Here is a 56951-nt window from a genome sequence, read left to right as displayed (position 1 = left end):
GATGCCGGCGACGGTGTCTCGGAAAGCGCCGAGAGCGGCACCGACACGGTGGAAAGCAGCATCAGCTACACGCTGGGGTCGGAGGTCGAGAACCTGGTGCTGACCGGCGTGGCGGCGCTCGACGCGACGGGCACCGGCGCGAACAACGTCCTGACCGGCAATGCTTCGGCCAACAGGATCTCCGGTCTGGCCGGCGACGACCAGCTGTTCGGGATGGACGGTGCCGACACGCTGAGTGGCGGCGCGGGGGCAGACCTGCTCGACGGCGGAACGGGCGCCGACACGATGGCCGGCGGACTGGGCGATGACATCTACGTCGTCGACACGGCCGGCGACGGGGTCGATGAAACGGGCGGCGATGGCATCGACAGCGTGCGCAGCAGCATCACCTACACGCTGGCGGCCGCGCTTGAAAACCTGTCCCTCATCGGTGGCGGTGCCATCAACGGCACCGGCAACGCGGGCGCGAACATCCTGACGGGCAATGACGCGGCGAACGTGCTGTCTGGTCTGGGGGGCAACGACACGCTGGTCGGCGGCGGAGGCAACGATACGCTCGACGGCGGGGCTGGAGCGGACGCCATGTCGGGCGGCCTCGGCAACGACAGCTATGTCGTCGACACTATCGGCGACGTCGTCGATGAAATCGGCGGCGACGGCATCGATATCGTCAGCAGCAGCGTGACCTTCACGCTGGCGGACGGCGTCGACAACCTCACGCTGACGGGCACGGCGGCGATCAACGGCACCGGCAATGCCGATCGCAACACGCTGACCGGCAATGTCGCCGCCAACATCCTCTCGGGGCTCGCCGGTGACGACACGCTGTCAGGGCTGGGCGGCAACGACCGGCTGGTCGGCGGCGACGGGGCGGACAGCCTCGACGGCGGTACGGGCGTCGATGTCATGCTCGGCGGTCTGGGCGATGATACGTACGCCGTCGACAACGCTGGCGACGTGGTCGACGAGACGGGCGGTGACGGCGTCGATCTCGTCAGGAGCAGCGTGACCTTCACGCTGGGCGCCAACGTCGAAAACCTGACGTTGCTCACCGGCGCGACCAGCGGCACCGGCAACGCCGCGGCCAATATCCTGACGGGCAATTCGAGCGCCAACACGCTGACCGGTCTGGCTGGAAACGACACGCTGATCGGCCTGGGCGGCAATGATCGCCTCGTCGGCGGAGAGGGGGCGGATCTGCTCGATGGCGGTACGGGCACCGACACCATGTTGGGTGGGCTGGGCGACGACACCTATGTCGTCGACAGCACCGCCGACGTGGTCGACGAAACCGGCGGCGATGGCGTCGATACGGTGAACAGCAGCGTCGCCCGCACGCTTGCGGCAGGCCTCGAGCGGCTCACGCTGACGGGTACGGCGGCGATCAACGGGCGGGGCAATGCGGCCGCCAACATCCTCACGGGCAATGCTGCCGCCAACAGCCTGTTCGGCATGGACGGCGACGATCAGCTCGTCGCTGGTGCGGGTGCCGACACGCTCGACGGCGGCACCGGTGCGGACGTGATGGCCGGCGGCCTTGGCAACGACACGTACCTCGTCGACAATGTCGGCGACGTGGTCGACGAGACCGGCGGCGATGGCGTCGATACCGTCAACAGCAGCGTGACCTTCACGCTGGGGGCGGGGGTCGAACGCCTGGCGCTGACCGGTGTGGCGGCGGTCGATGCCACGGGCAACGGCGACGCCAACATCCTGACCGGGAACGCCGCTGCAAACACGCTGTCGGGTCTCGACGGCTCCGACATATTGCGTGGCGCAGACGGTGCCGACCATCTGCTCGGTGGCGCTGGCGACGACACGCTCGATGGCGGAGCGGGCGTAGACGTGATGTCGGGCGGTCTGGGGAACGATCTCTATATCGTCAACACGGCGGCGGACGTTGTCGACGAGGCCGGCGGGGACGGGGTGGATAGCGTCAGCAGCAGCGTGACCTTCACGCTGGGGACGGATGTCGAGAACCTCACGCTGACGGGTACGGTCGCGATCAACGGATCGGGCAACGGCGCCAACAACAGCCTGTCCGGCAATTCGGCGATCAATATCCTGTCCGGCTTCGAGGGCGACGACTTGCTGCAGGGCTTTGGAGGCAATGACCAGCTGCTTGGCGGCGGCGGTAACGACCGGCTGATCGGCGGAACGGGGAATGACCGTCTCACGGGCGGCGCCGGCACCGATGCCTTCGTGTTCGGCACCGGGCAGGGCAACGATGTCGTGGTCGATTTCGACTTCGACGCGGCGGGTGGGCAGGATCTGCTCGATATCTCGGGGTTCGGGGTCAATGCCGGAAACTTCGGTGCGCAGGTGCTCGTCTCGCAGGTCGGCGCCAATACCGTCATCGCGATCGGCACGCAGACGATCACGCTCGCCGGGGTCAGCGCCGTGACGATCGACCACACCGACTTCGGTCTCTGAGCAGCGGTTGCGGGGGAGCGAAACGATGAGCAACTTCGGTGACAGGCTGCCGGCGGCGGCGCGCGAGGCCCTGGCGGGGTGTCGGGGACATTTCATCGCCGCGCTGCTGTTCAGCGCGCTGGTGAACATCCTGTACCTCGCCCCCACGCTGTACATGATGCAGGTATACGACCGCGTCGTCCCGACGGGCGGCGTGGTCACCCTGCTCGCGCTGACGCTGGTACTGGCGGCGGCGATCGCCACGATCGCGATGCTCGAGGCGGTGCGGTCGCGCCTCATGGTGAAGGCGTCGCTCCAGCTCGACGACCGTCTCGCGCGGACGATCCTGGCGCGGCTGATCGCGAAGGGGCAGGGCGGGCGTGGCGACCCGTCCTCCGCGCAGGCGATGCGGGAGTTCGATACGGTACGCCTCGTCATCACCGCGCCGACGCTCATCGGCCTGTTCGACGCACCCTGGACGCCGATCTACGTGATCGCGGCGGTTCTCATCCATCCGCTGCTCGGCCTCTTCGTCGTCTGTGCCGGTGCGATCCTCGTCCTGCTGACCGTGTTCTCCGACCGGGCGACGCGCCGGCTCACGCGAACGGCGCATCGTGCTGCGACGCGATCGGCGATCGTGCAGGAAGAGATCGCGCAGCATGCCGAGCTCATTCGCGCGCTCGGCATGGGGGCCGCGATGGTCGATCGCCAGATTAGCGAGCGCGCGCAGGGCCAGGCGGCAGGCGCCAGCGCGCAGATGGCCACGGTCCGCTTCGCCGCGATCGCCAAGTTCATGCGGTTGCTGCTGCAGTCGCTGGCGCTCGGCGTGGCGGCGATGCTCGCGATCGAGCGGCAGATCTCGGTCGGTGCGATCATCGCCGCGTCGGTGCTGTTGAGCCGCGCGCTCCAGCCGATCGAGATGCTGATCGGCGGCTGGGCCAACCTGCAGAACGCGAGCGAAGCCATCGCGTCGCTGAAGCGGCTGCTCGACGACACGAATGTCGCGTCGGTCGCGACCGCGCTGCCCGCGCCCGAGGGTCGCGTCTCGGCGCGGAAGATCGTGGTCCGCAGCCCCGATGGATCGAGCGTGCTCCTCAAAGGCATCAGCTTCGATGTCGAGCCCGGCCAGATGCTCGGGGTCGTCGGCGCGTCGGGTGCCGGGAAGAGCACGCTGATCCGCGTCCTGGCGGGGGGGATCACCCCCGAAACGGGCACGGTCATGATCGACGGGGCCGACACGGGCATGTGGGACCCCGAACGACTTGCGACGTACCGCGGCTATGTTCCGCAGGAACCGGCGTTCCTGTCGGGAACGATCGCGCAGAACATCGCACGCTTCGCGGCAGCCGATCCACAGGATGCCGAGGATCTCGATCACCGCGTGATCGCCGCGGCGCAGGTGGCGGGATGTCACGCGCTGATCCTGTCGCTGCCAGGCGGCTATGACTGCCCGATCGGCCGCGCCGGCGTCGCGCTCTCGGCCGGGCAGCGTCAGCGCCTCGCGCTCGCCCGCGCGCTGTTCGATGACCCCGCGATCCTGATCCTTGACGAACCCAATGCAGCACTCGACGCCGAGGGGGAGGCGGCGCTGATCCGCGCGCTCGACGCGACGCGACGGCGGGGCGCCACGGTCATCGTGGCGGCACATCGAACCGGGGTGCTGGCTGCCGCCGATCGCCTGCTGGTGCTCAGCAACGGGGCGGTCGACTGTCAGGGCCCGGCCGACGACGTGCTGGCGGTGCTGGCCAAACGCGCGGGCGAAACCTCCGGCAACGTCGTCGGATTGAAAGGAGCCACGGCATGACCGCTATCGACCACACGCCGCGGAGCGAGATCCGGCTCGGCCTGCGCGTCGCCGCCTTGTTCTTCATCGGGTTGCTAGGAGGCGCCGCCATGGTGCCGCTCGACTCGGGCGTCTATGCGCACGGCACGGTGATGGTTTCGGGCAAGCGGCAGGCGGTCCAGAACCGCGACGGCGGCGTGGTCACCGCCTTGCATGTTCGCGAGGGCGCCAGGGTCGTCCGCGGGCAGGTGCTGCTCGAGATATCGTCCGCCGACCTACACGCGCTCGAACGCGGGATGACCTCCGAATTGCTGATGCTCTACGCGCAGCGCGAGCGGCTGCATGCCGAGCGCGAGGCGCGCCGCGTCATCGTTGAACCGGTCGAGTTTCGCGATCTGCCCGCCGCCGACCGCATCCTCGCCGACGATGCGCTGCGCGGACAGCGGCTGCTCCTGACCGCGCGGCTGCGCACGGCGCAGACCGAGAAGGCGGTCTGGATGCAGCGCGCGCATGCCAATCAGGAACAGATTGGCGGGTTCACGCAGCAGATCGACTCGAACCGCCGGCAACATTCGCTGCTGACCGACGAGCTGGAGGGCATGCGGATCATCGCGCAAAAGGGCTATGCGTCCGTCAACCGGATCCGCGCGCTCGAACGCGATCAGGCGGCGCTCGATGGCGAACGCGGCGCGCTCGGCGCGCAGATCCTTCAGACCCGCGATTCGATCGGCGAAGCGCAATTGTCCGCGGCAGGGGTCGATCGCCGGCAGCGCGAGGAAGTCGAAGGCAGCCTTCGCGACCTGCTCGTACGGATGAACGAGCTCCGCCCGAAGCTGCTCGCCGCGCGTGAGCAGCTTGCGCGGTCGCTGGTCCGCGCACCGGTGACGGGTACGATCGTCGGCCTGTCGGTGTTCACCGTGGGCGGTGTCGTGTCGCCCGGGCAGATGCTGATGGAAATCGTCCCGCAGCAGCGCCAGCTTGTCGTCGAGGTGCAGGTATCCCCCGACGACGCCGACGATCTTCACGCGGGGCAGACGACGCAGGTCCGCTTTTCGGGCTTTCACGACCGCACGATGCCCGTCCTCGATGCGCGCATCGAGTCGGTGTCGGCGGACAGCTTCACCGAGGAACGCACCGGCAACCGCTATTACCGCGCCGAGGCGTCGCTGCTCGCGCACAGCGACCGGTTGCTGACGGTGCTCAAGGGTAAAGGCGCCCTGAAGCCGGGGATGCCCGCGGAGATCCTCATCCCGCTGAAAAGGCGATCGGCGCTCGATTACCTGCTGGGCCCGGTGATAGACGGGATCTGGACAGCGGGCAGGGAGGCCTGAGACTGGACGACGGCAGCCCGGTCGGGCGACACCGCGGGTCGCGATCCTCGTCGACGCCGGTTCGCTTTCACGAAAGGGGCAAGGGCATATCCATGATCCGATTTCCCTCGTCGGCGGGGATCGCCGTCTCAAGCCTGCTGCTCTCGACATCCGCGTTCGCGCAGCAGGCCGACATATCCAAAGCCAGGGTCGCGGCCGCGCCGCAGCCAGCCATACTCGAAACACCCGACATCATCGTCACCGCGCTCAAGCGTCCGCAGGCGCTTCAGGACGTGGCCGCCAGCGTTACCATCCTGTCTGCCGACCTGCTGCGCCGCCTCGATGCGCAGGATTTCTCGCGCGTCGCGGACTCGGTGCCGGGCGTGGCGTTCGCGACGACGGGTGTCGGCAATGCGCAATACATCATCCGCGGTGTCGGCGGGGTGGGCTTCGTCCAGTCGCCGACCACGGGGGTCTATCTCGACGAGACCCCGCTCCAGACGCGCGCGCTGCGCGGCTTTTCGCAACCCGACCCGCAGCTGTTCGACATCGCGCGCGTCGAGGTCCTGCGCGGGCCGCAGGGCGTGCTGTTCGGATCGTCGACGATGGGCGGCCTCGTCCGCATCGTCACGAACCCGCCTGACGCCACGGCCATCGCTGCGCAGGGACAGGCGGGCATCGCGACGGTCAAGGACGGCGGCACGAGCTGGGACGCCAGAGCGATGCTCAACCTGCCGATTGTCGCCGATGCGCTGGCGCTGCGCATCTCGGGCGGGTTCGTCCGGCAGGGGGGATGGATCGACGATCTGCGACCAACCACCGGCAACCTGACCGAAAACGCCGGAACGTCGGCGGTCCGCAAGGACGTCAACTGGACGCGGACGGCCACGGTTCGCGCTACGCTGCGGTGGGACGCGACGCCGAGCCTGACGATCACGCCATCGCTGATCTGGCAGGACGGCTACAGCAACGCGGATCGGCCGCACAGCGACGTGACCTTCGGCAAGCGGGCCCGGCTCAAGGCGCGGTACGCGGACACGTTCGCCAAGGACAGGTTCGCCATCGGCACGCTTCTGGTCGAGCGCCGGTTCGACGCGCTTGGCGGGTTCACGCTGTCGTCCAGTTCGTCCTGGCTCGACCGCCGCAACCGGCTCTCGTTCGACGTGACCGCGTTCGACTCGCCGATCGTAGAGGACATCGTCGGGGCGGGGCCCGGCGGCAAGCTGTACCCGACGCCGCTCGTGGATTTCGGTCGGACGAAACAGTTCACGCAGGAGGTGCGCGCGGTGTCCGACGGCGCCGGCCCGCTGCAATATGTCCTCGGCGGCTTCTACCGCGGGCTGCGCCAGGAGTCCGGGCGCACGATCACCGTCGCCGACCTGTTCGGCGTGCCCGCGCCGCTGCCGCTCGGCGCGAGCAGCCCGGCCGTCATCCAGGACGCCACGGTGCGCTTTCGTGAGCGAGAGATCGCGGCGTTCGGCGAGCTGACCTATGCGGTCGTGCCACGCGTCAAGGTCGCCGCGGGCGCGCGGGTCTTTGCCTATCGCCAGCGCGAGGCGAGCCGGCGGTACGGCATCGGTGGCGTCGCCGCGGGCGATCTCGCCTACGACTATGACGAGCGCAACCGCGAGAACGGCGTCACAACGCGAGTCTCGCTGAGCTATGCGCCGAGCCGCGAGGCCATGGTCTACGCGAGCTATTCGCAGGGGTTCCGCACCGGCGGCGTCAACGCCCCCGTGACCGACGCTATCTGCTCCCCCGCGGAACGTCGCGTGGCGGGCATTCCCGACGTCCCGCCACCCTATGACAGCGACCGGACCGACAATTACGAGATCGGCGCCAAGACCAGCCTGTGGGATGGCCGTCTGCGGATCAACGGGGCTGCCTATGCGATCGACTGGAAGGCGTATCAGCAGGCGTTCCAGACCGCGTGCGGGATCAACGACGCGACGACGATTTCCTTCACCGTCAACGCCGGTCGTGTCCGCAGCCGGGGCGGAGAGCTCGAGCTGTCAGCGTCGCCGATCCGCGGGCTCGATCTTCACGCGGGTGGGTCCTTCACCGACGCGACCTACCGGAACGACGTCCCCAACCTGATCCTGCCCGCAGGATCGCGCGTGCTCGATGTGCCGCGCTGGGCGTGGAACGCGCGCAGCGAATATGCGGTCGCGCTCACGGCGGGCGTGACTGCCAGCCTGTTTGCCGCAGCGCGTCATGTCGGCGCGTCGAACAGCGGGTTCGGGGAAGGCGAAGTGCTGCCGCGTCCGGCCTATACGCTGGTCGATGTGTCTGCCGGTCTGCGGATGCGCGAGGGGCTTGGCGTCGACCTGTTCGTCACCAACCTGTTCGACGCCGTTCCGGTGTTCGGGCAGGAATTCACGACGTCGCCGGGCAACACCACCGCAACCAGCTATTTCTCGTATCTCGTCGGCCCGCCGCGAACCGTCGGCATCCGCGTGACCCGCGGATTATGAGGGGGGCGTGAGCGATCGCGCGCGTCGCGGTCCCGCACTGCCGATGCACGCGCGACCAAAATCGCGAGTGCGAGGAGTGCAGCAACAAATCTGACGCGCGCAGGTCATGACGACGACACGGCGAGGCCGCCAAACTGCAACAGGCGCTCTCTAATCCCCGCTCGTCCGGGCCGGTTGGCTCGGAGGGGGGACACACGACATGTTGCATGATTCACGCCTGCTCTGGGCGACGCTGCCGCTTACGCTTGCTGCTCTGGGTGCCGCGCAGCCGGCCCGTGCGCAGATCGACGCGCGCACGCCCGGCACGGCCGGCCAGTCGCCGACGCCTGCGCCGACACCGACCCCGGGGACCGCCGATCCCGACGCCGATGCCGCGGGGGATATCGTCATCGCCGGCTCCTACGCGCAAAGCCTTGCCGCCGCGACCGAGACGAAGCGGCAGGCCGGCTACGGCGTGGACGCGATCAACGCCACCGACATCGGCAAGTTTCCCGCGCAGAACGTGGCCGAAGCGCTCCAGCTCGTTCCCGGCGTCACGATCACCCGCCCGCGCGGCGAGGGGCTGTACGTCAGCGTCCGCGGGCTTGGTCCGCAGTTCCAGAGCACGCTGCTCAACGGCCGCCCGGTGGCGATCAACGACCTGATCGAGAATGGCGGCGCGAACGGGCGACAGTTCCGGTTCGAGATGTTGCCCGCCGAATTCGTGTCGCAGATCGACGTGGTCAAGACGCCGACCCCGGACATGACCGAGGGCGCGCTGGGCGGCAATATCGACGTGAAGACGTTCCGTCCGCTCGACGTCGGCACGAAGACCACGGTCAACCTGCGCGGCACCTACACAACGCTGACCGACAAGGTGAAACCGAACGCGACCGCGCTGACGAGCGCGACGACCGAGGACGGGACCTTCGGGATCCTTGCCGCCGCGCAATATTGGGGCAAGCAGGTGCGCAACGACCGGTCGTACAATACCGGCTGGTATCTCGACAAATTCGCCTCCGCGCTCGGCGCCGGTTTCTATACGCCGGGGCGCACGCGGCCGACCGTCGAGACCGAGGATCGCAAGCGCCTGTCGGGGCTGATCTCGGCACAGTGGAAGCCGAGCGCCGAGCTGGAAACAACGCTCGACGTGCTCGCGACGCGGCTCGACATCGCCTATGACGAATATGGGCTCGACATCTATCCCGACGACGCCAGCGTCGCGGGTCACCGGCCCGTCCTGGTGCCCGGATCGGTCAAGCTCGACGGCAATGCCGTGATTGCGGCGACGATCAACGACGTGCGGTTCATGGGCACGCGCGAATACAGCCTCAACCGCCACGACCTGATCACGGTCGGGCTGAAACAGGCCTGGACCCCCGAGGGCTGGCATGTCGTCGCCAACGCCAACTGGTCGTTCGCGCACAGCTATCACCCGAGCTACGCCGAGGGCACGGTGCGCAGCCGCATCCAGTTCTTCGCGCCGCTCAGCTATGACTCGTCAGGCGGGTACAAGGTGGCGCCGTCGCTCTCCACTCCGGTCAACGTGCTCGATCCCGCCAACTATACGCTCTACCCGTTCAACATCGCGCCGAAGAACAGCAAGGACTGGGACACCTACGGACGGCTCGACGTCGATCACGAGATGGACGGTCTTATCACCAGGCTCGCGGCGGGCGGCGAATATCACTGGCGCAAGCGCGATTACCGCCGTCGCGATTTCACCGTGAACCCCGCGGCCAACACGTCGCTGACCGGCTTTGCACCGAACGGCTTCGAAGAGCTGCCGTTCGACGATTTCCTGTCCGGCGTCGGCGGCAACATCCCGCGCACCTGGCTCGTGCCGATCACGAGCGTCTTCTACGACAAGCTGTTCACCGCCGCGATCGCCAACAGCCCGCTGTCGCCGGGGGATCTGCGCGCCTCCTATGTCGTGACGGAGAAGACCGCGGGCGGCTATGTCCGTGCCGACTATGCCTTCCCGCTCGGCAGCGTCGCGGTCAGCGGCAATGTCGGCGTCCGCTATGTCCACACCGACCAGGTGGCGAGCGGCACGCTGACCACCGGCAGCGTGGCGACACCGGCTAGCTTCCCGCAGACGTTCAGCAACTGGTTGCCGAGCTTCAACCTGCGCGCCGAGCTGACGCGCGATCTGGTCGGGCGTCTCGCCGCCAGCCGGGTGCTGACGCGCCCGAACGTGACGCAGAGCGCGCCGCAGATCAGCGTGTCTACCGACCAGCCGACCGCGAGCGGTGGCAATCCCGCGCTGCAGCCGTTCCTCGCGACCCAGTTCGACGGATCGCTCGAATGGTATTTCAACCGGTCCGGCTCGTTGACCGGTGCGCTGTTCTACAAGGCGATGGACGATTACATCACCGCGCAGAACATCAACGTCGAGATCCCGGGTCGCGGCACAGTGCTGCTCAGCACGCAGGTCAATGGCGGCAGCGCGAAGGTCTATGGCGCAGAAGCCGCCTATAACCAGGTGTTCACCTTCCTGCCCGCGCCGTTCGACGGGCTGGGCGTCCAGGCATCCTACACGCACACCTCGGTCGAGGCGAGCTACACCGCCGGCGCGCGCCCGATCAAGGACCAGCTGATCGGCCTGTCGAAGAACAGCTTCAACGTCGTCGGCTTCTACGACAAGGGGCCGCTGGCGGCGCGGCTCTCCTATACCTGGCGCGACAAATATCTGGCGGGGATCGGCAGCACCACGCAGGTGCCGACCTATGTCGCGGCGTTCGGATCGCTCGACGGCAATATCTCGGTGCGCGCCACGGACGATCTGACCTTCAGCGTCGAGGCGATCAACATCGCCAATGCCAATAGCTACAGCTACAATGAAAGGGAGATTCAGTTCGGCGAGATCAACAATTACGGCCGCACGATCCTGTTCGGCGTGCGGGCGCAGTTCTGATGCTCAGGGGAATGATCCTGTCCGCCGTCGCGCTGGTCTCGACCGGGGCGGCGGCGCAGCGGGCGATGAACGACATTCAGGTCGTCGGCTCGCACAACAGCTTCAAGGCACGGATCCCCGCCGCGGTGATGGCGAAGATCCGCGCCGCCGATCCGCGGCTCGCGCAAGGCCTCGATTATTATCACCTGCCGCTCGCGCAGCAGCTCGATCGCGGGGTGCGCCAGATCGAGATCGACGTGTTCGCCGATCCCCGGGGCGGGCGGTACGCGTCGCCAAAGGGCGAGGCGTTGGCGAAGGCGGCGGGGGAGACAACCGGCTTCGACGAGGCCGCGATGCGCAGGCCGGGGTTCAAGGTCTTCCACATTCCCGATGTCGACTATCTGAGCAGCTGCGTGACGTTGGTGCGGTGCCTTGGCGAAGTGGATCGCTGGTCGCGCGCGCACCCGCGGCATCTGCCGATCATGATCACCATCAACGCCGCCGACACGCCGTCAGATCGCCCGGGGATTACCGCCCCCATAGCGCTCGACGACGCGCGGCTGCTCGACGCGCTCGACGGCGAGATCCGCTCGGTGCTGCCCGGCAAGCGGTTGATCACCCCCGACGAGGTGCGCGGCGGGGCGCCCACCCTGCGCGAGGCGGTGCACGCGCGGGGCTGGCCGACGCTGGCGGCGGCACGAGGCCGGATCTACGTGCTGCTCGACGTGCGCAAGCCCGTGTCGGACGTCTACCGCGACGGCCATCCGTCGCTTGCCGGTCGGGCGATGTTCGGCTGGTATCCCGACGACCAGCCCGAATCCGCGATCCAGATCGTCCAGGACCCGCTGAGCGACGCAGCGCAGATCACGCGCTGGGTGCGCGACGGCGTGATCGTGCGGACGCGTACCGACGCGAACACGGTCGAGGCGCGCCGCCGCGACCACGCCAAGGCGGATGCGGCAATGGCCAGCGGCGCGCAGGCCGTCAGCACCGACTATTATCCCGGCGCCCCCGATCCGTTGGCGACGGGCTTCGTGGTTACGCTGCCGGGGGGGACGATAGCGCGGTGCAGCCCGGTGCGCGTCGCTGGCGGATGCAGGGTGCGGCCGTGAGGGCGGTGCGCCTGCTGACCGCGCTCGCGACGCTGTGCACGGCCGCGGGGGTGCTGCCCGGACCGGTCGACGGCGCCGCGCCGACGCGCGCGCTGGTGGTCGAGCGGGCGGTGCTGGTGATGCGGCACGGCATCCGCGCGCCGCTCGATGGCGAGGTACCGCCGGGCACACGAACGCGCGCGCCCTGGCCGTTATGGCCGGTCGCGGAAAGCCGGATTACCCCGCACGGCGTCCGCGCGCTGGAGCATGTCGCCGCATATGACCGGCGCCTGCTCGCGGCGCACGGGCTGTTCGCGGCGAACGGCTGCCCGGGGGATGGCGTCCGGATCAGGTCCAACACGTCGGCGCGGACGATCGCCAGCGGCCGCGCGTATGCGGACGGCTTCGCCCCCGGCTGCGCGCTTGTCGTCGAGCATCAGCCGCTCGGCACAATCGATCCGATCTTCGAACCGCTTCGTGCGCGGGCGACCGCGTTCGACGCGGCGGCCGCGATTGCGGCGATCAACCGTGACACGGGCGGGATGGCCGCGCTTGCTCGCCGTCATCGGGGCGCGCTCGCCCGGCTCGACATGGTGCTCGGCTGCACCCCGGCGGCAGGAGGATGCCTGTCCGCGGGAGCGCCTGCCGTCGGCGCCAGCCCCGACGGCCACGACCTCGTTCTCGCCGGACCGATCCGCGCGGCATCGGGTATTGCGCAGGTATTGCTGCTGCAGGAGGTCGAGGGTTTGCCACGCGAGCATGTCGGCTGGGGCAGGGCGGATGCTGCGACGCTGAAACAGTTGGGTGCGCTTCACGCTGCGCTGTTTGCCGTGTTCACCCGTCCGCCGTACATGGCCGCGCATCAAACAGCGGCGCTCGGCCGGGAAGTTCTCGCTGCGCTGTCGGGAAACGGGCCGCGGCTGACGGTGCTGATGGGCCACGACACCAACGTCACCGCACTCGCCGCAGCCCTGCGGATCGATCTGAAGACGCCCGGCTATGCGACGAACGACGTCCCGCCGGGTGGAGCGTTGCTCGTCGAGCGGCTGCACGACGTCCGCACCGGCGCCCGCGTCGTGCGCATATCGTACCGCACGCAGTCGCCCGCGACGCTGCGCGGGCTCGGGCGGTCGGCCTCGCTCGTGGCGCTCAAGATACCAGGCTGCGCGGCACCGTGTCCCGCCGCGACCTTTGGCCGGCTGTTCCGATCCCGCCTCGCACCGCTTCGACCGGCGGTTTCTTGATGCTCCCGCATTGACCGGAGCGACCGTCCCGGACCATCAGGGGCGCCATGACCAAGAGCAAAGGCCGCACCGGCGCCCATGCGCGCGCCAATATCCAGCCTCCGCCGACGCTCGCCGAGGTCGAGGCGGCAAAGCTGGCGGTGGCGCAGATCGAAGGCCGTCTCGCCGGCCTCGCCGCCGGGCATCCTTCGGTGAAGATCTGGAAGGCCCGGCTGCGTCCGGCGCAGGCGATAATCGCGCGTGCTCCACGCGACTGAGGTGCCGGGCGTACCGCGGCCGTGGCGGCGCGCAGGCTAAACCGGCTTGCGCGACGCTGTCATGCTTGTCCGGCATCCACGGGCAGGCGGACGACAAACCCCAGTGTCTCGCCGTCCATCAGCGCCAATTCCCCCGAAGCCGCCTCCGACAACGATCGCGAGATCGCGAGGCCGAGACGGATGGCGATCAGTCCTGCATCGGCCTGGCTGCTATTTCCAGGATCGTGACGACGACGGTCCGCGCCTGATCGCGGAGCCGATGTGATCCGTGTCCGGTTGCCGTGCAGATTCCGTGCAGCTTTTATATCCAAAGCCGGCCGGTCTCTCGACCGTATGCGTTGCCGTCGCCGCGACGTCGGCCTAGCCATGCTGCGGGGGACATCGGTCGCATGAGGCGCGGAAATCAGGTCATGCGGTGTTTCGTAACGAAGCGTTACGATCTGTCGGCTACGCGTCTGCCGATGCAGAACCAAGGCCAGCGTGCATGTTCGCGATCTTCCTGACGCCCGCCTATGTGCCGTTCGCGATCGCGTTCGTCGTGATGATCGGGATCGGGGTGATTGAGGCGGTCGGCCTGGGGCTCGGGCAGCTCGATCTCGACGCCGACCTCCATGCCGAGGCCGAAAGCGGCGGCCTGCTCGACTGGCTCGGGATCGGTCGTGACCTGCCGATCCTGATCTGGCTGACCTCGCTGCTCGGCTGCTTCACGCTTGCAGGCATCGCTATCCAGCAGGTCGCGACCGCGGTGACCGGGGATCCGCTGCACTGGGGTCTGGCCGCGGGCGGTGCCTTGCTCGCCGGGATACCGCTCAATACGCTCGCCGCCAACGGGCTTGCCCGGATCATGCCCGGGTTCGAAACCAGCGTGATCTCGACCGATGACTTCCTTCGCCGCCGTGGCACGATCCTCGAAGGCACGGCCCGCCGTGGATCGCCCGCCCGCGCGAAGATCGTCGACCAGCACGGCCAGGCGCATTTCATCATGGTCGAGCCGCATGACGACGCCGACGCGATCGCCGCCGGCGACACCGCGCTCATCGTCCGCCGCGACGGGAAACTCTTCTACGCGCTGCCCGAGGCGAACGCGCTTCTTCAGCCGATCCGACCACAATCATAACCGGGGAGGGTCTTATGCCCGAACAGCTTCTGAACGTCCTGATCTACGCCGGCATCGTGCTCTTCGCGCTGGTCGTGATCGGCATCATCCTGACCCGGCTGTACCGCCGCGCGACCAAGGACGTGGCGCTGATCCGCACCGGCTTTGGCGGCGAGAAGGTTGTGCTCAACGGCGGCATCATGGTGATCCCGGTGCTTCACGAACTGATGCAGGTCCGGCTGACGACGGTGAAGCTGGAGGTGTCGCGGCTCAACAAGGATGCGCTGATCACGCTCGACAAGCTGCGCGTCGACGTCGTCGGGCTGTTCCACATCAAGGTGAAGCCCGATGCGGAATCGATCGCCGCCGCCGCGCAGACGCTGGGTGACTCGGTCAACAGCCCCGACGCGGTGAAATCGCTGCTCGACGGCAAGCTCGTCTCCGCGCTGCGTTCGGTCGCCGCAACGATGACGATGGAGCACCTCCATGCCAACCGCGCCGACTTCATCCAGAAGGTGCAGGAGGCGCTGATGACCGACCTGGACATGAACGGCTTCCAGCTCGAGTCAGTCAGCATCACGCATTTCGACCAGACCGCGTTCGAGCATTTCAACGAGAACAACGCGTTCGACGCCGAGGGGCTGACCGTGCTCACGCGGACGATCGAGGAGCGCAAGAAGATCCGCAACGACATCGTCGCGACCAACCGCGTCGAGATCGAGCAGCGCAACCTCGATGCGAACAACCAGTCGCTCGAGATCGCGCAGGCGGCCGAACAGGCGCGGCTGACGCAGGAGCAGACCTTGTCGGCCCGCCGCGCCGAACAGGCGACCGCGATCGCCACCGCCGAAGCCGAGCAGACGCGCCTCGCCGAGATCGCGCGGATCACCGCCAACCAGGCGCAGACGGTCGCGCAGACCGAGGCGGACAAGGTCATCAAGACCGCGACGATCGCGCGCGACGGTGCGATCCAGACCGCGACGATCGAACGTGACCGCACGATCGAGATCGCGCGCATCACGACCGCGGTGCAGACCGCGCAGAAGTCCGAGGAGGAGTCGACCGCCACCGCGGCTGCGAACGAGGCGCGTGCGCTTGCGGTGCGGGCGGAGGAAAGCGTCGCGACGGCCAAGGCGACCGAGATCGCCAACCGCAACAAGAACGTCGCGGTGATCGCCGCCACGCAGCGTGCGCAGGAAGAGGCCGTCGGTATCACCGTTGCTGCGACCGCCGAGAAGGAGGCCGCCGAGGCACGCGCGAGCGCGCTCCGTACCGAAGCGACCGCCGAAGCCGATGCCGAAAAGGCGCGCGCAGAAGGACGCGAGGCGGCGTTCAAGGTTGATGCGGCGGGACAGGCTTCGTTGAACGAGGCGACCAACCTGCTGAGCGACGCGCAGACCGCGTTGCTGGTTCGTCGCGCGATGCTCGAAGCACTCCCCGCGATCATCGCCGCCGCGAGCAAGCCGATGGAGAACATCGACAAGATCAGCATCGTCGATGCCAGGGGAATTCACGGCGACGGCGGCGATGCCGCGGCGAGCAGCGGCCAAGGCAATCTCGCCGACGCGGCCGTTGCCGCAGCGATGCGCTACCGCGTCGGGGGCCCGCTGATCGACGGGCTGATGGCGGAACTCGGCATGACGGGCAGTTCGTTGAACGGCATGCTTGCCGGGAGCAACGCTGACGGAGCACCCCGAGCGGATCTTCCCAAGACGCCTGCTGCCCTCAATGGCGGGTCAGGGCCCGCGTCTGCCTGAGCTGGAGGGGCGCCCTTCGTCAGCCGTTGGCATATTGCGAGCCCTATTTAACGCCCGGCACGGCCACACCCCCGTGGATTACCGCTTGTCCGCGCGCTGCGAGGCGTCGGGGTGAACGATCTGGCTCCTCAAGCGGTTGATCCGCTGAGGAGAATTACGAATGCGCGACGGGGAAAAGACGTTTCGAATGACTGGCGGATGCCGCTGCGGCGCCATCCGCTACGATGTCACGACGGCGCCGCTGTTCGTGATGGCGTGCCACTGCACGGATTGCCAGCAACAGACGTCGAGCGCGTTCTCGCTCGGGATGCCGGTCGACAAGGACGGCTTCTCGCTCACGGGGCAGCCGGCCGTCATGACGAAAACGGCGGACAGCGGGAACGAGAGCCGCGCGTATCGCTGTGGAACGTGCGCGGTGTGGACGCATACGACGACGGATGGATCGCCGGACATGGTGATCGTCCGGCCGTCGACGCTCGATGACACGCGGTGGGTCAAACCGGTCGCGCAGATTTACGTCCGCAGCGCGATGCCATGGGCCCGGCTCACATTGCCCCACAGCTATGAGGAGGAGTTCGACGATCCGGCCGAGATCGTCGAAACCTTCCGGTCGTCCGGGATCCTCGATACGATATCGTAAAGGCGGCGAGAGCTCGGATGATAGCCGCGGCGGACCTCGAGGAAACCGCCGCGGTTGTCATTCCCGCAAGTCAGGCGCCAGCCTGTCCGGTGGTCAGCGCTATTTTACCATGCGTTCGGCGCATCGGCGTATGAAGGCTGCGGTCGCCTGCGGATGCGCGACCGGCAGCATGTGACCGCCATCGGTCATCTCGAGCGAAGCGCCCGGGATTGCCGCCGCCGCGCGGTCGCCGTCGGTGGCGGGCGCGATGATTTGATCCTCGCGGCCGAAGAGCAGCGCGGCGGGGATCGTCAAGGCCCCATACCGGCCGGCGATCGCGTCGAGGTCGACGTCGGCGCTCGCCAGTTCGACCAGCGCCGCGTTCACCGATACGGGGCGATCACCGAGTGCACCGCCGCCGCGGGTCGCGAAATCGGCCGGGACCGGGTCGGGCGCGAAGATCTTGCCCCACCGCAGGCCATACGCCGCACGGCTGATCGGCGTACCAAGGACGTTGGCGAAGAGCGTGCGTGCACTGCTCCTGTCCTCGATACCCTGTGCGAGCGCGGCGGGCATCGACCGCGGCGGCTGGGTCATCGGCGCCAGCAGCGCGAGCCCGGCGACCGAGCCCGGATGGTGCGTAGCCACCCCCAGCGCAACCGCCCCCGCCAGCGAATGGCCGACGAGCAGCGGCGGGCGATCGAGCGCGAGCCGGTCGATCAGCGCTGCGATGATCGCCGACTGGCGCAGGATGCCGGGCTGTTCGCCGGTCGGTACCGAATAACCCGAACCCGGACGATCGACGAGGATGACTCGGTAGTCGTCCGCCAGCGCATCGGCGACGCCGTAGGAGAAATTGCGAAGCTGTGCGCCCAGCCCGTGCATCATGACGATCGTCGGGCCCGTACCGCGATCGACATAATGCAACCGCGCGCCCGCGACGTCGATGAACCTCCCGTCCGCTGGCACGTCCTGCTCGATCCGCCTGACGGTCGCGCGGGTGTAGGCCGCGGCTGCCGCCAGCGTCGCGGTGATGACCCCCGCCGTACGGAGCGCAGTCGACCGTTTCGGGGCCTTGTCCGAAACGGATCGGGACGCGAAGAAGCGGCGCATGTCGGCGAGCAGCAGTCCGGGCTGTTCGAGCGCCGCGAAATGCCCGCCGGCGGCCATCTCGGTCCACTGGACGACGTCGTAGGTCTTCTCCGCGTGCGAGCGTGGCGGCGGTGGAAAGACGGGGTCGGGGAACGCCGCGATCGCAGTCGGCACCTTGATCCGCGTCCCGGCGGGGAACGTGCCCGAATCCTCGAGCATGCGACCGCGGTACATCCAGGTCGACGTGACGAACGCTCCCTCGACCAGATACAGCATGATGTTGGTGATCAGCAGATCCTCGTCGAACGCCTGCCATAGATCGGGTCGGCCATGGGTGTCGCGCGGCACGTCGGCCCACGCGCCGAACTTCTCCAGGATCCAGGCCGCGACGCCGACCGGGCTGTCCGACATCGCCACCCCGAGCGTCTGTGGTCGGGTCCCCTGCTCGAGCGAATAGCCGGTCTCTTGCTTGGCGAGTTCGGCGCGGCGCGCGGCCCAGGCGAGCTCCTCGGGCTTTTTCGGTACCGCATCCTCGGCCTGCAGCAGCACCATGTTCAGATGCAGTCCCGCGATCGCTTCGGGATGCGCGTGCGCCATCCACCCGGCGATCGCCGCACCCCAGTCTCCGCCCTGGACGAGGTAGCGCCGCGCGCCGAACAGGTCGACCATCAGCCCGTGCATGAGTTCGGCAGTCTGTCGCGGCCCGATCGGCGACAGCGGCCGCCCGGAAAAGGCATAGCCCGGCAGCGACGGGATGACGACGTCGTGACCATCGGCGACGAGCGGCGCGATCAGGCTCTCGAACTCGAGGAACGACCCGGGCCAGCCGTGGAGCAGGAGCAGCGGGGGCCGTGAGCCGTCGCCACGCACGTGGATCAAGTGGAGCCGCTGACCCTGCACGCGTGCGGTGAACTGGGGCAGGGCGTTGAGCCGGCGTTCGTGCGCGCGCCAGTCGTACCGCGTCAGCCAGTGATCGACGAGACGCTTGAGATCGGCGAGGCCGACGCCCGATCGCCACTCGCCTGCGTCCGGCATGCTGCTCCAGTCGAATGCCTCGACCTTGGCGCGGATGGTGGCGAGCCGGTCGTCCGGCACGGCGATGAGGAACGGTTCTGCCATGACGAGGTCCTGTCGAAAGGGGGATGAGACGCGCCTCGGAAACGCGATACCGTGTCCAACGCGCAAATCCCGGGTGCGTTCATACGCGTCAGCTACCGTACGAACGCCCGGTATCCCGGCTCCTTCGCGGGGGAGCAGCGTTGTCAGGCGCTTGGACAGAGACGTTAGGATGGTTTGCGATAAAGATGCAGGACCTGACCGGCAAGGTCGCAGTGATAACCGGCGCGTCGAGCGGGATTGGCGAGGCGACTGCGCGCCTGCTCGTGTCCGAGGGCGTTCGCGTGGTGCTGGTGGCGCGACGCCGCGAGCGGATCGCGGCGCTGGTCGAGGATCTCGGCGATGCAGCGGTCGCGCTGACCGCCGATGTCGGCGACGCCGCGGCCGTCGCGTCGGTGTTCGCCGAGGTCGAGCGGCGGTTCGGCGGGCTCGACCTGTTGTTCAACAATGCCGGTCTCGGCGTGAACGCGCGGTTCGAAGCCAGCGACCCTGCGGACTGGAAGCGCATGATCGACGTCAACCTGTACGGCGTCCTCCATTGCACGCAGGCTGCGATCCCGCTGATGCGGGGGCGGGCAGGGGCGATGATCTCGTCGGTGTCCAGCGTCGGCGGACGCTACGGGACCGAATCCTGGTCGGTCTACAGCGCGACGAAGTTCGCGGTGGTGGGCTTCCACGATGCGCTCCGCAAGGAACTGGGCGGGGAGGGGATTCGCGTTTCGGTGATCGAACCCGGCGCCGTGTGGACCGAGTTCGGCCAGAACGTCAGCGACGCGATGCGCGAGCGTCGCGAAAGCCTCGACGCGCTGACCTCGGAAGACGTGGCGCAGGCGCTCGTCTATGCCTTCGCGCAACCGCCCCGCGTTCTGGTGGAGGAGATCCTGATCCGCCCGGTCAGGCAGGTTGCGCCTTGATGCGCTCGCCCGGCCGTGGATCTGCAGACGCGCCGGGCGCCGCCTAGCCCGGCACGCCCCAGTTCGCTTCCTCGCCGGCCGCCCTGGCAGTGCGGACGAGGTGTTCGACGTAATTCTGGAAGACCGGCACGGTGAAGGTCACGAGCACGGGTTCGCCCTGCGGCTCCTTGAACGTCAGCACGACGAAGCGCTGACCGTCCTCGTCGAGGATCAGTCCGGCTTCCATCGCGCCGGGGCCGCTGGGGGTGATGACGGTCGGTGTCACGGGGACCTTTCTGCTCGCTCGGGATCGTCGCGGTATCGCATGTTCGCAGGCGCGCCAATGCTCAACGCGCATCTGCGACGGGCAGCGCCGCCACCGCTGCGGTATCGAGGTCGGTCCGGATCTCGTGATCGGCGACGACGATGCGGCTCCATGCGAGCCGGTGCAGCGTCTCCCCGAGACCGCCAACGCCGCCGACGCGGATGACGAGATAGTCGATCCGCCCGCCCCGGCACGCGACCAGTGCGTCGACGGCATGCGCGACGACGACGCCGGTCCGCGACAGGACAGGCAGGCCGTCGAGGATCGCGGCCGAGAAGAGCGTCTCGCCGTCCTCCTCGACGCTGCGGGCCTCCTCGGCGCTGACGGTGTCGCTGATCTTCGCGCGCCGGCCGAGCCACCGCCAGATGCCGAACAGATCGACGACCGCCAGAAAGATGTTGGAATAGAGCAATTGCGTCTGACCCGTCGCCACGCCGACGACGATCCATGAGGCGGCGCCGACCGTGAAGATGACGAACCCCCAGCCCGTCACGCGCGGTCCCAGGTTCGATGCGGTCATGATCGCAGCGATGCAGGTCGCGATCAGCGCGAGCCATCCGGCAGTATCTGCGATCATCGTCCTGCCTCATCGTCGCTTGGCGTTCACCCTATCCCGCGTCGGGGGAAGGGTTCAACCGCCGGCGGTGCGCGCCCATTGGCCGCCGTTGACGTCAGGGCGCGTAGGCGCGCGTGAACAGGTCGAGCGCCTTCAGCGCGTGTTCGTGCATCTCTTCGCGCGTCGGGGTGCCGACCACCCCCCAGATCCGCTTGAACTGCTGCATCTGCGTCAGCTGGATGAGGTTCATCGCCGCCTGCATCGGGTCATCGGCACGCAGGTCGCCAGCCGCCATCCGTTCCTCGATATACGCAGAGAGGCGATCGAGGACGATCTGCGGGCCGCGCGCATAGAACATCTGCCCGATTTCGGGAAAGCGACCACCCTCCGCGACGATGAGCCGGTGAAGCCGGATGCTGTCGGGATTCGTCATCTTGGCGAGAAACCGCTCGGAGAAGTCGAGCAACGTGGTCCGGCAATCGCGGCCCGGGCGCAGCGCGTCTGCCAGCGTCTCGCGGAATATCCCCGTCACCTGGTCGAGCACCGCGGCGAACAGGTCCTCCTTCTGGGGAAAATAGGCCCAGAGCGTGCCCTTCGAGCCGCCCAGCTGCGTCGCGATCGTCGACATCGACGTGGCCGCATATCCCTGTTCGAGAAAAATGTCGCGAGCGAGCAATACAATAGCGGTCCGGCGTGCTTCGCGGTTCAGATCCCGTCGTGTCTTGGTGTCTTCCATGGCCGTACTATAGAGTACGGTTATAGATTGACAAGGTTGCGGCGCCGCAGCATGTCGCTGCCGTACCGAGGAGTACGGTAGTCAAATGCAACTGATTCGATTGATGGGCTGCGCGGGCGTTGCGGCAGCGCTTGCAGGTTGCGCGGTTCCCGATCTGGGGCCGCGGCCTGAACTCGCCACGCCCGGAACCTATGCCTCCGGCCTCAGCCTGGCGGCATCGCCAGCCCCGGCGGCCGCGGGCATCTGGCCTGCGACAGGCTGGTGGCGTCGGTACGGCGATCCGCAGCTCGACGCGCTGATCGGGGAGGCGACCGCGGGCGCGCCCGACATCGCGATTGCCGCCGCGCGCGTGCTTCAGGCGCAGGGTGCGGTCCAGTCCGCCGGGGCCGCCAATCAGCCGACGCTCGACGCCGATGGTTTTGCCGTCCTCAACAAGCAGAGCTATAACAACGGTATCCCTGCCGAGTTCGTCCCCAAGGGATGGAACGACGCTGGCCGGATCGCGCTCAATGCGGGGCTCGACCTCGATCTGTTCGGGCGCAACCGCGCATCGCTGGTCGCCGCGACCTCGGAGGCCGAGGCGGCGCGGATCGAAGGTGAGCAGGCCAGGCTGACGCTCGCGACCGATATCGCTGCGAGGTACGCCGACCTCGCGCGTCTCTACGCCGATCAGGACGTGCTGCAGCGCGCGCTGGCTGTGCGCAACACGACCGAACGGCTCGTCGCCGACCGGGTCGCGAGCGGGCTCGATACGCAGGCCGAGCTCAAGCAGGCGCGGTCCGCTGTGCCTGCATCGCGGGTCGATCTGGCGTCGAACGCCGAACAGATCGCGCTGACCAAGAACGCGATCGCGGCACTGGTCGGCGCAGGCCCGGATCGGGCGCTGTCGATCACGCGGCCTGCCGTGCGCGTGATGACCGCGGAGCTTCCCGCCGACGCGGGCATCGGTCTGATCGGGCGCCGTCCGGACATCGCCGCCGCGCGTGCGCGCGCCGAAGCCGCGGCAAGCCGGATCAAGGTCGCGCGCGCCGACTTCTATCCCGACATCAGCCTGTCGGGGCTGATCGGTCTCCAGTCGCTCGGGCTCGATCAGCTGTTCAAGGGCGGGTCGAGCATCGGCAATGTCGGCCCGGCGATCAGCCTGCCGATCTTTCGCGGCGGCGCGATCCAGGGTCAGTATCGCCAGGCGCGCGGGCGCTATGACGAGGCAGTCGCGACCTATGACCGCATCGTGATCGGCGCATTGCGCGAGGTTGCCGACGCGGTGACCAGTCGCCGGCAGGTCGCCGTGCAGCTGGTCGACGCGCAGGAATCGTTGCGCGATGCCGAAGGTGCCTATCACGTCGCGCAGCTCCGCTATCGCGGCGGGCTCTCGACCTTTCTCAACGTGCTCAGCGCCGAGCAGACGGTGCTGACCGCGCGGCGGTCGCTCGCGGCGATCGATGCGCGGCGGTTCGCGCTCGACATCCAGTTGGTCCGCGCGCTCGGCGGCGGCTTTCAACCCCTCAACCCGACCAGTGGGACACGATAATGGCCTTCCCATCCAACGACGACGGCGACCGGGCCCTTGCGCCCAAGCCAGCGGCCGACACGCAGCAGGCGGGGCCGCCTGCGCCAGACCCCGGTCAGGCCGGATCGGACGATGACCAGCCGGAGACCGCCAAGCCGGATACGGCCAACCCGGGCCGTCGCAAGCGGCTGCTCCTGATCGTCGCGCTCGTCGTGGGGATCGCGGCGGCCGCCTATTTCCTGTACGACGCGCTGGTGCTGTCGAAGCGCGTGACCACCGACAATGCCTATGTCGCGGCGGAGACCGCACAGGTCATGCCGCTCGTCAGCGGTCAGGTCGTCGACGTGACCGTCAGCGACACGCAGAGCGTCAAGCGCGGCCAGGTCCTGATGCGGCTCGACGACGCCGATCTCAAGATCGCGGTTGCGCAGGCCGAGGCCGACCTGGCGGGCGCCGAGCGCCGCTATGGTCAGACCGCGGCGACGGGCGACGCCTTGCAGGCACAGGCCAACGCACGCGGCGCGGACGTGGGCGCCGCGCGCGCGCAGCTCGCGCTGGCGCAGGGCAATCTCGAGCGCGCGCAGATCGACTATCAACGCCGCCAGGCGCTGGTCGCGGCAGGCGCCGTGTCGGGTGACGAGGTGACGGCAGCGACGAACGCATTGCGGACCGCGCGCGCCAATGTCGCCGTTGCGCAGGCAGGGATCGCGCAGGCGACCGCAACACAGGTTTCGGCGCAGAAGGATCGTGCGGCCAATATCGCACTGACGCGCGGCACGACGCAGGCCACCGCACCCGAAGTGCTCGCGGCACGTGCCAAGCTGCGCCAGGCGAAGCTGGACCTGTCGCGCACCGTCGTTCGCGCACCGATCGACGGTGTCGTTGCGCAGCGCAACGTCCAGATCGGTCAGCGACTTGCGCCCGGCACCGCCGCGATGTCGATCGTCCCGGTCGACCGGCTGTACGTCGATGCCAATTACAAGGAAGGCCAGCTTCAGAAGGTCCGGATCGGGCAGCGCGCGACGCTGACGTCCGATCTCCATGGCGGCGACGTCGTCTATCACGGCCGCGTCGTCGGGCTTGCGGGCGGGACCGGGTCGGCCTTCGCGCTGATCCCCGCACAGAATGCGACGGGCAACTGGATCAAGGTCGTGCAGCGCTTGCCGGTTCGGATCGTGCTCGACCAGCGTGAACTGCGCGCGCATCCGCTTCGTGTCGGGCTGTCGATGGATGCCGAGATCGACATCGCCGACGATGGCGGCGATGAGCGCGGCGGCAACCGCTAGGACCTGATCGATGGCCGCAGACACGTCCGCGCAGCCGTTGACCGGCTCGCGCCTGATCCTCGCCGGCTTCGTGCTCGCGTTGACCAACTTCATGGTCGTGCTCGACACGACGATCGCCAACGTGTCGGTGCCGCACATCTCCGGCGGTCTCGGCGTGTCGCCGACGCAGGGGACGTGGGTCGTCACCTCCTATTCGGTTGCCGAAGCGGTCTGCGTGCCGCTGACCGGCTGGCTGGTGCGACGGTTCGGGACGATCCGGGTGTTCATGGCGGCGATGATCGGCTTCGCGGTGTTCTCGGGGCTCTGCGGCCTCGCGCCGACGCTGGGCTCGATGGTCGCGTTCCGCATCGGGCAGGGGTTCTGTGGCGGTCCGCTGATGCCGCTGACGCAGACGCTGCTGCTGACGATCTTTCCGCCCAAGCAGCGTGCGGCTGCGATGGGGGCATGGGCGATGACGACGGTGACCGCGCCGATCCTCGGCCCCATTCTCGGCGGCACGATCAGCGACAACTGGTCGTGGCCGTGGATCTTCTACATCAACCTGCCGATCGCGATCTTCTGCATCATCGGCGTCTTCACGCTGCTGCGTCAGGCCGAGACGAAGACCGAAATCGTGCCGATCGACCGTGTCGGCCTGATCCTGATGGTGGTGTGGATTGCCGCGTTGCAGGTGATGCTCGACCTCGGGCGCGAATATGACTGGTTCGGGTCGAGCTTCATCGTCGGTTGCGCGGTGATCGCGGCGATCGGCTTTGCCACCTTCATGGCGTGGGAGTTGACCGAGCGTAACCCGATCGTCGATCTGCGCGTGTTCCGGCATCGCGGGTTCAGCGTCGCGGTCGCAGCGCTCGCGTTCAGCTTCGGCACCTTCTTCGCCTCGGTGGTGATCATCCCGCAATGGCTGCAGTCGACGATGGGGTACACCGCGACCGACGCGGGCTATGTCACCGCGTTCAACGGCGTCCTTGCGGTGATATTCTCGCCGATCGTCGCCAAGCTCAGCAACAAGGTCGATCCGCGTGCGCTGGTCTGCTTCGGGATCTTCTGGCTCGGGCTCACCTCGGTATTGCGAACCTTCTGGTTCAGCGGTGCCGATTTCTGGATCCTCGCGGCGCCGCAGCTCGTGCAGGGGCTGGGGATGCCGTTCTTCTTCATCCCGCTGACGATCATCGCGCTGGGGGCGGTCGATCCCGACGAGACCGCGTCGGCCGCGGGCGTCATGAGCTTCCTGCGCACGCTCGCCGCGGCGATCGGCACGTCGATCGGCAGCACGCTGTGGCAGAACGGCGCGCAGCAGAACCGCGCCGAGCTGACGAACGTGCTGAACGGCAGCGACCAGGTGATCGCGACGATGACGCAGCGCGGTTTCTCGGCCGAGCAGGGGCGGGGGATGATCGAACGGCTGGTCGAGCAGGAGAGTTTCGCGCTCGCGACCAATCACATCTTCGCACTTGCCGCGGTGATCTTCTTCGCGTCGGCGGCGATCATCTGGCTGGCGCCGCGCCCTGCGCGCCCGGTGGACGCGTCGGCCGCGCATTAGCCGCGGTCGATACCCGTGTCTGGGAGGTGTCGGGCACGGGATGGCGGTGTTCGTACATCATCCCGAAATATTCGGGACAAGTTCGCATGCGACGGGTCGGTTCACGCAGTCTTGCCGGAGCGCCCCTATGCCGATGCCATCACGATCGACCGACTGCAGTACCGGGCGCCACCTGCCACGCTCACGCCATCGTGACGTCGCCGATGCGCTCGTCCAGCGATCGGCGTGTCGCAGTTGCGGCGTCACGATCGTCAAGTCCGCGATCAGCCGGCGCTGGATCATATCGGGGATGCTCGGCTGATCCCCGGTGCGCGAGAGCGGACTCGCGACGGGCGACCTGCCGGACGATCACGGTGTTCGTGACGCGCGGACGCTCAGCGTGCGCCGGGTACCGCAGGTGTCGCGTCGCTGCCGTTCCGCCACGTCTCGGCGCCGGCGCGCGGTAGCTCACGACGCGTGATCGCACCGTCATGGTTGCGATCGAGCGCGGCGAACCGCACCGCGGCGGCCTTGACGAATTCGTCCTTGTCGACGCCGCGATTGAAGTTCGCGTCGGCGGCGATCACGGGTTCGGGAAGATCGAACAGGCCGTATCTCCCCGCGCCCAGCCGCTCCGACGCGAGCGGGGTCGCCTGTTTGCCGCCCGATCCCCGATCGCCGCGATCGCCGGACTTCTGCGCGCCACTGACCCGCGGGCTCGAGCCGCGCCCCTGCCTGACGCGGATTTCGGGGACGAGGACGTTTTCGTACCAGCCGATATCCTCGGGATCGATCTCGCCGTCCTGACGCCGGTCGAGCATCGCGAAGAAGCGGAGCGCATCGCGTTGGAACTCGCTCGCCGTCAGCCGGCCATCATGGTCGGCATCCGCCTCGGCGAACCACAGCGCCTGCGCCGCGCCGGGCTTTTGCGTCGAACGGAACGGCTCGCCCATCGGACTGATGAACAGCTGTCCGCGGCCCTGCTGCGCACGCTTGGCGGGACGGTCCTGCGCGCTTGCGCCGGAAGTGATGATTGCAAGACCGACCCCGATCAACGTCGTCAACTTCATGCCTGTCCTGTCTTGCGCAAGAGGGGGAGGGGCTTGCTATGCCGCCGCATCATGTCGGCAATACGACGCGCGCGACGAGGCCGCCACCGGGCCGGTTGGTGATCGTCGCCTCGCCGCCATGCGCCCGCGCGACGGCGCGCACGCTGGGCAGGCCCAGCCCGATGCCACCGGTATCCCGGCTGCGCGAGCGCTCGGCGCGGAAGAACGGTTCGAACGCCCGCGCCAGATCGTCGGGGGTCATCCCGGGACCGGCATCGCTGACCTCGATGATCGCGGTGTCATGCTCGCGGTGGAGCCGTACCTCGGCGTGGCCGGCATATTTGACCGCGTTGCCGATCAGGTTCGCAAGCAACGCCTTCAGCGCGGGCGCGTCACCATGGATTGCAAGCGGCGGCCCGGGCTGAAGAACCGCCTGATCGCCATGGTCGGCGAAATCGTCGGTGATACTCTCGGCCAGCGATCGCAGATCGAGCCGCTGGCGACGGACATCGCGGGTCATGTCGCGGACGAACGCCATCGCCGCGCCGATCCGCTGGCTCATGTCCCTGATGTCTTCCTCGGTTGCGTCGCGGATGTCGGCGGGGGCCTTTTCCAGCCGCAGCGACAGACGCATCAACGGCGTGCGCAGATCGTGCGCGACCGCCGCGATCAGCGTCGTCCGGTCCTCGACGTAGCGATTGAGCCGTTCCTGCATGAGATTGAACGCGGTCGCCGCGTCCCGGATCTCGGGGGATCCCGACAGGGGCATCGGCGGTGCACGCGGGTCGCGCCCGAGACGCTCCGCCGCGGCCGAAAACAACGCGATCGGCTGTGCGACCCGACGCGCGAGCAGCCAGGCGATCGGCGCTGCGACCGCCACCGCGACGAGGAACCACAGCACGATCCGTGCCTGCCAGGGGCCGAACGACTCCCGCGCGGGACGGATCACGCGCCACCGGTCGCCCGACGCGCGGATCGAGACCGCAAACTGGCCGAACAGCCCGTTGTCGACCGCAAACTGCCGGGGCAGCCTGGGCACGCCCATCGGCATCGGCGTGCGGAACGCGCCGACCATCAGCGGCGGTCCATAGTGACGCGCCTCGACGACGACCGCGCTGGCGGGCAGCGCGAGATCGGCGGCGATCATGCGAGCGAGCCGGCGGTCGCGCGCATCGCCCGGCTCGATCGGCGCCTCGTCGGTCATCCGGACTGCCAGCAACCCCGACGGGTCGCGCCCGGCGCGCGCAACCGCGGCGATCCGGCTCGTCGAATAGACGATCGGCGTCGGCGGCGGCACCAGCAGCACCGCGGCGAAGTTGAGCACCTGGACGAGCAGGACCGTACCGAGGATCAGCACGAAGATGCGCAGGAACAGGGGCCAGCGCTGCCGCAGACGCGCCGTGGTCAGCCGGCTCGCCGCGTTTGGTCCGCTCGCCGAATTCACAGCCGGACGACCCGGGGGACGAAGAAATAGCCCTCGTTCCTGATCGTGCGAATGACCTCGTCACCCCGCGACCGGAGCTTGCGTCGCAGCCGGCTGACCTGCACGTCGATCGCGCGGTCATAGGCCTCGGTATCGGGGCCGCGCGCCGCCTCGAGCAGCGCGTCACGCGCCAGGACGCGGCGCGGACGCTCGACAAAGGCGCGCAGGACGGCGAATTCGCCATCGGTCAGGTCGACGAACATGCCGTCCGCGTCGAACAGTTCGTGCGCAGCAAAGTCGACGCGCCAGCCAAGGAACCCGAACGCGCGGCTCGCCCGGGTGTCGGCATCGGTGCGTTGTCGAAGCGCGGCGCGGACGGTGGCGAGGATCTCGCGCGGGCTGCACGGCTTGGTGAGGTAATGGCTCGCGCCGATCTCCAGCCCGAGGATCCGGTCGGGCTCCTCGCCGAGCGCGCTCAGCAGAACGATCGGGGGGCCGCCCTTCTGGCTGAGGCGACGGCATGCCGACAGGCCATCCTCGCCGGGCATCATGATGTCGAGCAGGACCAGCGAGACGGGATGTCGCGCGAGCATCACGTCCATGTCCTGCGCATTCGCCGCGGTCTCCACGCGGAAGCCGTGCATGCCGAGGCTGTCGGCCAGCAGGGTTCGGATGGCCTGGTCGTCGTCGACGATGAGCAGGACCGTTTCGGCAGGCAGGGGCGGATTGCTGGTCATCGTCGTCGCTTTATGCCGCTTATGTGTGCCGAATGTTTCACGAATTCGATCCGCGTGGCGATGCGCGCGGTCGCGGCGTCGCCTAGCGGGGAAAGCGGAGGCGGACGATCAGACCGGGTGCGGCGTCTTCGAGTGCGATGGTCGCACCGATCCGCGTGGCGGCGGAGCGGACGACCGCCAGTCCGAGGCCGCTGCCCTCCGCGCCGTCGCCCGCCTCCAGCCGGATGAAGCGATCGAACACGCGGTCGCGGTCAGCGCGCGGAATCCCCGGGCCATCGTCGCGCACCGACAGTGTCACTTCGTCGCCCGGCACGTCGCCTGCGGGCGCGATCGCCACCGTCACCATGCCGCCACGACGATTATAGCGTATGCCGTTGTCGACGAGGTTGCCGACGATCTCGACGATCAGCGTGCGGTGACCGGTGACCATCACCGGCCCGGCTTCCGCCTCGAGCTGGAGTTCGACATCGGCGTCGATCGCCTGCCCGATATGCCGGCTGATGACGCGGACCGCGACCTCGCGCAGGTCGACGCGTTCGAGCGGGGCAGACGCGCCGGCTTCCTCCGCACGCGCCAGCGCCAGCAGCTGGGTAAGCAGGCGTTCGAGCCGCGCGCTCGCATCCGCAATCTCGTCGAGCGCTTCGCTCGATCCCCGGCGGGCGAGCGCGACCTGGACCTTGAGCACCGCCAGCGGCGTGCGCATCTGGTGGGAGGCGTCCGCGGTGAAGCGTCGGGTCGCGGCGGTGGCGGTGTCGAGCTGCGCGAGCAGCCGGTCGAAGGCGGTGGCGAGCGGGCGCAGCTCGAGCGGCAGCGGACCGGTTTCCAGCGGCGACAGATCGGGCGCGGCTCGCCCGTCACGCGCTTCGACCGCGCCCCGCAGCCGCGAGAGCGGACGCAGGCTCCACCCGAGCGCGGGGCGCACGAGCAGCACCGCGATCCCCACCAGGAGGATCTCGCCGACGAGCAGCGCGATCATGAGGCGCCGCGACAACGCGCTGCGGCCGTCGAGCGTCTCGGCGACTTGGACCACCACGGGGCGATCGATCGCGGGCAAGGCGCGGCGGACTTCGGCAATGCGGATGCGCTGTCCGCGGTAGCTGGCGAAGCGAAAGCGCGGCTCGTCGATCGTCAGGTCGTTCGGGCGGGGGGCGGGCAGGTCGGCATAGCCGGTGAGCAACGTGTCGCCTTCGGCAATCCGGTAATAGACGTTGTCGCGCTCGCTGTTCTCCAGCATCCCGAACGCGGCGGGGGGAAGGTCGAGCGTGACGTCGCCGCGTTCGACCTGCACCGTCTCGGCAATCGCGCCGAGCGCGCCAGCGAGCACGCGGTCGTTCGTGCGGCGCACGACGTCGGCGATCAGCGTCGCGCCTGCCAGCCCGAGCAGGATCGCAACGGCGACCAGCGGCCCGACCATTGCGAGCAGCAGCCGTGTGCGGAGCGCGATCGCGCGCCGTAGTGGACTGCCGCGGCTATCCCGCATCGATCAGATAGCCGACACCGCGGATCGTCCGGATCTGGGGCCCGGCATCGCCGAGCTTGCTGCGCAGTCGCGTGACGTTGACCTCGATCGCATTGGGCCCGACGGGCTCGTCGAAGCCGAAGACCTCGGCCAGCAACAGGTCGCGCGGGACCACCTGTCCCGCCCGCGTCGCGAGCGCATCGAGCACCGCCCATTCCCGACGCCGAAGGTCGAGCACGCGACCCGCGACCTCGGCATGCCCGGTCGACCGGTTGAGCGTCAGCGCGCCGATCGTGACCATCGGCATCGGATCGCCGCCGCGTCGTCGGCCGAGCGCCCTGACGCGCGCTTCGAGTTCCTCGGGCTCGAACGGCTTGCGCAGATAGTCGTCCGCGCCGAGGTCGAGCCCGCGGACCCTGTCGTCGAGCCCGTCCCGCGCGGTTAGCATCAGCACGGGGACGCGCTCGCCGGTGCGCCGCATCCGTTCGAGCACGACGAAGCCGTCGATATCGGGAAGGCCGACGTCGAGGATCACGAGCGCGTAGGGCTCGCTCGACACCAGCGTCAGCGCCTCCTCGCCGCTCGCACAGTGATCGACCGCATGGCCGTCCGCACGAAGGAGCGCGCCGATGCTGCGGGCGAGCGCGGCATCGTCTTCGATCATCAGGATTCGCATGACGACCGGCGGTGAAAGGTTGCTGACAGGTCGGGCTTGTATCGCATCGTCAGGCTTATCCGAGCACAGAAGCGGAAAAGCGAGAGGAGCCGGGATGCGAAAGATCCTATTTCTGATGATGTCGGCGGTTGGCGCAGCCCAGCCGGGCCATGCCGTGGCGCAGCGCCCGGTCGGCTATCCGCGCTCTTATGACGCGCTGATCGCCGATGCGCGGACCGAGCGCGTGCTGACCGTCTACGGCAATGCCGACCGGAGCGAGCTCGTCGCGGTGGTTGCCGCGTTCAGGCGGACCTATCCCGGCATCGCGGTGCGCTATGCCGATCTCGGCTCGGCCGAAATCTACCGCAGGCTGGTCGCCGAGACGCGGGCCCGTCGCCCGTCCGCGGACCTGGTCTGGTCGTCGGCGATGGACCTGCAGGTCAAGCTCATCAACGACGGGTTCGCGCAAGGCTATGCGAGCCCCGAAAAGCCGGCGCTCCCGGCACGGTCGGTGTGGAAGAACATGGGCTATGGCGTCACCGCCGAGCCGATCGGGATCGTCTATAATCGCCGGCTGATCCCCGATGCGGCAATGCCGCGCAGCCATGCCGCGCTCGAGGCGGTGCTGCGGCAGCGACGCGCCGTGTTCACCGGCCGCGTGACGACCTTCGATCCCGCGCGCTCGAATGTCGGCTATCTGTACATGGCGGAGGATCTGGCGATCACCCGCGACAGCCGTGCGCTTTTCCAGGCGATCGCGGCGACCAGGCCCGTTCTCTCGGCAACGACCGAGCCGATGCTCGCCGCGGTCGCCGCAGGGCGCCAGGCGATCGCGTACAACGTCATCGGCTCCTATGCGCTGGAGCAGGCGAAGCGCGATCGTCGGCTCGGCGTGGTGTTCCCCACCGACTACACCATCGTCACCTCACGCATCGCGTTCATCGCCCGCAACGCGCGTGCGCCGGCCGCCGCCAAGCTGTTTCTCGACTTCCTGCTGTCCCGCCGCGGCCAGACGCTTCTCGCCGAACGCAGCCTGTGGCCGGTGCGCACCGACGTGCGTGCGCGTCGCCTGCCAAGCGTGCAGGCGCGGCCGATCCGCGTCGGGCCGCAATTGCTCGTCAATCTCGATCACATCACCCGCCAGCGCTTCCTTCGCGACTGGCAGGCGACCCTTTCCGGAGCTTCCCGATGACCCTGTTGCGTACCGGCTGTGCAGTGATTGCACTCGCAGTCGCCACTCCTGCACTGGCGCAGACGCCGAGCCAGGCCGATCTTGCCGATCTCGTCCGCGCGCAGGCGGCGGAAATCGCTGCGCTGAAAGCCCGGCTCGACCGGATCGAGGGGCAGCAGGTCGTTGCCGCGTCGCCGGCCCCCGTGACGACGGCGCCGACACCGACAACCACCCCGGCGACACCGCCCGTCGCGGTCGCGCAGGCGACGCCGGACTCGCGCCGCACGATCCCGTTCGCGCCGCAGCTCGTGCCGCCGGGCCCCGCCGATCGCGACGTCGCGCAGGCCGCCGCCGCGCGCGACAATCCCTCGGGCATCACCACCGAATGGGGGGCGGGCCTGCCGGTGTTCCATTCGGCCGACGGCGTCTACACGTTCAAGCCCCGCGGCCGCATCCTTGCCGATGTGAGTTCGTCGTTCGGGTCGAAATCGGACACGCGCAACCTGACGACCACGGGCATGCGCGCGCTGCGCCTCGGGCTCGAAGGCGGGGTCGGAACGCATTTCTTCTATCAGATGGAAGCGGACTTTTCGGAGAACGAGGTCGATGTCGTGACCGCGTTCATGGGCTGGCGCGACCGGATCAAGCCGGGGCTCGATTACGACGTGCGCGCCGGGCACCTGTTCAACGACCGCGGATTCGAGGGCTCGACTGGCTCGGACTCGACGCCGTTCCTCGAACGCACGACGGTCGCGACCGCGATCATTCCGCAGCGTGGTTTCTACGGGATCGGCATCATGCCGCGCCTGTTCTGGAAGACGGGGCATGCGTCGCTGACGGTCACCGGCGACCGTGTCGACGGCACGCAGGCGGTCAGCGACGGCCGCACCGTGCTCGCCCGTGCGCACTGGAACCCGATCAAGACCGACAGCGCGGTGCTGCATCTCGGCGCCTGGGGCTTCGACGAATCCTTGTCCCCGGCCGCGACCACGCTGACGCGCAACACCGTGATCGGTGGTCGCTTCAACGGCGGCCTGCGCGTGTCGACGGGGCCGTTGATCGGCGGAACCGGAACGACCGGCTATGGGCTCGAGCTAGGCGGCTATCGCGGGCCGTTGTGGCTGATGGCGGAGGCGGGGCGGCGCGACGCGCGGCTCGATGCCGGGCGCCCCGACTTCACGAGCAAGGCGTGGAGCCTGTCGGGCGGGTTCTTCCTGACGGGCGACCTGCCGCCCTACAACCCGCGACTGGGCAGCTTCGGCCAGCCCAAGGTCAAGCGCCCCACCTTCGACGGCGGGCCGGGCGCGATCGAGCTGACCGGACGCTATGAAAGCCTCGATTACACCGACCTGCTGACCGGCGGCGAGGGATGGGCAGGGACGCTCGGCGTCAACTGGTATCTCAACAGCTTCACGCGGCTGCAGGTCAACGCGATCCACTGGAATACCGACAACCGCAGCGGCGCCGTGATCGGCAGCGACGATGGCGAGACCGTCAGCGCGCGCGTCGCGGTGACCTTCTAACTCCCCCATAAGGATTGCTCGCATGAACCTGGCTTTGCTTGGCTTCCTGATGGTGGCCACCTTCATGACGCTCATCATGACCAAGCGGATGACGCCGCTGGTCGCGCTGATCGTCATCCCGACGATCTTTGGCGTCGCCGCCGGACAGGCGGCGGGTCTCGGCGACATGATGATCGACGGGATCAAGAACCTCGCCCCGACCGGCGTGATGCTGTTGTTCGCCATCCTGTTCTTCTCGACGATGACCGACACCGGCCTGTTCGATCCGCTGGTCGGGCGCCTGATCCGGATGGTGCACGGCGACCCGACGCGGATCCTGCTCGGATCGGTCGTGCTGTGCGCGCTCGTCAGCCTCGATGGGGACGGATCGACGACGTACATCATCACGATCGCCGCGCTGCTGCCGCTGTACAAGCGCTACGACATGAACCGGCTGTACCTGTGCTGCCTGTTGATGGCGACGAGCGGGATCATGAACCTGACGCCGTGGGGTGGTCCGACCGCACGTGCGGCAAGTGCGCTGAAGCTCGACCCGGCGACGGTCTTCCTGCCGCTGATCCCGGGGATGATCGCCGGGCTCGTCAGCCTGCTGGCGCTGGCGGTCTGGTTCGGGCGCAAGGAACGCGCGCGGATCGGTGCGGTCCAGGTGCGTGACGAGGCCGAATTCACGGGCATGGCGGTATCGCAATATCCCGAAGCGCGCCGGCCAAGGCTGATCTGGTTCAACGGCCTGCTCGTCGTCACGCTGCTGACGCTGCTGGTCTGGGGCGTGTTGCCGCTGTCGGTCCTGATGATGATCGCGTTCGCGATCGCGATGATCGTCAACTATCCCGGCGTCGCCGAGCAGAAGGAGCGGATCGCCGCGCATGCGGGGAACGTCCTGTCGGTGGTGTCGCTGATCTTCGCCGCGGGCATCTTCACCGGCATCCTCGGCGGAACCGGCATGGTCGAGGCGATGAGCAAGGAAGTGGTGGGTGCGATCCCGCCTGCGTTCGGCCCCTATATGGCGCCGATCACTGCGGTGCTGAGCCTGCCGTTCACCTTCTTCATCTCGAACGACGCCTTCTATTTCGGGATGCTCCCGATCCTCGCCGAGGCGGGCGCGCATTACGGTGTCTCGCCGATGGCGATCGCGCGTGCGTCGCTGATGGGACAACCCGTCCACCTGCTCAGCCCGCTGGTGCCGTCGACCTATCTGCTCGTCAGCCTCGCCGGGATCGATCTCGCGGATCATCAGCGCTTCACGCTGCTTCCCGCGGTGATGGTCTGCGCGGTGATGACGCTCGTCGGGATCATCGCGCTCGCCTTCCCGTTCGTCGCAGGCTGAGCCGAGCTTGCGCGCCCCTTGTCCCGACACCGGAGTCCAGCGATGGAACGACATCTCGAACCCTTGATGCTGCTGCCCGCAATGGGCTGCGACGGCCGGCTCTGGTCGCGCCAGATCATGGACCTGGGCGATCTGGCCCACCCCGAGTTTGGCGATCTGTCGCGGGACTCGAGCATCCACGCCATGGCGGCGCGGGTGCTGGCGGACGCGCCGCCGCGGTTCGCGGTCGCCGGCGTGAGCCTCGGGGGCTATGTCGCGATGGAGATCATCCGGCAGGCGCCCGATCGCGTCACGCGGATCGCCCTGTTCGGGACGCGCGCATCGATGGAGGCCCGACCGCGGTCCGTCGCCGATCAGGGGTCGCTGGCCACCGCGCCCCACGCCGATCCGCAGCTCTCGGCAATCGTCAGCGGCCCCGTCCAGGCGATGGCGGAGCGGGTCGGACCAGGCGTGTTCGACCGCCAGCAGGAGGCGCTGCTCGCGCGCCCCGACATCACCGAGGCGATCGCCGCGATCCGCGTGCCGACCCTGGTGGCGGTCGGCGACCGCGACCGGATCTGCTCGCCCGACGATGCCAAGGCGCTGGCCGCGCGTATCCCGGGGGCGGCGTTCCACATCCTGCGCGCGTGCGGCCATCTGTCGCCGATGGAACGTCCCGGGGAGGTGACGATGCTCCTGCGTGGCTGGCTGGGCGGGGGGCCCCGCCGGCTTCGACGGCCGCGGGCCACACCCGGTGTCAGCTGATCGGTTTCTGCGTTGCGACGGTACCGCGGTGCATCACGAAATCGACATGTTCGAGCCGGGTGACGTCCTGAAGCGGTGACCCGGTGACGGCGATGATGTCGGCGGTCTTGCCCGGTGCGAGCGTACCGATATCGTCGCGACCCAGCAGGTCGGCGGCACCGACCGTGGCCGCGGCGATCGCCTGCGCCGGGGTCAGCCCGTTCCGCACCAGCAGCGCGAATTCGGTCGCGTTGTCGCCGTGCTTCGACACCCCTGTGTCGGTGCCGAACGCGACCTTGACCCCCGCGGCATAGGCGCGGCGGTGGCTCGCCGCCATCGCCGCGGCCGCGGACTCGGCCTTGACGATCGTCGCGGGCGGCAGCGCACCGCCGCGCGCCTGCGCAAGCGCGGCGACCGGCGCGATCTCGGTCGGCACCAGATACGCGCCCTTGACCTTGAAGAGCCGGATCGTCTCGTCGTCGAGGAACGTGCCGTGCTCGATCGAATCGACGCCTGCCTCCAGTGCGGCGCGCGTGCCCCCGATCGCGTGGCTGTGCGCCGCGACCTTGCGGCCGAGCGTGTGCGCGGTGTCGATGATCGCGCGCATTTCCTCAGGCGTCATCGCCCGGCCGAGACCGCCGCTGACGTTGGACAGCACGCCGCCGGTCGCCGCGAACTTGATGACGCGGGCGCCCAGCGCGACCTGTGCACGCACCGCACGACGGCAATCGTCGGGGCCGTCGCACAGGTTGACCTCCTTCGCATGCACCATGTCGGCGAATTCCTCCGCCAGACCGTTGCCGCCGTCGCCGTGCCCGCCGGTGACCGAGATCATTTCGCCGGCATTGGTGATCGTGGGACCCTCGACCGTGCCAGCGTCGATCGCGTCGCGCAGCGCCCTGATGCCGCGCGGGTCGCCGCCGAGATCGCGGACGGAGGTGAACCCCGCCGCAAGCGTGGTGCGGGCGTTGGCGACCGCGGTCATCTCGTCGTCGAACCGGTCGCGGTTGAGCGCCTCGAGCCGCGCGCGCATCGGGTCGCCACCGATCCCCCAGAGATGCACGTGCATGTCGACCATCCCGGGCAGGACGAACGCGTTGCGCAGGTCGATCAGCGTGGCGCCGGGCTCGGCAGCAACGAACCCGTCGCGCAGCTCCGCGACCTTGCCGTCGCGGACCACGATCGTGGTATTCCCGCGCGGCGGCTGGCCCGGGCGATCGAGTACCGCCCCTGCCTGTATGTAGCTCGTTCGCGAGGGCGCTGGGGGCGGCGTCTGCGCGAGCGCCGATGTCGCGACCGTCGTCGCCAGTCCGAGCAGCAATGCCTTGATCATGTCTTTCCCCCAGTTCGAGCCATTCCCCGCGATCGTCGTCGCGATCAGGAACCGCTCATCGCACGCTCGATCATGTTTGCGTAGATATCCGTCAGCATGATCAGGTCGTCGACCGCGACGGCTTCGTCGACCTTGTGCATCGTCGCGTTGATCAGTCCGAACTCGACCACCGGGCACAGCTTCGACAGGAACCGCGCGTCCGACGTACCGCCGGTCGTCGAGAGCTCCGGCACGACGCCCGTGACCGCTTCGATCGAGCCGGACAGCATCGCCGACAACGCGCCGGGCTCGGTCAGGAACGCCTCGCCCGATATCCGACCGGTGACCTGCGCAGCAGGGTCATGGCGCGCCGCCACCGCCGCGATCCGGTCGATCAGGTCGCCGCCGCGGTGTTCGTCGTTGAACCGGATACTCAGCCGTGCGCTCGCCCTGGCGGGGATCACGTTGTGCGCGGGATTGCCGACGGTGAGGTCGGTAACCTCGATGTTCGACGGCTGGAACCACGCATTGCCGCGGTCGAGCTCGATCGTGCCGATATCGGCGAGGATCGCGATCAGGCGCGGGATCGGATTGTCCGCAAGATGCGGATACGCGACATGACCCTGCCGCCCGGGGACCTCGATCCAGATGTTGACCGAACCCCGCCGGCCGATCTTGATGACGTCGCCCAGTCTGGCGGTCGAGGTCGGTTCGCCGACGATGCACAGATCGGGGACGACATCGCGCGCGACCATCCGGTCGATCAGCGCGCGCGTCCCGAAGGTCGCGGGCCCTTCCTCGTCGCCGGTGATGATCAGCGAGAGCGTGCCGGCATCGCTGCGGCCGGCGGCGGCGGCGAAGGCGGCGATCGCCCCCTTCATGTCGACCGCGCCGCGGCCGTAGAGCAGCCCGTCACGGACCTCTGCGGACCAGGGTGACCCGGTCCAGCCATCGCCGGGCGGCACGACGTCCAGATGCCCGGCAAATGCCAGATGCGGGCCGCTGCCCGTCCGGATCGCGAGCATGTTCTCGACCGGACCGTCGGGCGCCTCGCCGACGACGAACCGGTCGACCGCAAAGCCGATCGGGCGCAATGCCGCGTCGAGAACGTCGAACACGACGCCCCGTGCCGGCGTGACGCTGTCCGCCGCGAGCAGCGCCTGCGCCAGCGCCAGCGGATCGATCATCGCGTCGGGCTCGACGCGGGCTGCTCATATTGTTCGATCACCCATTCCTCTTCCTGCGCACCGGCGATCCAGTCCTGCATGAAGGGGTGTTCGAACATGGCCTGCATATAGCCCTGCGCGAAGCGGGCGATCGGAAGCTGATAGGTCACGATCCGCGTGACGACGGGGGCGAACATGATGTCCGCCGCGCCGAACTGCCCGAAGAGGAACTGGCCGTCGCCACCGAATCGCGCGCGCGCCTGCGCCCAGAGTTCCATGATCCGCTGCAGATCGACGAGCACGTCGTCGTCGGGACGCTGCGCCGGGAAGATCTGCCGGACGTTCATGCTGTGCTTCTTGCGAAGCGCGGCGAAGCTGGAGTGCATTTCCGCTGCCATCGAGCGCGCCATCGCGCGCGCCGCTTCGTCGGCGGGCCAGAACCGGTCGCGACCGACCTTGTCCGCGAGATAGTCGACGATCGCGAGGCTGTCCCACACGACCGCCTCGCCGTCCCACAGGATGGGTACCTTGCCCGACGAGGGCGCGAACTCGTCACCCTGCCGGCGCTTTTCCCAGTCGGCGTCGTACATCGGCACGACGACCTCTTCGAAAGGCAGCCCGGAGTGCTTGCACGCGAGCCAGCCGCGGAGCGACCAGGAGGAATAGGCCTTGTTGCCGATGACGAGTTTCATGGCCCGGGGACTAGCGGGCCGGACGGGCGAGGGCAATCTCTGCGGCCCCCGCCGGATGCGCGGGTGTTAGCTGACCGCTTCGACCACCGCCGCGCGCAGCTCGGGGATGCCCATGCCGTATTCGCTCGACGTGACGAGGATGTCGGGATGCGCGGCGGGGCGCTTGCGCGCCTCGAGCGCGGTGCGCTCGGTGACCTCGACGAGTTCGGACGCCTTGATCTTGTCCGCCTTGGTCAGGACCATGCGGTAGCTCACCGCGGCCTTGTCGAGCATCTCGAGGATTTCGCGGTCGACATCCTTGATGCCGTGGCGCGAATCGATCAGCACGAGCGCGCGCTTGAGCACGTCGCGGCCGCGCAGGAAGTCGTTGATCAGGAACCGCCACTTCTTGACGACGTCCTTGGGCGCCTTGGCGAAACCATAGCCCGGCATGTCGACGAGACGGAACGCGAGCGGCGCGCCGACGTCGAAGAAGTTCAGCTCCTGCGTGCGGCCCGGCGTGTTCGACGTGCGCGCCATCGAATTGCGGCCCGTCAACGCATTGAGCAATGACGACTTGCCGACGTTCGAACGCCCCGCAAACGCCACCTCCGGCACCGTCGCGTCGGGCAGGAATTCGAGCGTCGGCGCGGACTTCAGAAAGCCGACATGGCCTGCGAACAACTTCCGCGCATGCTCGAGCTGTTCCGCGGTGAACGGCGTGTCGGTCTGCTCGAGATCGGGGCCGAGGTGGGGGACGTCGTTCACTTGGTCACCGGAACTTTCAGACCCGGATGCCGGGCGTAGAGCAGCTTTTGCTGGATGATCGTCAGGCAGTTCGACGTGATCCAGTAGACCTGGAGGCCGACCGCGAACGGCGCCATCACGAACATCAGCACCCATGGCAGCAACGCGAAGACCTGCTTCTGCGTGTCGTCCATCGGCGTCGGGTTCAGCTTGAACTGGAAGTACATGCTGATGCCCAGAATGATCGGCACGACGCCGATCGCGATGAAGTGCGGCGGCGTGAAGGCGAGCAGGCCGAACAGGTTGAGCGGCGTCAGCGGATCGGGCGCGGACAGATCCTTGATCCACGCGACGAACGGCTGGTGACGCATCTCGATCGTCAGCATCAGCACCTTGTACAGTGCGTACATGATCGGGATCTGGAGCAGCGTCGGCGCGCAACCCGCGAGCGGATTGACACCCTCGGCCTTGTACAGCGCCATCGTCTCCTGCTGCAGGCGGAGCTTGTCGTCCTTGTGCTTCTCCTGCAGCGCCTTCGCCTTGGGCTGGACGGCGCGCATTGCCGCCATTGACTTGAACTGGCGCTGCGCGATCGGGAACAGCAGCCCGCGGATCGTGACCGTCAGCAGGATGATCGCGAGGCCGAAATTGCCGACCGTGCGGTACAGCCAGTCGAGATAGTAGAAGATCGGCTTCTCGACGATCCGGAACCAGCCCCAGTCGATCGCATAGTCGAGCTTGGCGACACCGCCGGCCTGATCGGTGTAGCGATCGAGCAGGCGGACTTCCTTGGCGCCGGCGAAGAAGCGCGAGACCTGCGTGATCGCCTGGCCCGGTGCGACCTGCTTGGGCTGGAGTGCGTAGTCGGCCTGATAGGCCTTGTTTGCACCCGCGCGGAACTGGCCGTCGAACGCCTGGCCCTGGTCGGGGATGATCGCGGTCAGCCAGTATTTGTCGGTAAAGCCGAGCCAGCCGCCGGTCGTCGTGAACTTCTGCGGCGCCTCGTCGATGTCCTTGTAGTCGGGACGATAGTGTGCGCCGCCATTGTCGACCGACATCGGCCCGACATGGATCGTCATCGACGACGGATCCTTCGAGATGCCGACGCGGTTGACGAGGCCATAGGTCGCGACGGGGACGGGCGCGGTCCCGGCGTTCAGGACGGTCTGGCGGACCGTGAACATGTAATCCTGGTCGACCGCGATCTGGATGCGGAAGCGCTGACCGGTGGCGTTGGTCGCGTCGAGCGTGACGGGGGTGGTGGGCGTCAGCGTGGTTGCGCCCGAGGGCGTCCAGACGGCGTCGGCAGCGGGCGGGGTCAGACCCTGCGCACGCCAGCCGAAGCTCGCGAAATAGGCGTCCGGCGCGCCCGCAGGCGACAACAGGCGGATCGGGGGCGAGTTCTTCGCGACCGTCTCGTCATAGCCCTTGAGCACGAGATCGTCGATCCGCGCGCCCTTGAGGTTGATCGAGCCGGAGACGCGCGGCGTCTCGATCCGGATGCGCGGCGTGCTCGCGATGACGGCGGTGCGGTCACCGATCGCGGCGGCACCGTCAGCGGCGGGATCCGCGGCGGGGTTCGCGAGCGGCTTGGTCTTGCCACCCTCGATCTTGGTGACCGGGGGATTTGCGGTGGGGAAGAACTTGCCCTGGATCATCGGCCATCCGAACAGGATGAGCGCCGCGATCACCGCGAACAGCACGAAATTCTGCTTGTCGTCTTTCACAGGGCGGCGTCTTTCAATTTCTCAGGCTTCAGCTCTGGGACTGGGTCGGGTCCATGCCCGCCCCACGGATGGCAGCGAGCGATACGCTTCGCCGCCAACCAGCCCCCCTTGAGCGCGCCATAGCGCCCAACGGCCTCGATTGCATAGGCGGAACAGGAAGGATCGTAGCGGCAAGTGGGCGGCAGGACGAGCGAAGGGCCGAGTTGCCAGCCGCGCGCGATGAGGATGAGGAGGCGGGCTAGCATGATGCAGCCGGGGCAATCCTGCCCCAATTTTGTTCTCCCGCGAAGGCGGGGACCCAGGCTGTGCTCCCCCCTTCGCGGGAGAACACGACACGGGGGGAGGTGACACTTTGGGCACCACGCCATGCATACTCACGCACTACCTCGGCGGAGGCCGGGGCCCAATTGGGGGCGCCGAGTAACCAATGGCGGCGCGTGGTCACGGCCGCTTTCCCGTTTGGGCCCCGGCCTTCGCCGGGGTGGTATCGGGAGCGGCTTGCGGCGTTACCTTGCGGAACGCCTTGCCCAGCTCGGTCCGCAACAACGCGTAATCGCGTTCGATCCCGCCATTGCGACCGATCAGCACGTGATCCGCCCCCGCAACGCCGCGCTCCGCCAACAGCTCACGCGCCAACGCCCGCAACCGCCGTTTCATGCGGTTCCGGACAACGGCGTTGCCGATCTTCTTGGTGACGGTGAAGCCGATTCGCATCGTGTCGTCACCATCGTCGCGGGGGCGCATGAGCAGGACGAATCCCGGCATCGGTGCGCGCTTCCCCGCATTCGCCGCGAGAAAATCGCGGCGCTTGTCGAGAATTGTTAGGCCGACAGCTTCTTGCGACCGCGGGCGCGGCGTGCGTGGATCACTGCCCGGCCGCCGACCGTCGCCATCCGTGCGCGGAAGCCGTGACGGCGTGCGCGTACCAGGTTGCTCGGCTGAAAGGTCCGCTTCATTGGTCATTCCCTAGGTCATCAAATAGAAAACGGCCGCCACGGGGACGGCCTTGATGGGTGGGCGCTTACGGAAACGGGGCGGGTAAGTCAATTGACGCTTCGCGTTTGTAGCGCGGATGATCCGGCTGGCGAGGCCTTGCTCCGGGTGTGGCGGCGCAGAGCGCTTCGCCGACGCATGACCCGGTCGACGAGATGCCCCGTTCGCGGCCAGCGCCGCTTCAGCCGTGCCCAGCGACGTCGGGCGCGCGGCGAATTGCGCAGCACGAGCACCATACCTCCGGCGAACAGGAATATTCCCGCCGGCCCGGGCACGGGCGCGAGCGCAGGGGCAATGACGATCAGCAGGCCGCCAAGTGCAAGCTGGCCGATACGGAAGACGCGGGGGCGGATGACGGTCACGGGCGGCATTTGGCGCTGGTGTGTTAGGATCGCAAGACGGCGCAAGGCCGCGAGGCATTGCGGGGATGCACATTCCGGTATGAATAGCACAGGACGTGGCAAAAACGCGGCGTTGCGGGGGAAACGCAGTGGCTGCGATCGTGTCGACGGTGGCGTATCTTGGGTTGGAAGCGCGCGCGGTCGAGGTGCAAGTCCAGCTGATTCCCGGACTTCCTGCCTTCAATCTCGTCGGACTGGCCGACAAGGCCGTCGGCGAAAGCCGCGAACGCGTGCGCGGCGCGATCGCCGGGATGGGGCTCGCGCTGCCGCCGAAACGGATCGCGGTGAACCTGTCGCCGGCCGATCTTCCGAAAGAAGGATCGCATTTCGATCTACCTGTCGCGCTCGCATTGCTCGCGGCGATGGGGGTGATCGACGCGGAAATGCTCGCCGATTATGTCGTCGTCGGCGAACTGGGGCTCGACGCGCGGATCACGGCGTCGCCCGGTGTCCTGCTCGCGGCACTCCACGCGTCGCAGATCGGCAAGGGGCTGATATGCCCGGCGTCGCAGGGCGCGGAGGCGGCCTGGGCCGGTTCGGTCGACGTGATCGCAGCGCCCGATCTGCTCGCGCTGATCAATCATTTCAAAGGCCATGGCCTGTTGCGAGCGCCCGAGCCAGGAACCGTCGACGCCGCGGCGCCAGGGCCCGATCTCGCGCAGGTCCGCGGGCAGGAGACCGCCAAGCGCGCGCTCGAGATCGCCGCTGCGGGCGGGCACAATCTGCTTCTTTGCGGTCCCCCGGGGTCGGGCAAGTCGCTGATGGCCGCATGCCTGCCGGGAATCCTGCCCCCGCTCGATGCGGCCGAGGCACTCGAGGTGTCGATGGTCCAGTCGGTCGCGGGGACGCTGACGGGCGGACGGCTGACGCGCACGCGACCGTTTCGCGCGCCGCATCACTCGGCCTCGATGGCGGCGCTCACGGGGGGCGGTGTACACCCGGCGCTGGGATTTGCACTGATGCACTGCCGGTTGCAGTGGGGATCAAGCAATTGCACTCGGGCAATAAACCATTCGATGTGGGAGAGCTAGCGGTCGTTTCTGGTTCAGATGAGAGGATGCAGTTTAGCGTGAAGGTTCACAATCGAGCGAGCTTTTAGGTATTGATAGACGGTCGATCGAGCTACGCCGTACCTGTCCGCTATATCGATGACCTTCTCGCCGTTTTCGAATCGTCGACAGGCATCGGCTGCTTCGGAAAATGATAGGCTTGGTTGACGCCCCCGCAATCTTGACGGTTTTGCTGCACGGCTTGCTCTTTGATGAATGTGCCATCTCAGCATCTCAAAAATGCAGATAAAGTCTAGTTATAACCTATGGGATACTCTGAGCAGGCTCTGCATATCGAACAACTCGCAACCGCTATCAATTATAATCGCGCAAATATCTATGGTCTCTCGTTTCGAAAAGACTAGTTGTGGTAAATTGCTAAAGACAATGCTCGTGGCGGGCCGACTGGCGCAGAGCTTAGTCAGCTCGCGAGCCGCGCCTTTTCCAAATCGGATAGCAGTCTTTTTGTGCAAATGCGGCTTGGTAAAGACCAGTGGCATGTCACGTCGCTTAAAAAGTGAAGGGGCGTCTAAGTCAGTCACTACGTGACGACGCACGTACTCCAATTTACAACTATGAACTGTATCTAAATTCCGCAGATTACCGAAAAAAGTACACGTTCGACGCGATAGTAGAAGGGGGGTGTAACCAGTATTGCGAGATATAACGTTCAATGCGTCTTCTGAGGGGCTGTAGAAAAGATCGGCACTAGTAAGGTTATGAAAACCGTACTGTTCCATAAAACTCTCGACGGAGGGGTATCCGTATTGCTGGCCAATCCGTTTAACCCATTGGCCTAGAGATTCCCAGGCATGTGGATTAGGGGCAAGTAGCCATCTCATTCAAAGCGCTCCACCTAGCCTGCCGACCCGCCGCTACCGTAATCGAATGGTACTTTGCATTCTCTCAAACGATCGTTTTTGATGCGCCATCATGTGAGAACCTGTAGCAGTCGATGCCAGCGTCTCAAAACACTTTCGCGATTGGGCCTTGGTATGATAGGCGTCAGACATGAGTTCTGAGAATGCTTCATGCTGATCGGCTATGCCCGAGTGTCGACCCCGGAACAGGATCTGACCCCGCAGCTCGAAGCGTTGCGCAGTGCGGGTTGCGAACGAACCTTCTCGGATAAGGCCAGCGGAGCAAAAGCCGACCGTGCCGGCTTAGCCGACGCGCTTTCCCATGCGCGAACCGGAGACATTCTTGTAGTATGGAAGCTCGACCGGCTCGGCCGTACCATGAAAGGACTGATCGACCTCTCGTCCGATCTGGCGACGAGGGGCATTGGGCTAAAATCGATTACAGACGGGATCGATACCGCAGGCACAGCTGGGAAACTCGTTTTCCATATCATGGCGGCGATGGCCGAAATGGAGCGTGACTTGGTACGTGAGCGCACGACGGCTGCGTTGATCATCGCCCGGCGTGAGGGCAGGGTAGGTGGCCGGAAGACAGTAATGACACCCAAACGCCTCGAGGCCGCGCGGAAACTTTTATCCTCTGGAATGACTGCCCGCGAAATAGCCCCAACCATCGGCGTCTCGGTCGCGACGCTATACCGCCATTTGCCAGCACCAGAACAAGAGGCAATTAGCGCGGAAGAGAATGCCGCTTAGCAGCATACGGCTGATCTACACGCACCATAAATGGCTGGCTCCCCGTTTCCTAGGAAGCCAGCCTCTAGGTTATTCCGCTGGTGCTTCTTCGGTCTTGCGCTTGCGCGGAGCTGAAGCGGGCTTGGCGTCTGCCTTGGCTACATTCGTCTGGCCAGGCTTGCGACCCAGCCCAATGCTCTTGGCCATCGTGCGACGTGCTTCCGAATAGGTAGGAGCGACCATGGGGTAGTCAGCCTTCAGGCCATAACGATCGCGATATTCCGCTGGCGTCATGCCGTTAGTGGCGAGATGACGGCGCAGCGTCTTGTACGGCTTGCCATCGATCATGCTGATGATGTGATCGGGGCTGGCAAGCGACTTACGAGCGGTCACTGCCGGGGTGTACTCTTGAGCAGATGCTTCGGGCTCAGCAGCCGTCGAGTTTCCGCCGACCAGCACCGAAACAGTTTCGTACATCTTGTTTAGGAAGGCTGGAACGTCGTCAGCGTTGGTACGCGTGTTGGGATTGGCCAACCAAGCGATTGTCAATTCCGTGGCGAGTTCAACGGGGTTCAGGTCGAGGGTAGTGTCGGACATAGAGGTCTCCATTTCTGGAGGCGCATCTAGGTACTTGATTGGTCGCTGGCAATCTCGGGCCGCGCCAGACCATCCATTTGAGATCAATACATAAAATGAAACCGGAATATGCTTTCTTAATTACCGTCCAAGACGTTGGCAAATTTGCTCCTTCGCTGCCGCCGACGCCAGCGACCGTTTGAGTCTTGCCGAGTGCGCTCCAAACTTCTGATCGAATATGATTGGTCAAGCTCTCATGCGCGGAGCGGTCACCGCTCTAACCGTATCCGTCGTAGGGCCTAAGCACCGGCAAGGCCGCGCAGGAGACGCAAAACACCTGTTTGTCGCGCAGTCGTGATTGTGACCGGGTTTTCGACACATCCGGTCCACAAAGCCGGTCCCGAAGGTCGGCGATGCCCTAGAGATCAAATATTTCGCGCCAGTAAATCGATGAATCGGCGGACTTTCGGAGCGAGGTGGCGACGACTTGGATAGATTATACTGATCGGCACGGGGGGCGCGGCATAGTTCGTCAGTAGCGCAACGAGACGACCTTCGGACAGATCCTGGTCAACGACATAGCTGGGTAGGAACGCCAGTCCCGCCCCCGAGACCACGGCATCGCGTAACGCTTCCCCGCTGTCGAGCGAAAGGCGTGCTCGCGGTTTAACGACGACTGTTTTACCCTCGATGGCGAAACGCCAAGCGCGCTTCTGACCGGCGCTGACGTAATTCAGGCAAGTGTGCCCTAGCAGATCGTCGGGATGGTGCGGTGCCGGAGCGACCGACAAATAGGCCGGACTCGCGACTACCAGGTCATGCTGATGGGTCAGCGTTCTGGTAATGAGGCTGCTGTTGTCGCGGGTCTCGCCAATGCGGATAGCGAGATCAATACCGTCTTCGATGATGTCACTGACACGGTCCGTGAAGCTCACATCCGCCCTCAACTTGGGCCACGACGCAAGAAAATCATTGAGCAACGGCAGGACCAGGAGGCGTCCGAACGTCATCGGCGCGGTCATTCGGAACAGCCCTTGCGGCTCTCCACCGCCATCGGACATCGACAATTCCGCTTCTTCCAGATCGGCGAGGATCTGCGTGCAACGATCGAGGAAAACGCGGCCGTCATCGGTCAGCCCAAGGCTGCGTGTGGTCCGGTGGAACAGCCGTACGCCTAACCGATCCTCCAGGCGGGCAACGCTCTTGGCGATGCCCGACCGCGTCATCGAGCGCGCGCGTGCTGCGCCTACAAAGCTCCCAGCTTCGGCAGCTGCCACGAAGGCGACGATGTCGTTGATATTTCCCGGTGCCATAAGGCGCTTCCGCTCCTTCGCAGTGTCGACGCCCGTTCGCCAATCGATGAACTATATGGAAGTCCTGAACAGATTAACGGCATCAGGAGCAAATGAAATGCCCTTCAATGACATCGTGACGCATCGCCTCGACCAATGGGCTGGGAGCCTGCAGGACCTCGGTCCCGTCATCCTCGGCGAGAACACAGAGGTGACGATCGACGAGATCCGCAGTTCGTACGTTCGCAAGATGGCCGAGCATCCGACGCCTACAGACGTCCGCATCGAGCTGGTCGACATGGGAGGCGTACCGGCGGCGCTCGTCACCCCGGACGAGGTCGAAGGCGACCGTGTACTCTTCTACATCCACGGCGGGGCGTACATCGTCGGTGGGCCGGGTGGCTATCACGGGCTAGCGGCTGCGTTCGCAAAGGCGATGAAGGCGCGTGTTTACCTGCCGGACTACCGACTGGCGCCGGAGCATGCATTCCCCGTTCCGATCGAGGATACGTTCGCTGCCTATCGCTGGCTGATCGAACAAGGGCAGAACCCGAAGTCGGTGACGTTCGCCGGCGACTCCGCGGGCGGTGCGATGGTCGTCTCGGTGATGGTCATGGCCCGAAATGCCGGCGTACCGCTGCCGGCTGGTGGCGCCGCGCTCTCGCCTTGGGCGAACCTCGAGCACACCGGTGCTTCGATGTTCAATCGCGACGGCCTGGACAAGCTGAACACCAAGGCCGGCCTCGACCTGATGGCCAAAACCTTTCTGGGTGGTGCGTTGCCGAACAGCCCCGAGGCATCGCCAGTCTTCGCGGACGTTCGTGGCTTGCCGCCTATTCTCGTACAGATCGGCGAAGGCGAACTGATGCTGAGCGACGCCATCCGGCTTGCGGGCCATTTGGGTGAGAACCGTGTGCGGGTCTCGTTGGAGGTATGGCCGGGCATGTTCCACGTCTGGCACATGTTCCAAGCCGAGCTGGCCGAAGGACGCGAGGCCATCGCTAATGTGGCCGTGTTCCTGAGTCAGGCTGTCGAGAAGGCGTCTGCTGCCTAGTCAGCCATCGCGCCACCCTTTCCACGGGGTGGCGCTACCCCGGATTAACCGCTTGGCACACCCTGCGGTTCATATGCAGGGAGGTTGGTGCCGGGATTGCTCGAGGCTGTCCGTGCTCAGCCCCACTTCATTTCGCCGGTCGCGACCTTCGCGCCGACCTGCAACGCCACGCCCATGCCGGCGTCCGGATAGCGCGCGGTCATCGCTGCGATCAGCGCCGCGCTGTCGGGCTTCTTGGCCAGCTCTTCCTCGAACGCGCGCAGATAGTCGCGCGTATAGGCGATCGCTGCCTCGCCAAGCGGCGCGTCCGGGGTCATGTGGCCCGGCACGACGACCGTGGGCTTGCGCGCCAGCATCACATCGAGCTGCGCGATCCAGGCCGCGCGCGCCTCAGCGCCAGCGGTGTCCGCGGTCCAGACGTGCACGCCCGAGAATATCAGCACGCCGCCAACGATCGCCGACAGCGACGGCACCCAAAGATAGCGGCGGTTGGCGAGGCCCGTCGCAGCGATGATCTCGATCGCCTGTCCGTCGACCGACATCGGCTTACCCTCAAATGCGTCGGGCATGACGATGTCTGCCAGCGTCTTCGGACCATTGTCACCGAGCTGCGGCCCCCAGGTCGCGAGCTTCTTATCAACATTGGCCTTGATTGCGGAGATCGTGTCCGGCGCGGCCAGTACGCGGGCATCCGGGAAGGCGGCCTTGATCGGGCCGAGGCTGAAATAATAATCGGGATCGCTCTGGCTGACATAGATCGTCGTCAGCTTTCGTCCGGTCGCCTTGATCGCCTCGACCAGCGCACGGCCGTCGGGCAGCGTGAAGCCGCCATCGACCAGCACCGCCTCGGTCGCGCCCCAGATCAGCACCGGTGCGCGGAAAAATCCGTGTTCGCCGGCGGGAAACGACTTCCACTGGAGCGCCTTGCCCGCGGCGAGTGCGTCGCCTTGGCCGATCATGGATGCGGCGGCGCCGCCTGCGATCATCGTCATTATCTGTCTCCGATTGGGCATGGGAAAGGTAATCCGGTCGGGCCCGGCGCGATCACGCAAGGTGGTTGGAGGATATCAGTGAGAGCGGATTCTGGTACAGGCTGGTCGCATCGACCGGCGTCAGCACGGTGCCGTCGATGCGGAACAGCGCTGGGACGCCGCTGATCCCGAAGCGCCGCATCACCGATCGTGCCCGCTCCAGACGTTGCCGGTCCGCCTCGCGCAAGGCCGGTTCGGGATTGGCGAGCATGACCGCAGCCGCGTCGAGGCCGGCGTCGACCAGCAGGTCGATCAGCACGAACATATCGGTGATATCGCGCCCGTCGACATACCGCGCGCGCTGGATCGCACGAAGCGCGCCCAATTCACGGTCCGGTGCAGTCTGCGCGACCGCGGTCAGGGCGAGTGTCGCGGGACCGCTGTCGAGGGTCAGGCTTGCGCCACGCACGATCCGATCGCGATAGGGATCGCCGAACACCGCACCAGTCGATGCCGCGATGCGGCGGTCGCTGGCGAGGATATGGTCGCGCATGTCGCCGCCGAGCGCCCGCGCGCCGTCGCCGGCGAACAGGCCGCTGGGCAATGGCTCGACGGTAACGCCGGCCTGGTCCGCCAGCGTGGCGATCCCGGCCGAGGCACCGTAGCACCAGCCGCAAAGCGGATCGAACAGATAGAGGAAGTAGGTGGTCATTGTCGGTGCCTCCTTGATGACCAGTATATGCGCCGTCCGGATTGCGACGTGTAGACCGAAGATCTAGACGGACCGTATGTCAGAAGCATACAATGCGCGTGCCGGAGCTAATCGCGGCATCAACAATCTGAAGCGGCTCGCCTATTTCGCCGAGGTGGTCGAGACTGGTTCGTTCACGGCCGCAGCCGAGCGATTGGGGATCACCAAGGCAGTGGTCAGCCAGCAGGTCGCCAAGCTCGAACGCGCGTTCGAAACTACGCTGCTGATACGCACCACGCGCAGCGTCCGTCCGACCGAGGAGGGCCGGGCGTTTTACGAACGGTGTGCGCGTGTGCTGGCGGAAGCACAGGATGCCTTTGACGGTCTGGCGACCGACGATCGCGCGCCGACCGGCACGCTGCGCCTGACCGCGCCGTTCGACTATGGGATTGCCGTCGTCGTGCCCGTCATCGCTGAGTTCCAGCGGTGCTACCCGACCTGTACGGTCGACTTCCTTATCGGGGACGCGACTCTCGATCCGGTCGGCAGCGACATCGAGCTTGCGATCCGGGTCGGTTGGCTGGTCGACAGTGCGTTGCGATCGCGGCGGATCGGCACCTTCGGGCAAATACTGGTGGCGAGTCCTGCGGTAGCTGGCACCCTGTCGTCCAACCCGAACGTCGCAGAATTGGCCGAAATGCCTTTTGTTGCAAACGGCAATCTGCGCGACCCGCTGGGATGGACGTTCCGTGCCGAAGACGAGCGTCAACATCTGGTTCGGTTCGCGGCGACGCTCACGATTAGTGCCACGCTGGGTGTGCTTCAAGCCGTTCGGGCAGGGGCCGGCATCGCCGTGCTGCCCGACTTCGCAGTTGCCGATGATCTGGCCACCGGCCGGCTGGTACGGGTCATGCCGACATGGCATCTCGATAGCGGCGGAATTCATGCGGTAATGCCAGATACCCGGTTCCGGCCTGCGCGTGTGACCGCTTTCCTCGATATTCTAGCCGATCACGAACGCCGACGATCTTAGAGCGGATTGGCAGCGTGCCGGGCTTTGAAAAGCCACCATCTTTCGGGAATGACTAAGTTGGGTAGGTTAGCGGACGGTCCGCTTTTTACGGTCGCGGTATTCCCGGAATGCGGTCCACACGAGCAATACAGCAAGGATGAGTATGGCTCTCGTAGGAAGATGACTGACGGCGGAGTTTAAGTCGCTGTTGATCCAGTCGAATGCGAACTGTCCGACCAGTACCGGCAATCCGACCATGAGAATGAGGTATAGGACGCGGCGCTGCATCTGCTCATCGTATATAAGCCCCGAATGCCTGCAAGTGGGCGAAAACGGCCCTGCTGCTTCTCATCGCCGACTGCTCGCCCTGCGCTGTCCGAAAACACAACCTTTCCGACAGGGGTATTGAGCAACTCCAGCAACCTCGGGGTAAAACAAGAACACCGATGATCTTCATGGTGTCGGAAAACGGTATGTTTGCGACAGGCCGGGGTCGTCGAAGTGCCTGGCACCCTGTCCGCTATCACCTGTTTGTCGCCCAGTCGTGGTGACGACCCGACTTTCCACACGTTTGGTCGTTGAATGCCGATAACGGGAAGGAAAGCGGACGGGCGGCTTTCTGGAGGCTCGACGAGATATACGCCTAGGGCTGCAGACCTCTCAGATCAGTTTCTTGAGGTTCAATGTAGCAGGTGCTGCCGTCGCGCAGATCATAATCGTAAACATGGTTAGGCGGTTTGCGTCGGTCACCGTCATTACCCACTCCTCACCCTCCCAGAACACGTCTTCCTGATCACATAGCAACAGCGCCGCATACTTCAGCGCAAAGCAGCGAGCAGCCGCGAGAGAGGGAAGATTCTCACCTACGCACGGAATGTTCGGCTTGGCATCAGCGATCTCGAAGTAAAAAACCGACATTAGAGCTCCGAAAATAACGCGGGAGCACCATGTCTCTCAGTCGCCGAGAACCAACGATTTATAGGTAGCGAATACCGTCCACCTTCAGTTCCGCTAGACGGTTACTTGTGACTGTGAGCAGGGCGCGTCGGGAAGGAAGAGGAGAGCGGACATTTGAGCGACCGTAGGGTCCCGCTACCAGAGGAGATGATCGGTAATCACGCCGAATCTTACCAGAAAGCCCAGCGCCGCGCCTATCATCAGTAGCGTCACGTACACGGCAATGGCTCGCGTCCGGCTTCGACGGTCCGTCTGGTAGCTCATTTTCGATCGCCTCTTAGCTGACCCTGCTACCAACGTGAACGATACAACAAACGTCCGCAATCGGGCGGAAACGGCACGGCCGCGTTTGAGCGCCGGCTGCCCGCCGCGAACTGTCGGAAAACACATGATAATCGCCAATTGGAATTAGCGACGGCATTTTGCGTCGATCGAGAGACGACCGTCCGGAATCACCTGTTTGTCGCACAACTATGATTACGACCGGGTTTTCCGCACATCCGGCCGCTGAACGGCGATAATGGGAGAGGGGAGCGGAACGGCAGCTTTCGGGAAGGCAGGTGGCATTAGCCGACATTGCGGGGCTCAGCTTTTCCCGAAAAGGATCGAGTTTGAGGAATTAACCGCTGCCTCGTATTGTGGTGTGTGGAACAAGAATATCGGATCAGGCTGTGCAGTCTTACCCTATCGGAATGATCTTACCGGTGCCCGGCTCGGGGCGTCTGGTTCTATTCGAAGCGTATCCGACGAGGGATGTCATTCACCGCGAAATCTGGGGGCGAGAGGTGTTCTTGTTCGACGCCGGCAACCGGCCCGTTTGGCAGATCGCACCGGAACCAGGCGCGACGGACGACATGCACCGGAAGTTCGATGCGACCCGCCCCGCGACCGACACCTTCTCCGCCATCAGCAATATCGAAGGACGATTTTATGCAAGCCGGATCGGCGGTGACACCTTTGTGATCGATATGACGACGGGCGCTGCCTCTTATAGTGGCTGGGCACGGACATAGCCCTTCGTAGCGATCAGATCGCGGGATTGTCGATCTTCGCGCGAGCGTTCCCACAACCAATCGAATTCGGGAATGTCTGGGTTGAGGAGGAAAGCAGCCTGTCCGCTATCGGGAAGGCAGACGGCATTAGCGGACGTCCCTGATGCAGCCGCCCGTTCCCGAAAAGGATCGGATTTCGAGAATGCCTGGGTTCAACGGCAGGCGGTTTCACTTCGGAGCCGGTTGATTATACCTGTACCCATGCAACAGCAAATAACATACTGCAAATCTTGGTTTCGGGCCCGAAAGCAGCCTACGGAAATTTGGCCAGAGGAATATGCGCGGTCAGCACACCGAAATAAAAAGCTCTATAGTGTTGTAGTAGGCCCGATCGATCGTCCGTTTTGCTTTCTTGAAATAAATAAGGGCTTTGTAGGCGTTGGATTTCTTGACCGCTTGGCTCGGGAATATCTTTATTACGCCTTTAGGGAAATCAAAGCTGGAACATTATTTCTCAGCATGACTACTTACCGGGAGTACGGCGGCGATACGGATAAGGTTGATAATGGAACGACTTATAGGTTTCAGGAAAGTGGTACAGTCGAGATCGATAAGCAGTCTTTCAATCCGATAACGAATCAAAATTCGAGATCATTCTACGATGTGGCCAACAACTACGATATTTGGCCCGAATTTGGTGATTATGATCATATTATCAAAATTGAGCGAAGTTAGGCGAAAGTCAGAAGCCGTATTATGCCGTCAACCAACGACGAACTGGCTTGCTGGACCAAAATGCTTCAAGGCTTAGCTGGCGTGGATATTTTTCGTACCCGTCGGGATCGAGTTTGGAAAAACGATCAGGTGTGAGAGGATTGCAGAGGGTCCACTTTGGCCAATGCAGACTGCGATAGCTGAAATTGCGCGGCGTTGCGTCGTTCCCGAAAAGGAACCCATAGCGGGACAGTCGCCCGGTCGATCACGGCGAGAGCCGTCCGGGGCACCGCCTTTCCCAAAATCTGTTCCCGATTGCTCTTTCTCGAAATAGCCTGTCGGAGAGGGAGAAACGGGAAAGATTGCGCTTAACGAATGGCCGTTGTCGGGAGCCCGGATTGTCGGCCTGAACGTCCGGGTGTGGGCGTTCTGGCCCGATCCGGCCTTCTCGCGTAGGATCGAATTTCGAGAATGTTCGGCTTGGAGATGAAGGCGGTAGGGATCGCTTACGTAGGCTCCGCCACCGGGTCGATAATTGCCATCGGCTTTGTTGATCCCGGATTGCCGGATAGCTACATACAAATCAGGGAATGGAGCCTCCCTTGTAACCGCGCTGATGCTGATGGCCCCTGATGATCGCCCAATGGGCGCAGGGGAGTACGCGCGTGGAGTTCCTGCTTGTTTTTCTGGGTTCGGGCATTGGTGGCATGTTGCGCCACGGGGTCGGTCGCACCGCCCTCGCACTGTTCGGCCCATCGTTTCCCTACGGCACGATGGCGATCAACATCGTTGGATCGTTTGCGATGGGCATCGTCGCGGGCTGGTTCACCGCTCGGGGCGGTGCCGATCAAAGCCTGCGCCTGTTCCTGACGACCGGCGTCATCGGTGGCTTCACCACCTATTCGACGTTCAGCCTCGACTATGCCTTTCTGTGGGAGGGTGGCCATGCCCTGTCCGCGATCCTGTATGTCAGCGGCTCGCTGGTCATCGGCATCGGCGCGCTTTTCGTCGGCCTCGCGCTATCGCGCTTCCTGTAATGCGTGATCGACCCTAGCGATCTAGCCGATTGGGATCGACGCGGGCGCGCCGGTGTCGGGCTGTTCCCACGGCACGACGCAACGCCGGATGATGTCGGCAAGTCGACGATAGGTCGCCTCCCTCGGTGACGATGACCGCCACACCATCGTAAGGTCGCGCAACGGTGCCCGCTTCGCCAGCGGCCGTGCGACGATCAGCTTCTCGCGCAGCACGTCTGATCGGACATACAGCGCGGGGAGGAGCGACAGGCCCATGCCGGTCGTCACCATGAGACGCAGCGTATCGAGCGTGGTCCCGGCGTAATCATCGACCTCGATCGCGCCAAACTCGGCACAGAGTGAAGCGATCTGGTCATGCAGCCGTGGTGAGCGATCCATGACAAGAACCGTTTCACCAGCAAGATCCTCCGGACACACTACCTCACATCGGGCAAGCCGGTGATCGCTTGGCATAACGAGATGCAGCGGCTCCCGGATCAACCGGGCAGAACTGAAATCGGGCTGGGTGGGTCCATGCGGCAAGAGGAGCACGTCATGCGTGCCGTCCGACAATTTCCCCGGCAGGCTTTCCAGCCTGTCCTCACGCACGACGATCCGCAGATCAGGGAACGTCTCGCGAAGCGCCGGCATTGCTAGCGACAGGACGTACCCGCCGACTGTCTGGAGAACACCCATTTGAAGCGTTCCCTGTAGTGCGGCGGGATCGTCACGGCGCGCGATTTCCCGAATATCCTCAATCTCGGAAAGGACGAAGCGCGCACGGCGGGCTATCTCGGTGCCAACCGGCGTCAGCACCACGCGGGCGCGCGTACGCTCCACCAATTGCGTGTTCAGTCGGCCCTCTAGCTCCTTCAACTGCATGCTGAGCGTGGGCTGGGTGACACGACACTGATCGGCTGCACGGCTGAAACTGAGCGTGTCGGCGACGGCCACGAGGTAGCGCAACTGTTGGATGCGAGGCATTACCAACCTTATAGCCAACCTCTATAAGCGGCAATGTAACTTCCGATTTTCTCATGATGATCGGGCCTGCTACCGATAGAGGGTCCACGACGATCGGCATTCCGACTGTCGTTCGGACAACTTCTCACCATTGATCCGCACGTCCCGCCGGCGGTGCCGATACCGCAAAGGGCAGGACTGCGCATGGCCGCTCATCTTCAGACAGGTGCCAAGGCGCGCTTCGCCTTCCTTCGTAGCGAGGCTGCTGGCGGCCTGCTGCTTATGGGCGCTGCGGCGCTGGCGATGGTCGCCGCGAACCTGCCCGGAACGTACGCTTACAACGACGTGCTGCACATGGTGGTTGGGCCGACATTGTCTGACCAGCTAGGCCCGATGACGGTGCACCTCTGGATCAACGACGGCCTCATGGCGCTGTTCTTCCTGTTGGTGGGGCTGGAACTGAAGCGCGAGTTTTTGGAAGGCCGGCTGTCGCGCTGGTCCGACCGGATGATGCCTGCGCTCGCTGCCGCGGCTGGCATGGCTGTCCCGGCGCTGATCTATCTGCTCGTGGCGGGGTCCGACCCGTCGCTGCACGGCGGATGGGCAATCCCCGCCGCTACCGATATTGCCTTCGCGTTGGGCGTACTGGCGCTGCTTGGCAACCGCGTGCCGGCCTCGCTGAAACTCCTTCTCATGTCGGTTGCGATTGTTGACGATCTCGGCGCGGTCACGATCATCGCGCTGTTCTATACGGCGTCGATCGACGCTCTCGCGATTACCGCTGCCGCGACGATCTTCGGGATTATGCATCTGCTCCGCTGGCGGGGGGTAAACGCACTGACGCCCTATCTTATTCTGACCGGGTTGCTTTGGTACGCCGTGCTCCTGTCCGGCGTCCATGCGACGATTGCGGGCGTCCTTGCCGCAACCGCCATCCCGCTTCGCGCGAGCGGCGACGGAGACGCACCGCTCCATCGCCTCGAACACACGCTGACGCCGTTAGTCGGGCTACTAATCGTACCGCTGTTTGGGTT

The 56951-nt window shown here is 66.2% G+C and carries 53 protein-coding genes (2 of these 53 cut by a window edge); 28 read left to right on the top strand and 25 right to left on the bottom strand.

Features of this window, described 5'->3' with window-relative positions:
• The 11 genes from ASE72_RS20585 to ASE72_RS00430 form a co-directional block, all read left to right on the top strand.
• Positions 1-2433, top strand: the end of a protein-coding gene (locus ASE72_RS20585; RefSeq protein WP_056015444.1) for a peroxidase family protein. Its footprint begins 4842 nt before the window's first position; the window shows 2433 of its 7275 coding nt (coding positions 4843-7275); the start codon falls outside the window, past its left edge; it ends in the stop codon at positions 2431-2433.
• Between the two features lie 25 nt (positions 2434-2458).
• Positions 2459-4216 carry a type I secretion system permease/ATPase gene (locus tag ASE72_RS00475; RefSeq protein ID WP_056015442.1) on the top strand — a complete coding sequence of 586 codons (1758 nt, stop codon included), beginning with the start codon at positions 2459-2461 and terminating at the stop codon, positions 4214-4216.
• Positions 4213-5526 (top strand): HlyD family type I secretion periplasmic adaptor subunit, encoded by a 1314-nt coding sequence (locus ASE72_RS00470; RefSeq protein WP_056015439.1) that lies wholly within the window; start codon positions 4213-4215, stop codon positions 5524-5526. The genes ASE72_RS00475 and ASE72_RS00470 overlap by 4 nt, the downstream gene beginning before the upstream one ends.
• 92 nt (positions 5527-5618) lie before the next feature.
• Positions 5619-7979: a TonB-dependent receptor gene (locus tag ASE72_RS00465; RefSeq protein ID WP_056015437.1), complete on the top strand. Its 2361-nt coding sequence runs from the start codon at positions 5619-5621 to the stop codon at positions 7977-7979.
• A 199-nt stretch (positions 7980-8178) separates the two neighbouring features.
• Positions 8179-10875 carry a TonB-dependent receptor gene (locus ASE72_RS00460; protein WP_082445695.1) on the top strand — a complete coding sequence of 899 codons (2697 nt, stop codon included), beginning with the start codon at positions 8179-8181 and terminating at the stop codon, positions 10873-10875.
• An 11-nt stretch (positions 10876-10886) separates the two neighbouring features.
• Positions 10887-11966 (top strand): Ca2+-dependent phosphoinositide-specific phospholipase C, encoded by a 1080-nt coding sequence (locus tag ASE72_RS00455; RefSeq protein ID WP_235532174.1) that lies wholly within the window; start codon positions 10887-10889, stop codon positions 11964-11966.
• Positions 11963-13189, top strand: a complete 1227-nt coding sequence (locus ASE72_RS00450; RefSeq protein WP_156350023.1) for a histidine-type phosphatase — start codon at positions 11963-11965, stop codon at positions 13187-13189. Before ASE72_RS00455 ends, ASE72_RS00450 begins: the two co-directional genes overlap by 4 nt.
• Before the next feature lie 47 nt (positions 13190-13236).
• A complete protein-coding gene (locus ASE72_RS00445; RefSeq protein WP_056015433.1) occupies positions 13237-13446 on the top strand; it encodes a hypothetical protein in 210 nt (69 codons plus the stop codon).
• Between the two features lie 484 nt (positions 13447-13930).
• A complete protein-coding gene (locus ASE72_RS00440) occupies positions 13931-14563 on the top strand; it encodes an OB-fold-containig protein (RefSeq protein WP_056015431.1) in 633 nt (210 codons plus the stop codon).
• A 14-nt stretch (positions 14564-14577) separates the two neighbouring features.
• Complete coding sequence (locus ASE72_RS00435; protein WP_056015429.1) at positions 14578-16299, top strand: flotillin family protein; 1722 nt, start codon at positions 14578-14580, stop codon at positions 16297-16299.
• Positions 16300-16459: 160 nt separating this feature from the next.
• Positions 16460-16939, top strand: a complete 480-nt coding sequence (locus ASE72_RS00430; RefSeq protein ID WP_056015427.1) for a GFA family protein — start codon at positions 16460-16462, stop codon at positions 16937-16939.
• Positions 16940-17038: 99 nt separating this feature from the next.
• Here ASE72_RS00430 and ASE72_RS00425 read toward each other — a convergent pair whose 3' ends face one another.
• Positions 17039-19129 (bottom strand): epoxide hydrolase family protein, encoded by a 2091-nt coding sequence (locus ASE72_RS00425; RefSeq protein ID WP_056015425.1) that lies wholly within the window; start codon positions 19127-19129, stop codon positions 17039-17041.
• Between the two features lie 185 nt (positions 19130-19314).
• Between ASE72_RS00425 and ASE72_RS00420 the strand changes: the two genes are divergently transcribed.
• Positions 19315-20040: an SDR family oxidoreductase gene (locus ASE72_RS00420; protein ID WP_082445694.1), complete on the top strand. Its 726-nt coding sequence runs from the start codon at positions 19315-19317 to the stop codon at positions 20038-20040.
• A 43-nt stretch (positions 20041-20083) separates the two neighbouring features.
• On the opposite strand, the gene ASE72_RS00415 is transcribed toward ASE72_RS00420, so the two are convergent.
• From ASE72_RS00415 to ASE72_RS00405, 3 genes are all read right to left on the bottom strand, one after another.
• Entirely contained in the window at positions 20084-20305 is a 222-nt protein-coding gene (locus tag ASE72_RS00415; RefSeq protein WP_156350021.1) for a hypothetical protein, read from the bottom strand.
• 61 nt (positions 20306-20366) lie between these two features.
• On the bottom strand, positions 20367-20921 hold the full coding sequence (locus tag ASE72_RS00410; protein WP_235532173.1) for a PRC-barrel domain-containing protein: 555 nt from the start codon (positions 20919-20921) through the stop codon (positions 20367-20369).
• A gap of 94 nt (positions 20922-21015) precedes the next feature.
• Positions 21016-21528 carry a TetR/AcrR family transcriptional regulator gene (locus tag ASE72_RS00405; protein ID WP_235532172.1) on the bottom strand — a complete coding sequence of 171 codons (513 nt, stop codon included), beginning with the start codon at positions 21526-21528 and terminating at the stop codon, positions 21016-21018.
• 193 nt (positions 21529-21721) lie between these two features.
• Here ASE72_RS00405 and ASE72_RS00400 point away from each other — a divergent pair, with 193 nt between their 5' ends.
• The 4 genes from ASE72_RS00400 to ASE72_RS19990 all read left to right on the top strand — a co-directional run bounded on the left by ASE72_RS00400 (position 21722) and on the right by ASE72_RS19990 (position 26273).
• Complete coding sequence (locus tag ASE72_RS00400) at positions 21722-23167, top strand: efflux transporter outer membrane subunit (RefSeq protein WP_056015419.1); 1446 nt, start codon at positions 21722-21724, stop codon at positions 23165-23167.
• Positions 23167-24432: an HlyD family efflux transporter periplasmic adaptor subunit gene (locus tag ASE72_RS00395; RefSeq protein WP_082445693.1), complete on the top strand. Its 1266-nt coding sequence runs from the start codon at positions 23167-23169 to the stop codon at positions 24430-24432. Before ASE72_RS00400 ends, ASE72_RS00395 begins: the two co-directional genes overlap by 1 nt.
• 10 nt (positions 24433-24442) lie before the next feature.
• Positions 24443-25972 (top strand): DHA2 family efflux MFS transporter permease subunit, encoded by a 1530-nt coding sequence (locus ASE72_RS00390; RefSeq protein WP_056015418.1) that lies wholly within the window; start codon positions 24443-24445, stop codon positions 25970-25972.
• 127 nt (positions 25973-26099) lie between these two features.
• Positions 26100-26273 carry a hypothetical protein gene (locus ASE72_RS19990; RefSeq protein WP_156350019.1) on the top strand — a complete coding sequence of 58 codons (174 nt, stop codon included), beginning with the start codon at positions 26100-26102 and terminating at the stop codon, positions 26271-26273.
• A 73-nt stretch (positions 26274-26346) separates the two neighbouring features.
• On the opposite strand, the gene ASE72_RS00385 is transcribed toward ASE72_RS19990, so the two are convergent.
• The 5 genes from ASE72_RS00385 to ASE72_RS00365 all read right to left on the bottom strand — a co-directional run bounded on the left by ASE72_RS00385 (position 26347) and on the right by ASE72_RS00365 (position 31283).
• The gene (locus ASE72_RS00385; protein WP_056015416.1) at positions 26347-27021 is read right to left on the bottom strand and encodes a hypothetical protein; all 675 of its coding nucleotides are present in this window, start codon (positions 27019-27021) and stop codon (positions 26347-26349) included.
• Positions 27022-27070: 49 nt separating this feature from the next.
• Positions 27071-28444 (bottom strand): sensor histidine kinase, encoded by a 1374-nt coding sequence (locus ASE72_RS00380; protein WP_235532171.1) that lies wholly within the window; start codon positions 28442-28444, stop codon positions 27071-27073.
• Positions 28441-29160: a response regulator gene (locus ASE72_RS00375; RefSeq protein WP_156350017.1), complete on the bottom strand. Its 720-nt coding sequence runs from the start codon at positions 29158-29160 to the stop codon at positions 28441-28443. The genes ASE72_RS00380 and ASE72_RS00375 overlap by 4 nt, the downstream gene beginning before the upstream one ends.
• An 82-nt stretch (positions 29161-29242) precedes the next feature.
• Entirely contained in the window at positions 29243-30640 is a 1398-nt protein-coding gene (locus ASE72_RS00370; RefSeq protein WP_056015412.1) for a sensor histidine kinase, read from the bottom strand.
• Positions 30630-31283: a response regulator transcription factor gene (locus tag ASE72_RS00365; RefSeq protein ID WP_056018557.1), complete on the bottom strand. Its 654-nt coding sequence runs from the start codon at positions 31281-31283 to the stop codon at positions 30630-30632. Before ASE72_RS00365 ends, ASE72_RS00370 begins: the two co-directional genes overlap by 11 nt.
• Positions 31284-31389: 106 nt before the next feature.
• Between ASE72_RS00365 and ASE72_RS00360 the strand changes: the two genes are divergently transcribed.
• Genes ASE72_RS00360 through ASE72_RS00345 form a run of 4 tightly spaced genes read left to right on the top strand, consistent with a single transcriptional unit; the run spans position 31390 to position 36039 of the window.
• Positions 31390-32466, top strand: coding sequence for an ABC transporter substrate-binding protein (locus ASE72_RS00360; RefSeq protein WP_056015410.1), 1077 nt, complete (start codon positions 31390-31392; stop codon positions 32464-32466).
• Positions 32463-33968 carry an OprO/OprP family phosphate-selective porin gene (locus ASE72_RS00355; protein WP_056015408.1) on the top strand — a complete coding sequence of 502 codons (1506 nt, stop codon included), beginning with the start codon at positions 32463-32465 and terminating at the stop codon, positions 33966-33968. Before ASE72_RS00360 ends, ASE72_RS00355 begins: the two co-directional genes overlap by 4 nt.
• 22 nt (positions 33969-33990) lie before the next feature.
• Entirely contained in the window at positions 33991-35295 is a 1305-nt protein-coding gene (locus ASE72_RS00350) for a CitMHS family transporter (RefSeq protein ID WP_056015406.1), read from the top strand.
• 42 nt (positions 35296-35337) lie between these two features.
• The gene (locus ASE72_RS00345) at positions 35338-36039 is read left to right on the top strand and encodes an alpha/beta fold hydrolase (protein ID WP_056015404.1); all 702 of its coding nucleotides are present in this window, start codon (positions 35338-35340) and stop codon (positions 36037-36039) included.
• Here the strand turns inward: ASE72_RS00345 and ASE72_RS00340 are convergent.
• The 9 genes from ASE72_RS00340 to ASE72_RS00300 all read right to left on the bottom strand — a co-directional run bounded on the left by ASE72_RS00340 (position 36032) and on the right by ASE72_RS00300 (position 43005).
• A complete protein-coding gene (locus ASE72_RS00340; RefSeq protein ID WP_056015402.1) occupies positions 36032-37351 on the bottom strand; it encodes a metal-dependent hydrolase family protein in 1320 nt (439 codons plus the stop codon). The two genes, ASE72_RS00345 and ASE72_RS00340, sit on opposite strands and share 8 nt — an antisense overlap.
• A 44-nt stretch (positions 37352-37395) precedes the next feature.
• Positions 37396-38517, bottom strand: coding sequence for a succinyl-diaminopimelate desuccinylase (dapE, locus tag ASE72_RS00335; protein ID WP_056015400.1), 1122 nt, complete (start codon positions 38515-38517; stop codon positions 37396-37398).
• Positions 38514-39188, bottom strand: a complete 675-nt coding sequence (locus ASE72_RS00330) for a glutathione S-transferase family protein (RefSeq protein WP_056015398.1) — start codon at positions 39186-39188, stop codon at positions 38514-38516. The genes dapE and ASE72_RS00330 overlap by 4 nt, the downstream gene beginning before the upstream one ends.
• A 66-nt stretch (positions 39189-39254) precedes the next feature.
• A complete protein-coding gene (gene yihA, locus ASE72_RS00325) occupies positions 39255-39851 on the bottom strand; it encodes a ribosome biogenesis GTP-binding protein YihA/YsxC (RefSeq protein WP_056420495.1) in 597 nt (198 codons plus the stop codon).
• Positions 39852-39931: 80 nt separating this feature from the next.
• Complete coding sequence (yidC, locus tag ASE72_RS00320; protein WP_056015394.1) at positions 39932-41641, bottom strand: membrane protein insertase YidC; 1710 nt, start codon at positions 41639-41641, stop codon at positions 39932-39934.
• Positions 41638-41886: a membrane protein insertion efficiency factor YidD gene (gene yidD / locus ASE72_RS00315; RefSeq protein WP_056015392.1), complete on the bottom strand. Its 249-nt coding sequence runs from the start codon at positions 41884-41886 to the stop codon at positions 41638-41640. The genes yidC and yidD overlap by 4 nt, the downstream gene beginning before the upstream one ends.
• 196 nt (positions 41887-42082) lie before the next feature.
• Positions 42083-42406, bottom strand: coding sequence for a ribonuclease P protein component (gene rnpA, locus ASE72_RS00310; RefSeq protein ID WP_056015391.1), 324 nt, complete (start codon positions 42404-42406; stop codon positions 42083-42085).
• Positions 42407-42462: 56 nt separating this feature from the next.
• On the bottom strand, positions 42463-42597 hold the full coding sequence (rpmH, locus tag ASE72_RS00305; RefSeq protein ID WP_031393806.1) for a 50S ribosomal protein L34: 135 nt from the start codon (positions 42595-42597) through the stop codon (positions 42463-42465).
• An 87-nt stretch (positions 42598-42684) separates the two neighbouring features.
• Complete coding sequence (locus tag ASE72_RS00300; protein ID WP_056015389.1) at positions 42685-43005, bottom strand: hypothetical protein; 321 nt, start codon at positions 43003-43005, stop codon at positions 42685-42687.
• 119 nt (positions 43006-43124) lie between these two features.
• Here ASE72_RS00300 and ASE72_RS00295 point away from each other — a divergent pair, with 119 nt between their 5' ends.
• Entirely contained in the window at positions 43125-44066 is a 942-nt protein-coding gene (locus tag ASE72_RS00295; protein ID WP_156350015.1) for a YifB family Mg chelatase-like AAA ATPase, read from the top strand.
• Between the two features lie 14 nt (positions 44067-44080).
• On the opposite strand, the gene ASE72_RS21145 is transcribed toward ASE72_RS00295, so the two are convergent.
• Positions 44081-44317, bottom strand: coding sequence for a helix-turn-helix domain-containing protein (locus ASE72_RS21145; protein ID WP_082445692.1), 237 nt, complete (start codon positions 44315-44317; stop codon positions 44081-44083).
• A gap of 798 nt (positions 44318-45115) precedes the next feature.
• Between ASE72_RS21145 and ASE72_RS00290 the strand changes: the two genes are divergently transcribed.
• Positions 45116-45700 (top strand): recombinase family protein, encoded by a 585-nt coding sequence (locus ASE72_RS00290; protein ID WP_055933852.1) that lies wholly within the window; start codon positions 45116-45118, stop codon positions 45698-45700.
• 69 nt (positions 45701-45769) lie between these two features.
• Here the strand turns inward: ASE72_RS00290 and ASE72_RS00285 are convergent, their stop codons facing one another.
• The gene (locus ASE72_RS00285; RefSeq protein ID WP_055933925.1) at positions 45770-46276 is read right to left on the bottom strand and encodes a MucR family transcriptional regulator; all 507 of its coding nucleotides are present in this window, start codon (positions 46274-46276) and stop codon (positions 45770-45772) included.
• Between the two features lie 404 nt (positions 46277-46680).
• Positions 46681-47568, bottom strand: coding sequence for a LysR family transcriptional regulator (locus ASE72_RS00280; protein WP_055933854.1), 888 nt, complete (start codon positions 47566-47568; stop codon positions 46681-46683).
• Between the two features lie 97 nt (positions 47569-47665).
• Here ASE72_RS00280 and ASE72_RS00275 point away from each other — a divergent pair, with 97 nt between their 5' ends.
• On the top strand, positions 47666-48601 hold the full coding sequence (locus ASE72_RS00275; RefSeq protein ID WP_055933856.1) for an alpha/beta hydrolase: 936 nt from the start codon (positions 47666-47668) through the stop codon (positions 48599-48601).
• A gap of 116 nt (positions 48602-48717) precedes the next feature.
• Here the strand turns inward: ASE72_RS00275 and ASE72_RS00270 are convergent, their stop codons facing one another.
• Positions 48718-49593, bottom strand: a complete 876-nt coding sequence (locus ASE72_RS00270; RefSeq protein WP_200910156.1) for an MBL fold metallo-hydrolase — start codon at positions 49591-49593, stop codon at positions 48718-48720.
• A 52-nt stretch (positions 49594-49645) separates the two neighbouring features.
• Complete coding sequence (locus tag ASE72_RS00265) at positions 49646-50284, bottom strand: DsbA family protein (protein WP_056015387.1); 639 nt, start codon at positions 50282-50284, stop codon at positions 49646-49648.
• A 76-nt stretch (positions 50285-50360) separates the two neighbouring features.
• On the opposite strand from ASE72_RS00265, the gene ASE72_RS00260 reads away from it, so the two are divergent.
• Positions 50361-51296 carry a LysR family transcriptional regulator gene (locus ASE72_RS00260; protein WP_055933860.1) on the top strand — a complete coding sequence of 312 codons (936 nt, stop codon included), beginning with the start codon at positions 50361-50363 and terminating at the stop codon, positions 51294-51296.
• A gap of 639 nt (positions 51297-51935) precedes the next feature.
• Here the strand turns inward: ASE72_RS00260 and ASE72_RS00250 are convergent.
• A complete protein-coding gene (locus ASE72_RS00250) occupies positions 51936-52193 on the bottom strand; it encodes a DUF6894 family protein (protein ID WP_055929495.1) in 258 nt (85 codons plus the stop codon).
• A gap of 731 nt (positions 52194-52924) precedes the next feature.
• Here ASE72_RS00250 and ASE72_RS00245 point away from each other — a divergent pair.
• From ASE72_RS00245 to crcB, 3 genes are all read left to right on the top strand, one after another.
• Entirely contained in the window at positions 52925-53245 is a 321-nt protein-coding gene (locus ASE72_RS00245; RefSeq protein ID WP_055879890.1) for a hypothetical protein, read from the top strand.
• A gap of 72 nt (positions 53246-53317) precedes the next feature.
• Positions 53318-53959 (top strand): lytic transglycosylase, encoded by a 642-nt coding sequence (locus ASE72_RS19985; RefSeq protein WP_156350013.1) that lies wholly within the window; start codon positions 53318-53320, stop codon positions 53957-53959.
• 644 nt (positions 53960-54603) lie between these two features.
• Positions 54604-54975 carry a fluoride efflux transporter CrcB gene (gene crcB / locus ASE72_RS00240; protein ID WP_235532170.1) on the top strand — a complete coding sequence of 124 codons (372 nt, stop codon included), beginning with the start codon at positions 54604-54606 and terminating at the stop codon, positions 54973-54975.
• 21 nt (positions 54976-54996) lie between these two features.
• Here the strand turns inward: crcB and ASE72_RS00235 are convergent, their stop codons facing one another.
• Positions 54997-55938, bottom strand: coding sequence for a LysR substrate-binding domain-containing protein (locus tag ASE72_RS00235; RefSeq protein WP_056015383.1), 942 nt, complete (start codon positions 55936-55938; stop codon positions 54997-54999).
• 183 nt (positions 55939-56121) lie between these two features.
• Between ASE72_RS00235 and nhaA the strand changes: the two genes are divergently transcribed.
• A protein-coding gene (nhaA, locus tag ASE72_RS00230) for a Na+/H+ antiporter NhaA (protein ID WP_056015381.1) crosses the window boundary here: on the top strand, positions 56122-56951 show its 5' portion. It continues 373 nt past the right edge of the window; only the first 830 of its 1203 coding nucleotides appear in the window; its start codon is at positions 56122-56124; its stop codon lies beyond the right edge, outside the window.

The sequence above is a fragment of the Sphingomonas sp. Leaf20 genome (genome assembly GCF_001421535.1).
GTDB lineage: Bacteria > Pseudomonadota > Alphaproteobacteria > Sphingomonadales > Sphingomonadaceae > Sphingomonas.
Note: the sequence above shows the minus strand (reverse complement) of the source record. Positions and strands in the feature narration are given on the sequence as shown.

Excerpts from the sequence above, each read along its gene's own strand:
- ASE72_RS00475 (WP_056015442.1), top strand. The coding sequence starts at position 2,459 with ATGAGCAACTTCGGTGACAGGCTGCCGGCGGCGGCGCGCGAGGCCCTG.
- ASE72_RS00470 (WP_056015439.1), top strand. The coding sequence starts at position 4,213 with ATGACCGCTATCGACCACACGCCGCGGAGCGAGATCCGGCTCGGCCTG.
- ASE72_RS00465 (WP_056015437.1), top strand. The coding sequence starts at position 5,619 with ATGATCCGATTTCCCTCGTCGGCGGGGATCGCCGTCTCAAGCCTGCTG.
- ASE72_RS00460 (WP_082445695.1), top strand. The coding sequence starts at position 8,179 with ATGTTGCATGATTCACGCCTGCTCTGGGCGACGCTGCCGCTTACGCTT.
- ASE72_RS00455 (WP_235532174.1), top strand. The coding sequence starts at position 10,887 with ATGATCCTGTCCGCCGTCGCGCTGGTCTCGACCGGGGCGGCGGCGCAG.
- ASE72_RS00445 (WP_056015433.1), top strand. The coding sequence starts at position 13,237 with ATGACCAAGAGCAAAGGCCGCACCGGCGCCCATGCGCGCGCCAATATC.
- ASE72_RS00440 (WP_056015431.1), top strand. The coding sequence starts at position 13,931 with ATGTTCGCGATCTTCCTGACGCCCGCCTATGTGCCGTTCGCGATCGCG.
- ASE72_RS00435 (WP_056015429.1), top strand. The coding sequence starts at position 14,578 with ATGCCCGAACAGCTTCTGAACGTCCTGATCTACGCCGGCATCGTGCTC.
- ASE72_RS00430 (WP_056015427.1), top strand. The coding sequence starts at position 16,460 with ATGCGCGACGGGGAAAAGACGTTTCGAATGACTGGCGGATGCCGCTGC.
- ASE72_RS00425 (WP_056015425.1), bottom strand. The coding sequence starts at position 19,129 with ATGGCAGAACCGTTCCTCATCGCCGTGCCGGACGACCGGCTCGCCACC.
- ASE72_RS00420 (WP_082445694.1), top strand. The coding sequence starts at position 19,315 with ATGCAGGACCTGACCGGCAAGGTCGCAGTGATAACCGGCGCGTCGAGC.
- ASE72_RS00410 (WP_235532173.1), bottom strand. The coding sequence starts at position 20,921 with ATGATCGCAGATACTGCCGGATGGCTCGCGCTGATCGCGACCTGCATC.
- ASE72_RS00405 (WP_235532172.1), bottom strand. The coding sequence starts at position 21,528 with ATGTCGACGATCGCGACGCAGCTGGGCGGCTCGAAGGGCACGCTCTGG.
- ASE72_RS00400 (WP_056015419.1), top strand. The coding sequence starts at position 21,722 with ATGCAACTGATTCGATTGATGGGCTGCGCGGGCGTTGCGGCAGCGCTT.
- ASE72_RS00395 (WP_082445693.1), top strand. The coding sequence starts at position 23,167 with ATGGCCTTCCCATCCAACGACGACGGCGACCGGGCCCTTGCGCCCAAG.
- ASE72_RS00390 (WP_056015418.1), top strand. The coding sequence starts at position 24,443 with ATGGCCGCAGACACGTCCGCGCAGCCGTTGACCGGCTCGCGCCTGATC.
- ASE72_RS19990 (WP_156350019.1), top strand. The coding sequence starts at position 26,100 with ATGCCGATGCCATCACGATCGACCGACTGCAGTACCGGGCGCCACCTG.
- ASE72_RS00385 (WP_056015416.1), bottom strand. The coding sequence starts at position 27,021 with ATGAAGTTGACGACGTTGATCGGGGTCGGTCTTGCAATCATCACTTCC.
- ASE72_RS00375 (WP_156350017.1), bottom strand. The coding sequence starts at position 29,160 with ATGACCAGCAATCCGCCCCTGCCTGCCGAAACGGTCCTGCTCATCGTC.
- ASE72_RS00370 (WP_056015412.1), bottom strand. The coding sequence starts at position 30,640 with ATGCGGGATAGCCGCGGCAGTCCACTACGGCGCGCGATCGCGCTCCGC.
- ASE72_RS00365 (WP_056018557.1), bottom strand. The coding sequence starts at position 31,283 with ATGATCGAAGACGATGCCGCGCTCGCCCGCAGCATCGGCGCGCTCCTT.
- ASE72_RS00360 (WP_056015410.1), top strand. The coding sequence starts at position 31,390 with ATGCGAAAGATCCTATTTCTGATGATGTCGGCGGTTGGCGCAGCCCAG.
- ASE72_RS00355 (WP_056015408.1), top strand. The coding sequence starts at position 32,463 with ATGACCCTGTTGCGTACCGGCTGTGCAGTGATTGCACTCGCAGTCGCC.
- ASE72_RS00350 (WP_056015406.1), top strand. The coding sequence starts at position 33,991 with ATGAACCTGGCTTTGCTTGGCTTCCTGATGGTGGCCACCTTCATGACG.
- ASE72_RS00345 (WP_056015404.1), top strand. The coding sequence starts at position 35,338 with ATGGAACGACATCTCGAACCCTTGATGCTGCTGCCCGCAATGGGCTGC.
- ASE72_RS00340 (WP_056015402.1), bottom strand. The coding sequence starts at position 37,351 with ATGATCAAGGCATTGCTGCTCGGACTGGCGACGACGGTCGCGACATCG.
- dapE (WP_056015400.1), bottom strand. The coding sequence starts at position 38,517 with ATGATCGATCCGCTGGCGCTGGCGCAGGCGCTGCTCGCGGCGGACAGC.
- ASE72_RS00330 (WP_056015398.1), bottom strand. The coding sequence starts at position 39,188 with ATGAAACTCGTCATCGGCAACAAGGCCTATTCCTCCTGGTCGCTCCGC.
- yidD (WP_056015392.1), bottom strand. The coding sequence starts at position 41,886 with ATGCTAGCCCGCCTCCTCATCCTCATCGCGCGCGGCTGGCAACTCGGC.
- rnpA (WP_056015391.1), bottom strand. The coding sequence starts at position 42,406 with ATGCCGGGATTCGTCCTGCTCATGCGCCCCCGCGACGATGGTGACGAC.
- rpmH (WP_031393806.1), bottom strand. The coding sequence starts at position 42,597 with ATGAAGCGGACCTTTCAGCCGAGCAACCTGGTACGCGCACGCCGTCAC.
- ASE72_RS00300 (WP_056015389.1), bottom strand. The coding sequence starts at position 43,005 with ATGCCGCCCGTGACCGTCATCCGCCCCCGCGTCTTCCGTATCGGCCAG.
- ASE72_RS21145 (WP_082445692.1), bottom strand. The coding sequence starts at position 44,317 with ATGCTGAGATGGCACATTCATCAAAGAGCAAGCCGTGCAGCAAAACCG.
- ASE72_RS00290 (WP_055933852.1), top strand. The coding sequence starts at position 45,116 with ATGCTGATCGGCTATGCCCGAGTGTCGACCCCGGAACAGGATCTGACC.
- ASE72_RS00285 (WP_055933925.1), bottom strand. The coding sequence starts at position 46,276 with ATGTCCGACACTACCCTCGACCTGAACCCCGTTGAACTCGCCACGGAA.
- ASE72_RS00280 (WP_055933854.1), bottom strand. The coding sequence starts at position 47,568 with ATGGCACCGGGAAATATCAACGACATCGTCGCCTTCGTGGCAGCTGCC.
- ASE72_RS00275 (WP_055933856.1), top strand. The coding sequence starts at position 47,666 with ATGCCCTTCAATGACATCGTGACGCATCGCCTCGACCAATGGGCTGGG.
- ASE72_RS00270 (WP_200910156.1), bottom strand. The coding sequence starts at position 49,593 with ATGACGATGATCGCAGGCGGCGCCGCCGCATCCATGATCGGCCAAGGC.
- ASE72_RS00265 (WP_056015387.1), bottom strand. The coding sequence starts at position 50,284 with ATGACCACCTACTTCCTCTATCTGTTCGATCCGCTTTGCGGCTGGTGC.
- ASE72_RS00260 (WP_055933860.1), top strand. The coding sequence starts at position 50,361 with ATGTCAGAAGCATACAATGCGCGTGCCGGAGCTAATCGCGGCATCAAC.
- ASE72_RS00250 (WP_055929495.1), bottom strand. The coding sequence starts at position 52,193 with ATGTCGGTTTTTTACTTCGAGATCGCTGATGCCAAGCCGAACATTCCG.
- ASE72_RS00245 (WP_055879890.1), top strand. The coding sequence starts at position 52,925 with ATGATCTTACCGGTGCCCGGCTCGGGGCGTCTGGTTCTATTCGAAGCG.
- ASE72_RS19985 (WP_156350013.1), top strand. The coding sequence starts at position 53,318 with ATGTCTGGGTTGAGGAGGAAAGCAGCCTGTCCGCTATCGGGAAGGCAG.
- ASE72_RS00235 (WP_056015383.1), bottom strand. The coding sequence starts at position 55,938 with ATGCCTCGCATCCAACAGTTGCGCTACCTCGTGGCCGTCGCCGACACG.